This is a genomic window from Pseudomonas asplenii, from assembly GCF_900105475.1.
Lineage (GTDB): Bacteria > Pseudomonadota > Gammaproteobacteria > Pseudomonadales > Pseudomonadaceae > Aquipseudomonas > Aquipseudomonas asplenii.
In genome coordinates this window covers 4,646,177-4,703,847 of sequence record NZ_LT629777.1, presented here as the reverse complement: position 1 = coordinate 4,703,847, position 57,671 = coordinate 4,646,177, and the positions used below count along the sequence as shown (strand labels likewise).

General features: G+C 63.6%; 11 protein-coding genes (2 of these 11 running past the window's edge). 5 read left to right on the top strand and 6 right to left on the bottom strand.

Annotated features, from left to right (window positions below):
• The 4 genes from BLU37_RS20970 to BLU37_RS20955 form a co-directional block, all read right to left on the bottom strand.
• Window positions 1–4,431, bottom strand: partial view of a non-ribosomal peptide synthetase gene (locus BLU37_RS20970; RefSeq protein ID WP_090208471.1) — the start only. 11,949 nt of this gene lie to the left of the window's left edge; the window shows 4,431 of its 16,380 coding nt (coding positions 1–4,431); it begins with the start codon at window positions 4,429–4,431; the stop codon falls past the left edge of the window.
• The gene (locus tag BLU37_RS20965; protein WP_090208467.1) at window positions 4,428–20,531 is read right to left on the bottom strand and encodes a non-ribosomal peptide synthetase; all 16,104 of its coding nucleotides are present in this window, start codon (window positions 20,529–20,531) and stop codon (window positions 4,428–4,430) included. The genes BLU37_RS20970 and BLU37_RS20965 overlap by 4 nt, the downstream gene beginning before the upstream one ends.
• Window positions 20,532–20,670: 139 nt before the next feature.
• On the bottom strand, window positions 20,671–22,377 hold the full coding sequence (locus BLU37_RS20960; protein WP_010446069.1) for a cyclic peptide export ABC transporter: 1,707 nt from the start codon (window positions 22,375–22,377) through the stop codon (window positions 20,671–20,673).
• A gap of 77 nt (window positions 22,378–22,454) precedes the next feature.
• Window positions 22,455–23,516: a TauD/TfdA family dioxygenase gene (locus tag BLU37_RS20955; RefSeq protein WP_010446070.1), complete on the bottom strand. Its 1,062-nt coding sequence runs from the start codon at window positions 23,514–23,516 to the stop codon at window positions 22,455–22,457.
• A 330-nt stretch (window positions 23,517–23,846) separates the two neighbouring features.
• Between BLU37_RS20955 and BLU37_RS20950 the strand changes: the two genes are divergently transcribed.
• The 3 genes from BLU37_RS20950 to syrC are packed head-to-tail and all read left to right on the top strand — an operon-like array spanning window position 23,847 to window position 28,133.
• The gene (locus tag BLU37_RS20950; RefSeq protein ID WP_090208464.1) at window positions 23,847–25,913 is read left to right on the top strand and encodes an amino acid adenylation domain-containing protein; all 2,067 of its coding nucleotides are present in this window, start codon (window positions 23,847–23,849) and stop codon (window positions 25,911–25,913) included.
• A gap of 16 nt (window positions 25,914–25,929) precedes the next feature.
• Window positions 25,930–26,865 (top strand): syringomycin E biosynthesis L-threonyl-[L-threonyl-carrier protein] 4-chlorinase SyrB2, encoded by a 936-nt coding sequence (syrB2, locus tag BLU37_RS20945; RefSeq protein ID WP_090208461.1) that lies wholly within the window; start codon window positions 25,930–25,932, stop codon window positions 26,863–26,865.
• A gap of 56 nt (window positions 26,866–26,921) precedes the next feature.
• Entirely contained in the window at window positions 26,922–28,133 is a 1,212-nt protein-coding gene (gene syrC, locus BLU37_RS20940) for a syringomycin E biosynthesis aminoacyltransferase SyrC (RefSeq protein ID WP_090208458.1), read from the top strand.
• A gap of 133 nt (window positions 28,134–28,266) precedes the next feature.
• On the opposite strand, the gene BLU37_RS20935 is transcribed toward syrC, so the two are convergent.
• Together BLU37_RS20935 and BLU37_RS20930 are read right to left on the bottom strand one after the other, a co-directional pair.
• Window positions 28,267–29,646 (bottom strand): MFS transporter, encoded by a 1,380-nt coding sequence (locus tag BLU37_RS20935; RefSeq protein ID WP_090208455.1) that lies wholly within the window; start codon window positions 29,644–29,646, stop codon window positions 28,267–28,269.
• Complete coding sequence (locus BLU37_RS20930) at window positions 29,643–30,647, bottom strand: cupin-like domain-containing protein (RefSeq protein ID WP_090208450.1); 1,005 nt, start codon at window positions 30,645–30,647, stop codon at window positions 29,643–29,645. The genes BLU37_RS20935 and BLU37_RS20930 overlap by 4 nt, the downstream gene beginning before the upstream one ends.
• 244 nt (window positions 30,648–30,891) lie before the next feature.
• Here BLU37_RS20930 and BLU37_RS20925 point away from each other — a divergent pair, with 244 nt between their 5' ends.
• Window positions 30,892–47,034, top strand: a complete 16,143-nt coding sequence (locus BLU37_RS20925; protein ID WP_090208447.1) for a non-ribosomal peptide synthetase — start codon at window positions 30,892–30,894, stop codon at window positions 47,032–47,034.
• A 4-nt stretch (window positions 47,035–47,038) separates the two neighbouring features.
• Window positions 47,039–57,671, top strand: partial view of a non-ribosomal peptide synthetase gene (locus tag BLU37_RS20920; protein WP_090208443.1) — the 5' portion only. Its footprint extends 2,969 nt past the window's final position; 10,633 of the gene's 13,602 nt are visible here — the first part of the coding sequence; the start codon lies at window positions 47,039–47,041; its stop codon lies off the right edge, out of view.

Sequence of the window (57,671 nt, the reverse complement as noted above, 5' to 3'; positions counted from 1 at the left end):
CAGGGATACCCGCAACGGCAAGGTATTGATAAACATCCCCAGCGCCCGGTCGGCACCCTCGCCGCCCTGCATCCGGCCCATCAGTACGGTACCGAAGACCACATCCTGCTTGCCCGAGACCTGGCCCACCACCTGCGCCCAGGCCAGGTGATGCAGGCTCGCGGCGCTGACGCCCAACTGCCGGGCACGAGCTCGCAGCCGCAAGCTCAACGATGGCGAGAGAGCCCGGCTGGCCTCCTCGACCGCGTGACCGTTGCCCTGCACATCCTGCAAGTCGAACGGCAGCGTTGGCTCATCGATATCGCCGAGCATCTCGCGGAAGAAGCTTTCATGTTCCTGCTGACTGACACCCAGGCGCGCCTGGGCCACATAGTTGCGGTACGGCACCGGACTGCCCAGTTGCGCGGCCTGCCCCAGCAGATGCGCCTGGATTTCATCGCGCACCACTTCAAGGGCGGTATGGTCCAGGGCCATGTGATGGAAGCGCAACATCGCCACCCAACGCCGTTGGCCCTCATCTTCGGCAAACACCAGTTGCATCAGCGGGGCCTGGGTCACGTCCAGCTGCGAGTGGCGGGTATCGAAGCGTTCCTTGAGCTGGCTCGCCACGTCACCGAGACGCGGATCCAGTTCCAGGACCTCGCGGTGCAGCCGGGCCTGACGCAAGACCACCTGGACCGGCTCCGCCAGGCCTTGCCAGAGCACGGCGGTGCGCAGAATGTCATGACGATCGATGACCTGTTGCAGTGCCTGGGCAAAAGCGTCCAAGCGCTCGCGGTCCGTCACGGTGAACAGCGCGTGAAGAACGTAGGGATCACCCTGCTCGGCGGTCAGGTGATGGTAGAGAATACCCTCCTGCAACGGTGCCAACGGGTAGATGTCCTGTATGTTTGCCACACCGCCCGGCACGCTGGCGACAATATGGTCGATCGTCGCCTGGTCAAGGCTGATCAGCGGCAGCAGGTCCGGGGTGATGCGCTGGCAGTCTGCCGAAATGGCATTGGCCGGGACCACGATTTCACGTCCACCGCCCACCGCGTTGGCCAGGGCCGCCAGGGTCGGCTGGCTGAAGAGCACCTGGACATCGACGCTGAGGCCGGCCTGGCGCATATGGCCAATCAGGCTGACGGCCAACAGCGAATGCCCGCCCAGTTCGAAGAAGTGATCATGGCGCCCCACCCGTTCGATCTTGAGCAAGTCGGCCCAGATCCGCGCCAGGATGATTTCGGTTTCGCTCTGGGGAGCCTCGTAGCCACGGCTGACTACCGCGTCGAGGTCTGGTGCCGGCAAGGCCTTGCGGTCCAGCTTGCCATTCGGCGTCAGCGGCAGTTTTTCCAGTGCGACATAGATGGCCGGGACCATGTACTCCGGCAGCTTTTCCTGCAGATGACGGCGCAGGCTGTCGATGTCCACCGAGGTGTGTCCCTCGGCCAGGGTGTAGTAAGCCACCAGACGCTTGTCGCCCGGTACGTCCTCGCGAGCGGTGACCACGGCTTCGTGGATCGCCGGATGTTTCGCCAGGCGCGCATCGATTTCGCCCAGTTCGATACGGAAGCCACGGATCTTCACCTGGTCGTCGTTACGACCCAGGTATTCGATATTGCCGTCGGCCAGGTAACGTCCCAGGTCGCCAGTGCGGTACATCCGCGCCGTTTTGTCCTGGCTGAACGGATCCTGGAGGAAACGTTCGGCGGTCAGGTCGTCACGGTTCAGGTAGCCACGGGCTACGCCGGCACCGCCGATGTAGATTTCACCCGGCACACCCATTGGGACGGGCTGTTGTTGCTCGTCCAGCAGGTAGAACTGGGTGTTGCCGACGGGTTTGCCGATATGTGGAGCGAAACCTTCCTCGCGATCCATCGCTACCCAACTGGAGTAGGTGGTGGTTTCCGAAGGACCGTAGAGGTTGCACAGGCGTTGAACGTCGGTTTTCTCGAACAGCGATTCCACCAGGCTGCGTTTCAGCGCTTCGCCGGCCACGTTGACCGTGTGCACTGTTTTTGGCAGACCATCGACCTCCAACAACGCCTTGAGCGCAGAAGGAACCGTGTTGATCAAGCCGATATCGTGCTCACCGTGTTGCAGTTCCAGAACGTTTTTCACCACCTCGATGCTGCCGCCGCAAGTCAGCGGTGCAAAACACTCATAAACCGCCAGGTCGAAGTTCAGCGAGGTCGAGAACAGGGTCTTGTCCAGCGCGGCGTTATCGAACGCCGTATGTGCCCAAGTCAGGAAGTTCACGGTGTTGCGGTGTTCGATCATCACGCCCTTGGGCAAACCGGTCGAACCCGACGTGTAGATCAGGTATGCCAGGTGCGCCGAAGTCAGACCCGGTACCTGTGGATTCTGGACGGATTCGTCCTGCCAAGTGCCCTGATCGAGATTGATCACAGGCACCGATACGCCGGCCAGCAGCTCACGGGTAGCGTTCTGAGCCAAGACCACGGCCGGGGCACTGTCCTGCAGCATGTAGGCAATGCGTTCCGCCGGGTAAGCCGGATCCAGCGGCACATAAGCGCCACCTGCCTTGAGAATCGCCAGCAAGCCCACAACCATCTCGCTGCCACGCTCGACACAGATCCCCACCCGTGAATCCGGCTGCACACCTTGCTTGCGCAGGGCATGGGCCAAACGGTTGGCCTGTTCGTTAAGCTCGCGATAGCTGAGTTTCCTGTCCTCATGGACCACCGCCAATGCATCCGGCGCACTCGCCACCTGCGCTTCGAACAAGCCATGAATGGTCTGTGCCTGCGGGTACTCCAGCGCGGTGTCATTGAGCCCGAACAACAACTGCTCACGCTCATTGGCTGGCAGAATCGACAGGCTATCAAGCCTGGCATCCGGCGCCTGCTCCAGGGCTTGAGCCAACTGTTCCAGAGCCATCTGCATATAGCCGCAGACCCGCTGTGCACCGATACCGGCCACGGCTTGCACATTCAGGCTGAAACCTTCACCCAGGTCATCCAGGGACAGGATCAACGGGTAGTTGGTGCGCTCTTCACCGCCCAATACCTCAATCCCTTCCCACAACTGGACCGCCTCGCCGCTCACCGCCTCGGCCGAACTGTGCCGGTAGTTGAGCAAGGCGCTGAACAGCGGCGTCGGCGCGGCCACGCCGCTGCAACGCTGGGCCAGGGCCAAGGGCGCATGTTCATGCCCCAGCAACGCGGTGAGTCGTGCATGGGTCGCCTTGACCCCGGCACGCACACCCTGCTCGCCCACGGCCACCCGCAGCGGCAAGGTGTTGATAAACATCCCCAGCGCGCGATGGCCACCGCCTTCGCTGCGCATCCGCCCCAGCAATACGGTACCGAAGACCACGTCGTCACGCCCGCACAGACGCCCGAGTACAGTGGCCCAGGCCAAGTGGTGCAAGCTGGCCACGCTGACGCCCTGCTGCCGAGCCTGTGCACGCAGGCGCCGGCTCAGTTCGGCAGGCAGTGGGTGGGTGGCCTCATCGATGCCGTGCCCGTCACCGCGGACATCCTGCAGGCCAAACGGCAGGCTCGGCTCGTCGACATCGCCAAGCATCTCGCGAAAGAACGTTTCATGTTCCTGTTGGCTGACGCCCAGGCGTGCCTGGGCCACGTAGTTGCGATAGGGGATCGGCGCCTCCAGCGCCTGGGCCTGACCGTGAAGGTGTGCATGGATCTCATGCTGTACCCCCTCCAGCGCCGCGTGGTCGATCGCGATGTGGTGAAACAGCAGCATCGCGCTGATCCGCCGAGTGAGCGGATCTTCGGCATAAGCCAGACGCAGCAAGGGTGCCTGGCTGATATCGAGGCGGTAATGACGCGGGTCGAAACGTTGCCGTAGTTGCTCGGTGGCCGAGCCGACAACGGGGTCGATGTCGATTTCCGCAAGGGCCAGTCGGGCCTGACGCCAGACCACCTGGACCGGTTCGTCCAAGCCTTCCCAGATCACACTGGTGCGCAGGATATCGTGGCGGTCGACCACCTTTTGCAAGGCGCTGGTGAATTCGTCGAAACGGGCCCGGCTGGCAAACGCGAACTGCGTCTGCAAGACATAGGGATCGCCCTGCTGCGCGGCAATGTGGTGATAGAGAATGCCTTCCTGCAACGGTGCCAGCGGGTAGATATCCTGGACGTTGCCGACACCGCCAGGAACCGTGGCAACGATATGCTCGATGGCTGCCTGGTCGAGTTTGACCAGCGGCAGCATGTCGGCGCTGATGCGCTCGCAACCGAGCGGGATCGCCGGCTCGGGAATCTCGACCTGGCCGGCCTTGGCGCTGGAGTATCCACCGGCATTGATCAGCTCGATCAACGCCGCCTTGTTCTCGCGCAACATCGCCAGTACGGCGGGTTCTGTGAGGGACTGTCGCTTGCCGCTGACGACCAGTTGATCGCCCTTGACGGAAAGTTGAACATCCTTTTCTTTCAGTATTGATAACAGTTCAATCACGCTCACAGAACAATCTCCATTCTTTCCGTCGTTGCCGCGTATTCCGAGAGGGTGGGGTGTTCGAACAGGGTCTTGACGTCGGCCTCCAGACCTTCCTGGCGCATGCGTTCCATCAGGCTCACGGCGAGCAGCGAGTGGCCACCCAGTTCGAAGAAGTGATCGTGGCGACCGACCTGTGCGACACCCAGCAGTTGTTGCCAGATCTCGGCGAGGGCGATTTCGGTTTCACCTTGCGGCGCTTCGTAGCCACGGTTGATCAGTGCGTTGCCGTCCGGCGCTGGCAGGGCCTTGCGGTCCAGCTTGCCGTTGGGCGTCAGGGGTAATGCGTCAAGCGGCACGTAGGCCACCGGCACCATATAGGCCGGCAGTTGTCCCATCAGCCAGCCGCGCAGGCTGTCGATCTCCAGCGAGGCCTGTCCCTCGGCCAGGGTGTAGTAAGCCACCAGACGCTTGTCGCCCGGTACGTCCTCGCGAGCGGTGACCACGGCTTCGTGGATCGCCGGATGTTTCGCCAGGCGGGCATCGATTTCGCCCAGTTCGATACGGAAGCCACGGATCTTCACCTGGTCGTCGTTACGCCCCAGGTATTCGATATTGCCGTCGGCCAGGTAGCGACCCAGGTCGCCAGTGCGGTACATGCGCGCTGTTTTGTCCTGGCTGAATGGATCCGGGAGGAAACGCTCGGCAGTCAGGTCGTCACGGTTCAGGTAGCCACGGGCTACACCGGCACCGCCGATGTAGATCTCACCCGGTACACCCAACGGAACCGGCTGCTGTTGCTCGTCCAGCAGGTAGAACTGGGTGTTGCCGACGGGTTTGCCGATATGTGGAGCGAAACCTTCCTCGCGATCCATCGCCACCCAACTGGAGTAGGTGGTGGTTTCCGAAGGACCATAGAGGTTGCACAGGCGTTGGACGCCAGTCTTCTCGAACAGCGATTCCACCAGGCTGCGCTTGAGGGCTTCGCCGGCGACGTTGACGGTGTGGACCGAACCCGGCAGGCCATCGACTTCCAACAGCGCCTTGAGTGCGGAAGGCACGGTGTTGATCAGGCCGATATCGTGTTCGCCGTGTTGCAGTTCCAGAACATTTTTCACCACCTCGATGCTGCCGCCAGACGTCAGCGGTGCAAAGCACTCATAAACCGCCAGGTCGAAGTTCAACGAGGTCGAGAAGAGAGTCTTGGCCAGCGCGGCGTTATCAAACGCCTTGTGCGCCCAGCTCAGGAAGTTCACCGTATTGCGGTGTTCGATCATCACGCCCTTGGGCAAACCGGTCGAACCCGAGGTGTAGATCAGGTAGGCCAAGTGCGCCGAAGTCAGGTCCGGCACCTCGGGATTCTGGACGGATTCGTCCTGCCAGGTGCCCTGGTCAAGATTGATCACAGGCACCGACACGCCGGCCAGCAACTCACGGGTAGCGTCCTGAGCCAAGACCACGGCCGGGGCGCTGTCCTGCAGCATGTAGGCAATCCGTTCCGCCGGGTAAGCCGGATCCAGCGGCACATAAGCGCCACCTGCCTTGAGAATCGCCAGCAGCCCCACGACCATCTCGGCGCCGCGCTCGACACAGATCCCAACTCGCGAATCCGGCTGAACACCTTGCTTGCGCAAGGCATGGGCCAAACGGTTGGCCTGCTCGTTAAGCTCGCGATAGCTGAGTTTCCTGTCCTCATGGACCACCGCCAACGCATCCGGCGTACTCGCCACCTGCGCCTCGAACAAGCCATGAATGGTCTGCGCCTGCGGATACTCCAGCGCGGTGTCGTTGAAGCCCACCAGCAACCGCTCGCGTTCGGCGGCGGGCAAAATCGACAGGCCACTCAGTGGCGCCTCGGGATCCTGCTCCAGAGCGTCCAGCAGTTGCTCCAGCGCCGTCGCCATATAGGTACAGACCTGCATCGCCCCGACCTCGGCGCTGACCTGCACATTCAGCTTGAAGCCTTCACCCAGGTCATCGACGTTCAAGGTCAACGGGTAGTTGGTGCGTTCTTCACCCCCCAGAATCCTGATGCCTTGCCAGGCCTCTACGGTCTGCTCGGAAACGCTGCCCACGGCACTGTGGCGATAGTTGAGCAAGGCACTGAACAGCGGCGCCGGCGCAGCCACACCACTGCAGCGTTGAGCCAGGGCCAGTGACGCATGCTCATGCCCCAGCAACGCGGTCAGCCGCGCATGGGTCGCCTTGACCCCGGCGCGCGCGCCCTGCCCACCCAGGGATACCCGCAGCGGCAAGGTATTGATAAACATCCCCAGCGCCCGGTCGGCACCCTCGCCGGCCTGTAGTCGGCCCATCAGTACGGTACCGAACACCACATCCTGCTTGCCCGAGACCTGGCCCACCACCTGCGCCCAGGCCAGGTGCACCAGGCTGGCGGCACTGACGCCCAGTTGCCGGGCCTGAGCCCGCAGACGCAGGTCCAGTCGACTCTCCAGCGCCAGGCTGCGTTCCTCGATATCGCGGGCGGCCTCCTGGACGTGAAGCAAGCCAAACGGCAAGGTCGGTTCATCGACATCACCAAGCATTTCCCGGAAGAACGCTTCATGAGCCTCGCGGCTCACACCCAGGCGCGCCTGGGCCACATAGTTGCGATACGGTACCGGGCTGCCCAACTGGTCGGCCAGGCCCAGCAAGTGCGCCTGCATATCGTGGTGCACCACTTCCATCGCGGTGTGATCCATCGCCATGTGGTGGAACAGCAACATCGCCACCCAGCGCTGGTTTGCCGAGTCTTCGGCGAAGACCAGGCGCATCAGCGGGGCCTGAGTCAAATCCAGTCGCAAGTGCTGGCTGTCGAAACGCTGATGCAGTTGCTCGACGATATCGCCATCGGCCGGGTCCAGTTCGACCTGTTCCAGATACAGCCGCGCCTGACGCCAGACCACCTGCATCGGTGCCTCAAGGCCTTGCCAGAGCACTGCGGTACGCAGGATGTCATGCCGGTCGACCACACTTTGCAAGGCGTCGATAAAGGCGTTCAAACGCTCCCGACCAGCCATCTCGAACAGGCTCTGCAGGACGTAGGGGTCGCCCTGCTCGGCCGTGAGGTGGTGATAGAGAATGCCTTCCTGCAACGGTGCCAGCGGGTAGATATCCTGCACGTTTGCCACGCCGCCCGGCACGCTGGCGACAATGCGATCGATCGCCGCCTGGTCGAGATCGGCCAGGGGTAGCAGTTGCGGAGTGATTCGGCGGCAGTCGGGCGCGATGACATTGGCCGGGACCTGGACCTCATTGCCTTCACCTACCGCGGCAGCCAAAGCGGCCAGGGTCGGCTGGCCGAACAGGACACGGACGTCGGCACTCAGGCCGGCCTGGCGCATGCGCTCCATCAGGCTGACCGCCAGCAACGAGTGGCCGCCCAATTCGAAGAAGTGATCGTGACGCCCTACCCGCTCGACCTTGAGCACGTCAGCCCAGATCCGCGCCAGGATACTTTCGGTCTCGCCCTGAGGGGCCTCGTAGCCACGGCTGATTACCGCGTCGAGGTCCGGCGCCGGCAAGGCCTTGCGGTCCAGTTTGCCGTTCGGGGTCAGCGGCAGTTTTTCCAATGCGACGTAGATGGCGGGGACCATGTACTCCGGCAGTTTTTCCTGCAGATGGCGACGCAGGCTGTCGATGTCCACCGAGGTGAATCCCTCGGCCAGGGTGTAGTAAGCCACCAGTCGTTTGTCGCCCGGCACATCTTCGCGAGCGGTGACCACCGCTTCGTGGATTGCCGGGTGTTTCGCCAGGCGTGCATCGATCTCGCCCAGTTCGATACGGAAGCCACGGATCTTCACCTGGTCGTCGTTACGGCCCAGGTATTCGATATTGCCATCGGCCAGGTAACGGCCCAGGTCGCCAGTGCGGTACATGCGCGCCGTTGTGTCCTGGCTGAATGGATCCGGGAGGAAGCGTTCGGCAGTCAGGTCGTCACGGTTCAGGTAACCACGGGCTACGCCGGCACCGCCGATGTAGATTTCACCCGGCACGCCCAGCGGAACGGGCTGTTGGTGCTCGTCCAGCAGGTAGAACTGGGTATTGCCGACGGGTTTACCAATATGCGGGGCAAAGCCGTCTTCGCGATCCATCGCTACCCAGCTGGAGTAGGTGGTGGTTTCCGAAGGGCCGTAGAGGTTGCACAGACGTTGAACATCGGTTTTCTCAAATAGAGATTCCACCAGGCTGCGCTTGAGGGCTTCGCCGGCAACGTTGACGGTGTGGACCGAGCCCGGCAAACCATCGACTTCCAACAGCGCCTTGAGCGCCGAAGGAACGGTGTTGATCAAGCCGATATCGTGCTCGCCGTGTTGCAACTCCAGAACGTTTTTCACCACCTTGATGCTGCCGCCGGACGTCAGCGGTGCAAAGCACTCATAAACCGCCAGGTCGAAGTTCAGCGAGGTCGAGAAGAGAGTCTTGGCCAGCGCGGCGTTATCGAACGCCGTGTGCGCCCAGGTCAGGAAGTTCACGGTATTGCGGTGTTCGATCATTACGCCCTTGGGCAAACCAGTCGAACCCGAGGTGTAGATCAGGTACGCCAGGTGGGCCGAAGTAAGGCCCGGCACCTCGGGATTCTGGACGGATTCGTCCTGCCAGGTGCTCTGGTCGAGATTGATCACAGGCACCGACACGCCGGCCAGCAAGTCACGGGTAGCGTCCTGGGCCAATACCACGGCCGGGGCGCTGTCCTGCAGCATGTAGGCAATGCGTTCGGCCGGGTAAGCCGGATCCAGCGGCACATAAGCACCGCCCGCCTTGAGAATCGCCAGTAGTCCAACGACCATCTCAGCGCCACGTTCGACGCAGATCCCCACCCGTGAATCCGGCTGCACACCTTGCTTGCGCAGGGCATGGGCCAAACGGTTGGCCTGCTCGTTAAGCTCGCGATAGCTGAGTTTCCTGTCCTCATGGACCACCGCCAACGCATCCGGCGTACTCGCCACCTGCGCTTCGAACAAGCCATGAATGGTCTGTGCCTGCGGATACTCCAGCGCGGTGTCGTTGAAGCCCACCAGCAACCGCTCGCGTTCGGCGGCGGGCATAATCGACAACCGCGCCAGCGGCAAGTCCGGTTTATCTTCCAGAGCCTCGACCAAACTGTCCAGGGCGCTGAGCATATAACCACAGACCCGTTCGGCACCGATTTCGGCCAGGGTACTGACACACAGGGCGAAGTCTTCGCCCAGGTCATCCACCGACAAGGTCAACGGATAGTTGGTGCGTTCCTCGCCGGCAAAGGTCTCGATGCCACTCCAGGCCGGCTGCTCAGTGCTGCCGCTCGCCAGGTGGCGGTAGTTGAGCAAGGCGCTGAACAACGGGGTCGGCGCGACCACGCCGCTGCAGCGCTGGGCCAGGGTCAGCGGCGCATGCTCATGCCCCAGCAGCGCGGTGAGTCGCGCATGGGTCGCCTTGACCCCGGCCCGCACGCCCTGCTCGCCCACGGCTACCCGTAGTGGCAAGGTATTGATAAACATGCCCAGCGCCCGATCGGCACCCTCGCCGCCTTTCAAACGACCGAGCAACACGGTGCCGAAGACCACGTCGTCCCTGCCCGCGACCCTGCCCAGCACACAGGCCCAGGCCAGGTGACAAAGGCTGGCGGCACTGACGCCCAACTGCCGGGCCTGCGCCCGGATACGACGGCTGAGGCTGGCATCCAGGCCACGATGGACCTCCTCGATCCCCTGCCCGTCGCCTTGCACATCCTGCAAGCCGAACGGCAAGGTGGGTTCATCGAGATCACCCAGCATTTCCTGGAAAAACTGCTCGTGCTCGGCCTGACTCACCCCCAGGTGAGCCTGGGCCACATAGTTGCGATAAGGCACAGAGGCGGCCAGTTGCCCATGCTGCCCCTGCATATGGGCTTCGATTTCGGCCACCAGGACGCCCAGCGAGGTTGCGTCGTTGATCAGATGGTGGAACTGCAGCAGGCCGGTCCAACGCCCGTTGGGCAGATCCTGCGCATAGTCAAGGTGCAGCATCGGCGCCTGGCGGATATCCAGACGGGTTTGCGGGGAATCGAGACGTGCGCGTAACTGCTCGGCGATATCGCCGGCCAGCGGATCCGCCGAGACCTCGTGCACAGTCAGCGGCGCCTGGCGCCAGACCACTTGCACGGGCGCATCGAGCCCCTCCCAGAGCACGGCGCTACGAAGGATATCGTGACGCGCAATCACGCCTTGCAGGGCCAGGACAAAAGCCTCGACCCGCTCGCGGCTGTCGAAGGCGAACAGCGCGTGTTGCAGGTAAGGGTCGGCGTGGTCCACGGCCAGGTGATGGTGATACAGGATACCTTCCTGCAACGGTGCCAGCGGGTAGATGTCCTGCACGTTCGTAGCACCGCCCCGCACGCTCGCCACCACCCGGTCGATCTGCGCCTGGGTCAGGCTGACCAGCGACAACAGGTCCGGGGTGATCCGCTGGCAATCCGCAGGAATCAGGTTGGCCGGTACCACGATTTCCGTGCCGCTGCCCACCGCCGCCGCCAACGCCGCGAGGGTCGGCTGACGGAACAGCACCCGCACATCGGCGCTCAGATCGGCCTGGCGCATGCGTTCGATCAGGCTGACCGCCAACAGTGAGTGTCCACCCAGCTCGAAGAAATGATCATGGCGACCGACCTGTTCGACACCCAGCAGTTCTTGCCAGATCGCGGCGAGGAGGATTTCGACGTCGCCTTGCGGCGCTTCGTAGCCGCGACTGACCATTGCCGCCAGATCGGGCACCGGCAGCGCCCGGCGGTCGATCTTGCCGTTGGCGGTCAGCGGGAATACCTCCAACCTCACATAGGCCGAAGGCACCATGTAGTCCGGCAGTTGCTCCAGCAGGTAGGCCCGCAACGCCTCGATCTCCAGCGTGGCATCGGCCGAACTGTAGTAGGCCACCAGGCGTTTCTCGCCGGGATGATCCTCACGGGCCAGGACCACTGCCTCCTGCAGCGCCGGATGCCCGGCCAGGCGGGTTTCGATTTCGCCCAATTCGATGCGCAGCCCACGGATCTTCACCTGGTCGTCGTTGCGCCCCAGGTACTCAAGGTTGCCGTCGGCCAGCCAGCGCGCCAGGTCGCCGGTCTTGTACATCCGCGCCTCGGGTTCGCCGCTGAACGGATCCTTGAGGAAACGCTCGGCGGTCAGCTCCGCTCGTCCCAGGTAACCACGGGCCACGCCCGCGCCACCGACATACAGCTCACCGGCCACGCCCAACGGCACCGGGCGCAAGTGCTCGTCGAGCAGGTAGACCCGGGTGTTGTCCACCGGTTTGCCGATGTGCAGCGCCGCCGTGTCCGCGTCGATCAGCCCGGAGGTGGCTACCACGGTGGTTTCCGTCGGGCCATAGTTGTTGACGAGGGCGAAACGCTGCCCCTCGGGGAACTGCCGCAGGCGGTCGCCACCGATCAGCAGGGTGCGCAGCGTCGGGTGTTGCAACGACTGGCTGAAAGCGTATTCGGCAATCGGCGTCGGCAGGAAGCTGACATCCAGTGGCTGCGCCAGCCACCAGGCCAGCAGACCCTTGATGTCCTCGCTGCCGACCTTGGCCGGCGGCAGGTGCAGGGTCGCGCCGACACACAGCGCCGGCCAGACTTCCCAGGCCATCGCATCAAAACCGAAACCGGCGACGCTGGAGGTCTGGCTGGCGCTTTCCAGGCCGAACGCCCGGCAGTGCCAGCTCACCAGGTTGGACAATTGCCGGTGTTCAACCATCACGCCCTTGGGCTCGCCGGTGGAGCCCGAGGTGTAGATCACATAGGCGAGGTTGGCGGCGCTCAGTGTGGCGACAGTCGGATTGCTCTGTGGTTGTGCGTCGACAGCCGCCTCACGACGGGCTTGGGCGTCGAGCAACAGCACCGGTACTTCGACCGCTGGCAGGCGGTCGCGCAGCTCGGCCTGGGTCAACAGTACCCGTGGGTCGCTGTCACGCAGCAAATAGGCCAGGCGCTCCGCCGGGTGGGACGGATCGATCGGTACATAGCAGGCGCCGGACTTGAGGATGGCCACCAGGCCAACCAGCGTGTCGAGATCGCGCCGGGCACAGATGGCGACGCGGTCATCGGGTCGTACCCCGAGCCCGAGCAGATGATGGGCCAGTTGGTTGGCCTGGCGATTGAGTTCGGCATAGGTCAGGCTTTGCTCGCCATGGACCACCGCCAACGCATCGGCATTGGCCAGGACCTGGGCCTCGAACCGACTGGCAATGGTCTGGTCGGCGGGATAAGCCGTGACGCCGGGGTTGAACGTCTCCAGCAGTTGCTGAAGCTCGGTCTGCGGCAGCAGCGCCAGATCACGCACCGCCACATCCGCCGAGGACTCCAGAGCCTCGACCAGTTGGATCAGGGCCGTCTGCATGTAACCACAGACCCGCTCACCGTCGACGCCGGCCGCAACCTGGACGCTGAGCAGGAAACCTTCGCCCTGGTCGTCTACCGACAAGGTACAAGGGTAATTGGTCCGCTCAAGCACATCGAGTACCTGGGTCCCGGCCCAATGATCGCCACCGCTGGCCTCACGTGCCGGACTGTGCCGGTAGTTCAGCAACGCGCTGAACAGCGGCGACGAAGCCGCCACCGAACTGCAACGTTGAGCCAGGACCAACGGCGCATGCTCATGTCCGAGCAACGCGGTCAGACGCTGGTGGGTCTGGCGCACCGCATCGCGTACCGTGCAGGCCCCCACGTCGACGCGCAACGGCAAGGTATTGATGAACATCCCCAACGCGCGGTCGGCGCCCGAACCGCTTTGCATCCGCCCCAGCAGCACGGTGCCGAACACCACATCGTCACGCCCACTGACGCCACCCAGAACCCTGGCCCAAGCCAGGTGGTGCAGGCTCGCCGCCGTCACCCCCAGTTGTCGGGCCTGGGTACGCAGACGTTGACACAGATCTACCGGCAGATCGTGACGAACTTCCCGGACACCCCTCCCGTCGCCCTGCACGTGTAGCAGACCGAACGGCAGGGTCGGCTCATCGACATCACCGAGCATCTCGCGGAAGAACGCTTCGTGCTGTTCGCGGCTCACGCCCAGGCGCGCCTGGCCCACATAGTTGCGGTACGGCATGGCCGCCGGCAGTTGGCCGGCCGCGCCCTGCATATGGGCGAGCATTTCTTCGCTCATCACATCCAGCGCGGTGTGATCAAGGGCGATATGGTGGAACAGCAGAATCGCCACCCAGCGCTGGTTGGCCGCATCCTGGGCAAACGCCAGACGCATCAGCGGAGCCTGGGTCAGGTCCAGGCGACATTCACGAGGGTCGAAACGACGTTGTAACTGGCCGAGGATATCGCCTTCGGCCGCGTCCAGCGGGATCTGCTCCAGCGGCAGTTCGACCTGGCGCAGAACCACTTGCTGCGGTTGTTCCAGACCTTGCCAGAGCAACGCCGTGCGCAGGATGTCATGGCGGTCGATCACCGCTTGCAGGGCCTCGGCAAAACTGCGCAGGTGAGCCAGGTCCTGCAGGGCAAAGGTCGCTTGCAGGAGATAGGGATCGCCCTGTTCTGCACTGATATGGTGATAGAGAATGCCTTCCTGCAAAGGCGCCAACGGATAGATATCCTGCACGTTGCCGGCACCGCCGGGGACGGCGGCGACAATACGATCGATGCTGTCCTGGTCCAGATCGGTCAAGGTCAGCATGTGCGGGGTGATACGCTCGCAGCCGGCGGGAATGCCATTGGCCGGCACCACGATTTCGATCCCCGCGCCCACGGCTGCCGCCAACGCCGCCAGGGTCGGCTGGCCGAACAGCACCCGCACGTCGGCGCTCAAGCCGATCTGGCGCATACGCTCGATCAGCTTCACCGCCAGCAGCGAGTGGCCGCCCAGTTCGAAGAAATGATCCTGGCGCCCGACCCTTTCGACACCCAGCACTTCACACCACAGCTCGGCCAGGCTGGTTTCGGTGGCACCGAGCGGGGCCTGGTAATCACGGCTGACGAAGGCATCGGCCGACGGTTGCGGCAGCGCTCGGCGATCCAGCTTGCCGTTGGGCGAAACCGGGAGTTTTTCCAGGTGCACATACGCGGCTGGAATCATGTAGTCGGGCAGCAGCGCCTGCAAATGCACGCGCAGGTCATCGGCCTCGGGAAGCGCCTGGCCATCCTGCAGGCTGAAGTACGCCACCAGGCGTTTTTCCCCGGGACGGTCTTCACGGGCCAGCACTGCGGTGTCGCGCAGGCCGGGATACTGGCCCAGGCGGGCCTCGATCTCACCGAGTTCGATACGGAAACCGCGAATCTTGATCTGGTCGTCGTTGCGGCCCAGATAGTCGATATGACCGTCGGCTTGCCAGCAACCCAGGTCACCGGTCTTGTACAGCCGCGCGCCCTGGGCAGTGGCGAACGGATCGGCGATGAAGCGTTCGGCGGTCAGTTCATCACGGTTCAGATAACCCCGGGCAACACAGGCCCCGCCAATGTAGATCTCCCCGGCCACGCCCACCGGCACCGGCCGGCGTTGTTCATCGAGCAGATAGATACGCGTGTTGGCCACCGGCTGGCCGATGCTCGGCAAGGTCGGCCAGGCCTGTGGCGCGCCACTGAGGGTCAGCGCCGTGGTGACGTGGGATTCGGTCGGGCCATAGTGGTTGTGCAACCGCGCCTCATGCAGACGTTCGAAGAAACGCCGCATCGGCTCGGTGATGCGCAACTGTTCACCGGCGGTGATCACATCCTGCAACGCACAGGCCGGTTGTTCGGTTTCAGCCACCATGGCCTCGGCCAGGGCTTGCAAGGCGATACACGGCATGTACAGCCGTTCGATGCGCTGCTGGCAGATATGCTGGAACAAACGACGGAAATCCAGACGGATGTCGGCATGGATCAACGACAGCTCGCCGCCAGCACAGAGGGTACTGAAGACCTCCTGGAAGGCCACGTCGAAACCCAGGGCGGCAAACTGCAAGGTGCGCTGCACGGGCCGCCCCTGCTCGGCGGCCTGGGCGATCTGCCATTGCATCAGGTTGACCAGCGGTGCATGGGGCATGGCCACGCCCTTGGGCTGGCCGGTGGAACCCGAGGTGTAGATCAGGTAGGCCAGGTGTTGTGCGGTCAGCCCCGCCACCTGCGGATCACTCTGGGGGGCTGCGCCAATGCCGCTCTCCTCAAGGGCCTCGGTTTCAAGCAGCAACACAGGCATGGCCGCCTGCGGGAAACGCTCGCGCAGGCCACGTTGGGTCAGCAGCACCTTGGGCGCGCTGTCTTCCAGCATATAGGCCAGGCGCTCGGCCGGATACGAGGGGTCCAGTGGCACGTAACCGGCGCCGGCCTTGAGAATGCCCACCAGGCCGGCGACCATTTCCAGGCTGCGCTCGACACAGATCGCCACCCGGTCGTCGGCACCAATGCCCTCGGCGATCAACCGATGGGCAATCTGGTTGGCCCACTGGTTCAGTTGCGCGTAGCTCAGGCGCTGGCCTTCGTAGGTGACGGCCACGGCATCGGGTTGAGCGGCCGCCTGGGCCTCGAACAGTTGATGGACCAGCAGGCCCGGCGGGTAGGCACAATCGAAGGCGTTGAAGCCTTCCAGCAACTGTCGACGCTCGCTCGGCGGCAACCAGTCCAGGCTGTGCAAGGGCGCATCGGGGTGGCGGTCCAGCGCGTCGGAGAGTTGCTCCAGCACGGTATGCATGTAGCCGCAGATCCGCTGCGCACCGATCCCGGCCACAGCCTGAACGGTCAGGCCGAAAGAGTTGCCCAGATCGTCCACCGACAACGTCAACGGATAGTTGGTACGTTCCTCGCCACCCAACACTTCGACCCCACCCCAGATCCTGGTCTGACCGGCATCCTCGGGGGCCTGAGCCCCTACGGCGGCATGCCGGTAGTTCATCAGGGCACTGAACAGCGGGGTCGGCGCCGCGACGCCGCTGCACGCCTGGGCAAGCGACAACGGCGCATGTTCATGACCGAGCAATGCCGCCAGTCGCGCATGGGTCGTGCGCACGGCGGCCTGGATACCCTGCTCACCCGCAGCAATGCGCAATGGCAGAGTGTTGATGAACATGCCCAGTGCACGTTCGGCCCCTTCGCCACCGTGCAGGCGGCCCATCAGCACGGTACCGAAGACCACGTCCTGGCGAGCGGACAAACGCCCGACCACCTGAGCCCAGGCCAGGTGATGCAGGCTGGCGTTGCTCACACCCAGACGCCTGGCCTGCTCGCGCAGCCGTTGGCCCAGGGCCGGAGCCACCGGCAAACGGGCCTCCTCGACGCCGCTGCCGTCGCCCTGCAAGTCCTGCAGGCCGAACGGCAAGGTCGGCTCGTCGACATCGCCGAGCATCTCCTGGAAGAACGCTTCATGCTGCTCGCGGCTAACCCCCAGACGAGCCTGGGCCACATGGTTGCGATACGGTACCGAAGGCGCCAGTCTGGCGCCCAGTCCCCGGGTGAATGCCTCGATTTCCTGGCCCAGCAGGGCCAGGGAGGTGGCATCGTCGATCAGGTGATGAAACAGCAGAACCGCGACCCAACCGTTGTGGGTGAGATCTTCGGCGTAGTGCAGCCGCATCATCGGTGCCTGATGCAGATCAAGACGCATCCGCCTCGGATCGAAGTGCTGTTGCAACTGGGTCGCCACGTCACCGTGATCCGGATGCGGCAAGTAGGCCTCGACCCGCAGCCGAGCCTGGCGCCAGACCACCTGGACCGGCTCGTCCAGCTCCTCCCAGACCACGCCAGTGCGCAGAATATCGTGGCGGTCGATCACCGCCTGCAGGGCCTCGCTGAAGTCCAGCAACTGTTCGAAGCTGTCAACCCGCAGCAACGCCTGCAACAGGTAGGGGTCACCCTCCTCGCTGGTCAGGTGGTGATAGAGAATACCTTCCTGCAATGGCACCAGGGCATAGATGTCCTGGACATTGCCCGCGCCGCCCGGGACACCGGCGACCACACGGTCGATCTGGGCCTGGCTCAAGCGGGCCAGGGGCAACATGTCCGGGGTAATGTGCTGGCAACCGGCGGGAATGCCATTGGCCGGAACCCGCACTTCGCCGCCCTTGCCGCTGGCGGCCGCCAGAGCGGCCAGGGTCGGTTGGCCGAACAGCACACGCACATCGGCCTTCAGGCCGACCTCGTGCATGCGCTCGATCAGTTTCACCGCCAGCAACGAGTGGCCGCCCAGCTCAAAGAACTGATCGTGGCGACCGACCTTATCCACGCCCAGCAACTCGGCCCACAATCCGGCCAGAGTCACTTCCACCGTGCCCTCGGGGGCCACGTACTCACGCCGTGCATAGGCCTGGGCCGCTGGCGCGGGAAGTGCCTTGCGATCGAGCTTGCCGTTGGCGGTCAGCGGCAAGGCTTGCAGGCTGACGAAGGCACTCGGCAGCATGTATTCGGCCAGTGTCAGGCGCAGTTGGTCACGCAGTTGTGCCGCGTCCAGCTCGATGCCGGCGGCAGCAATGACGTAGGCCACCAGACGCTTGTCGCCCGGCTCGTCCTCGCGCACCAGCACCACGGCATCGCGCACGCCCTCGCAGGCGGCAAGTTGCGCCTCGATTTCGCCCAGCTCGATCCGGAAACCGCGAATCTTCACCTGTTCGTCGTTACGGCCCAGGTATTCCAGGCTGCCATCAGCCAGCCAGCGACCAAGGTCGCCGGTGCGGTACATCCGCGCATTCGGCTCGCGACTGAACGGATCGTCGAGGAAACGCTCGGCGTTCAACACCTCACGATTGAGATATCCCCGGGCCACGCCCGCACCACCGACATACAACTCTCCCACCATGCCAGGCGGTACCGGATGTCCATAACCATCGAGCAGGTACAGCCGCAGGTCGGGAATCCGCTTGCCAATCGGGCTGGCGCCCACACGCTGGGCATCTTCGGCCTGTATCGGGTAATAGGTCACATGTACCGTGGTTTCGGTGATGCCGTACATGTTCACCAGCTGCGTACTGGCGTTCACTTCTCGGGCATACCAGGGCTTGAGCATCGCCGTGTCCAGCGCCTCACCGCCAAAAATCACCTGGCGCAGCGCATGAGCCTGGCCCTTCTCGCCCTGGGCCGCAATCAACTGGCGGAACGCGCTAGGCGTCTGGTTGAGCACCGTCACACCGGCGCTGCACAACAGGGCGTAGCAATCCTGCGGCGAGCGGCTGACCAGTTGCGGCACGATCAGCAAGCGACCACCATGCAGCAGCGCACCCCAGATTTCCCAGACCGAGAAGTCGAAGGCGAACGAGTGGAACAGCGCCCAGGTGTCCTGCGCATTGAAGCCGAACCAGTGGTCGGTTGCCGAAAACAGCCGCGCGACATTCCGGTGCTCGACCATCACCCCTTTCGGCAGTCCGGTGGAGCCGGAGGTGTAGATCACATAGGCCAGGTTCGCTGGCGTCAGCCCCGGCACCTGCGGATTCTGCACGGATTCGTCCTGCAGATCGCTATCGTCGAGATTGATCAGCGGCAGATCCACCGACGGCAACGCCTCGCGCACCGCGTGTTGGCTCAGCAAGGCCACCGGGGCGCTGTCGTCCAGGGTGTAGGCCAGGCGCTCACGGGGATAGGCCGGATCCAGCGGCACGTAACCGGCGCCGGACTTGAGGATACCGAGCAGGCCGACGATCATCGCCAGACCGCGCTCGACGCAGATCGCCACCCGGTCGTCCGGGCGCACGCCCAGGGCCAGCAGGCGATGGGCAACCTGGTTGGCGCGGGCGTTGAGTTCACCGTAGGTCAGGCTTTCATCCTGGTACACCAGCGCCACGGCCTCTGGCCGTTCGGCGGCGCGGGCTTCGAACTGCTGATGGATCGTCTGGGCCTGGGCGAACTGCTGTTGGCCGGCATTCCACGTCTGCAATTGCGAGGCATCGCGGGCGTTGAGCACCGAGAATGCACGCACGGGCAATTGTTGATTCGCCAGGCCCTGGTCCAGCACATGCTGCAGACGCTCGGCCATCGGCTCGATCTCGTCGGCCTGGAAATACGCCTCGTTGTAGATGTAGTGCAGCCGCGACTCATTGTCGTAGAGGTTGGTGCGCAGGTGGATCGCCAGCGGCGTCTGTTCATGGTCATTCGAAGACTTGAACACTCGGGCGTTCGACTGACCGAACTGGATCAGATAATTGTGCGGCTCGTAGGAAAATGTCAGGTCGAACAACTGCAGACGGTTGGTACGACGCAGTTCGAGCAAGCGGTTGAGATCGCTGAGCGGGAAACGCTGGTTGCGGTAATCCTGCTTGACCGCCCGACAGATGCCCTGCACCAATTCGGCGAACGTCAGGTCAGCATCAAATCGCAGGCGCACCGCACTGAGTTGGGTAAACAAACCCAGGGTCTTCTTGAACTTGGCATTGGAACGGTTGAGGATCGGTACGCCGACCACCAGCTCATCACGCGAATGAATCCGGGTGAAATAGACATACAGCACCGCCAGCAGGACGTGGAAGCGCGAGGCTTGCAGGCTCTGGGCCAGCTCGTCGATGCTGACATCAAAGTGCCGGGCAAAACCGCAGGTGAAATGACCACTGCGGATCGAGGCCTCGCCATGGGCCTGGAGATCGCGGGGAGCCAGCAAGGGCTCGGGAAGATCGCTGTACTTTTCCAGCCAGTAGGCCTGGTCGTGGGCAAAACGCGGCGACTGGCGGTAAGCGTGGTCGTCCTCGATGAAGTCGACATAGGATGGCGACTCCAGGTCGGGCGTGCGCTCCTCGAGCAGTGCGTTGTAAATCTGACTGACGGACGAGAAGAGCCCGTCGATCGCCCAGCCGTCGAGCACGATATGGTGAGCGTGTATGACAAAGTAGAAGCGCCGCTCTTCAAGCTTGAGCAAATGGAGGCGGAACAACGGACCGCCGCGCATTTCGAAGACCGTCTCGATCTGGCGCTGCATCCAGTCCTGGGCGGCCTGCCGAGGATCCGACTCACCCTGCATGTCGATCGGTGCCACGCACATCGGCAGGGTTTCGACGAAGGACTGCAGCGGCGCGCCCTCCTCGTCACGCTGATCGAGCAAGACCATGCGCAGGGCATCGTGCTTTTGCATCAGCAGGTCCACCGACCGCTGGAACATGTCAGGGTCGAGGGGCCCGTCGATATCCAGATAGCCACCGATGTTGTACAGCGGTGAGTCGCCTCGGGTCATCTGGTCCAGCCAGATATTGCGTTGGGCAGCGGTCAGGGCAAACGCCATACATTTCTTCTCGCAAAGGGTCAGCCTCACCACGCTCAAAAGGCGGCGACAGCTGGGAGTTGGATCTGATCCAGGGGGCCGGCGACCTCGCTCAAACCGGCGAGGGGCTGCCCCTGGAAACCTCAGGAAACGCTGGAATTCAGGCGCGCTTGCCCTGTACCGAACAATTCACGTCGGAGACGATGTGCCCGTCGACCAACTTGATGATGCGATCGGCCAGTTGGAAGTACTGGTCATCGTGAGTGATGATCAGCACCGTCTTGCCACGGCGCTTGAGGTCCGGCAGCAGCTCTTCGTAGAAGAACCGCTTGAACGGCGGATCCTGATCCGCAGCCCATTCGTCCAGCAGGTAGATCGGACGGTCTTCCATGTAGGCGCAGACCAGAGCCAGGCGTTTCTGCTGGCCGTAAGACAGGGCTGTGGTGGTCGAATAACCCAGCCCCTCGATCTTGATCTTGTCTGCCAGGCCCAGGGTCGCCAGATACTTCTGCGCGAGGTCGGTGCTGGCGTCTTCCTGCTCGTCCGGGCCAATCAGCCGGTTGAACAGATGGAAGTCGGAGAACACCGCGGAGAACAGATCGCGGTAGTGGTTGCGCGACCCTTCGGTGATCACTTTGCCGTCGAGCAGCACCTGCCCTTCCTGCGGGATATAGAGACCGCTGAGGACCTTGGCCAGGGTGCTCTTGCCACAGCCGTTGCCACCGACGATATAGATCAACTCACCGGCATGTATCGTCAGGTCGATGGGCCCAAGGGCAAAACCGGACTCGGTGATCGGGTCCAGGTAATTCATCCGTACGCTCTGCAACTGGATGGTTTCCCAGGACTTCTTGTGATCCAGGAACAGGACATTGGCACTTTCACTGGCGAGAGCTTCCGGCTCGGGATGCGGATCGCTGATGGAGAAACCGAACTCCGCCAGTCGGGCACTGGCGATACGTCCCTGGGCCAGCATCGGCATGGCGCTGACCAGCAGGGCCAGCGGTCCCATGATGTACAACACGGCCAGCACGCTGGCGCTCATGGTCTTGGCATCGATCGCCCCCAGCTGGGGAGCAACGAACAGCAGGCAACCGATCATCAACGACAAGGTCAATTGACCGACGTTGTCGGCGGCGGTGTACCAGAGCCGCTCGAGATAGTTGTAGCGCGCGACCTTGGTCGAGGACTCCTCGATCGCCGATCGACTGAACCAGCGGCGACGAATACCGTTGAGCTTGAGTTCCTTGAGACCGAATACCAGAGCGTGGGTGTATTCGTTGAAGGCGGTGAATTCGTCACGCACCTTGTTCGTGACGCTCATGCCCCCCAGGAAAAAACCCACGTACAACAGGACGCCCAGCACGATCAGCCCCATGGTCAGCGCAAACGCCACCCAGGACAGGTACGCAAGATAGGCGATACCGAACAGGAACACCGCCGATTCCACCAGCACCGACGGCATGATGACCAGGGTACTGTTCAATTGCGGGATATCGCTGGTGAGCAGGGTCAGGACATTCGGGGCGCCCCGGCGATCGACCTCTTCCAGGGGCGTCACCAGAATCTTGCGACACAGGGCAATACGCAGGCGGGTCATGATGCGCATGCTGACGTAGGCCGGAAACAGCGCGGAGCCGTTACGAAACAGCAACGCCACGGCGCTAAGACCGACGAACCAGTAAACCGACTGCCATTGGAAGGTCTCCTCATGAATCGCCTGGTTGATCACATTGATCACCGCGATAGAGGCCACGCCACTGACGACCCCGGTCACCAGGGTGAATAGCGTCAACCAGGGATGATTACGCCACATCAGCCCCATGACCGAGCCAGGTTTGGTCTTCTTCTCTTGCTCGTTTTTCATTGCTGACTGTCCTTGAATGCATTCGCCCGCTCGCTGGCCGGCCATTGAAAGTGCCGGGTTACCCGGTTCGAGATCGCTCACGCCGGTTTCCATACGTCGTCCCGAACAGTCATTTCGCCCATGGCGACAACGATCAGCCGTGGTTCTTCGTAGGGATCCCGGGCATGGGCGGCGAGCATGTTGTCGAGCATCACCACATCCCCCTTGCGCCAGTCGAAGCGCACCGCGCAGTCCTCGTAGGCCTCGCCGATCAGGGCCATGACCGAGTCTTCGATCGGTGAGCCGTCGCCATAGCTGACCAGCCGTGGCAGGCGGTCGGCACCGAACATATCGAGCAGGTCCTCGCGCATTTCCTCGCCCAGACAGAACGGGTGATGCAGTTGCACCTGATTGAAGAAGCAACGTTCGCCTGTGAACGGATGGATGATCACCGCCGGACACTGGGTGCGGATCTGCAAGGTGTCGGCATCGAGCCATTCGAAATCGGTGCCCTGCTCGCGGCAGCGCTGTTCGACCACCGCACGCTCGGTGGTACCAAAGAACGATTCCCAGCTCGGTTCGACGCCTGCGGTAAAGGTGCGGCTGTACATCAGGCCCTTGCTTTCGAAGCGCTCGACCACCTCGGCCGGCAGACGCTCGAGCACTTGCCTGATATCCGCCAGCGGCGTCGCCCCACCGACCCGCGAAGGTTGCTCGCAAAAGAACCATTGCTTGCGCGGCCAGCTTTCCAGGTGCGAGCTTTCGTTGTGGTAAAGGATCATCTCGCGCTCGGGATAAGGCGTGGAGCGATAGACATTGCGCCCCCCTTCCTTCTTTGGCAGGTCGCCATAACTGCCATGCAGGCCAGGCGAGAGTGCCTCGGCAAAGGTTTCGAAGGCCTCGACCGAACGCAGGTCGAACCCACGGAACAGCACCGCACCGTAGCGGCGCAGCAACGACTCGATCGCCTCGCGTTGCGCGGATGCCCACAGGGCCGGATCCAGGCCGGTCGCGACGGGTTCAATCACCACCGGCAGGCTCATGCCGGCGGCCAGAAAGGACAGACGCACCGAGGGGTCGCCCACCCCGTCAGGCCAGGCCGGCGAACCCGGCATTTCGTCAGCGGTGATAACCGACGCAGCGTTAGCTTGAAGACTCATGAAAAACTCCTGGACCACGGCCCCTCACATCCACGTTGTACGGCGCGAGCCCCCATCGGACCCTCCGCCGCGCAAGGATAAAAACACCGATGGCAGGGAGCTGTCTGTCACCGCAAACAGGGACAGAGATCACGTATTGCGCCAGTGACGCTTTTGTCCCTATTTCCCGCGACAGACGTCGGCAACCGGTCGATGCTGAAATGCGGCCACTGCGGATCGTGCCGGCTCTTTCTTGAATGGATCCTCCAGGCCGCAGGTCTGCCTCAAGTGCAGCGCAATTCGTCAAGGCGCCAATGCGCTGCACCTGGTTACTACACAGGAGCGTTAGTCATGCCGATCAAGAACACTGGCGAATCGGTTAACACCGCGTCAGCCCCTCTCACGCCCGGTGCTTTCCTGCATGAGATATTCAGTGCCCGGGCCCGTGAGTTTCCCGAGCGCACGGCAGTGTCCGATGCCACTCGGACATTGAGCTATGCCCAACTCGACGCGCTTTCGTCGAAACTGGCAGCGCGCCTGCGCCATGAAGGCGTGAAGGATGGCTTGCGTGTCGGCATGTACCTGCCACGCAGCGCCGATCTGGTCATCACTCTGCTGGGCATCCTCAAGGCCGGCGGCGCCTATGTCCCCGTCGATCCGCAATATCCAGGCAAGCGTGTCGAGCACATCGTGCGCGACAGCGGCCTGAGCCTGGTGATTGGCGACGCCGCGAGCCTGCCGCAGAGCCCTTCCCTGCGCGTGCTGTCCCTTGATCAGTTGCTGTCGGCACCGGCTCTGGAATTGAGCGCTGATACCGAGCGCCGGGACCCGGAGCAGTCCACCGCCTACATCATCTATACCTCTGGCTCCACTGGTGAACCCAAAGGGGTCCAGGTTGCCCACGGCAACGTCAGCCGTCTGCTGGAAAGCACGCAACGCGCCTATGGTTTCAACGCCCAGGACGTCTGGTCGATGTTCCACTCCATCGGTTTCGACTTCTCGGTCTGGGAAATCTGGGGGGCTCTGGCCCACGGTGGCCAGGTCAGCGTGGTTCCGTATGACATCTCCCGCTCCCCCGCCGCCCTGCGCCAGTGGCTGTCCGATCAGCGCGTGACCGTGCTCAGCCAGACCCCCTCGGCCTTCCGCGGCCTCGAGGAAGCCGATCGCGGCAGCAAGGCCCCGCTGGCCCTGCGTTATGTGGTCTTCGGTGGCGAAGCATTGCCGGCAACCGTACTGCGCCCCTGGGTCGCACGGCATGGCGACCAGAAGCCAGCACTGATCAACATGTACGGCATCACCGAAGCGACCGTTCACAGCACCTTCAAACGCGTGCTGGGCCAGGACCTGGAAAGCAACGCGATCGTCTCCGTCGGCAAGCCGCTGGACGGCTGGAGCCTGCGCCTGCTCGACGAGCACCAGGTACCCGTGGCCCGTGGTACGGCCGGTGAGCTGTATATCGAAGGCGCTGGCGTGGCCCAAGGCTACCTGAACCGCAGCGCCCTCAACGCCGAACGTTTCATCCAGCTGCCCGGTAGCTCGACGCGCGCCTACCGCACCGGCGATCTGCTGATTCTGGGCGACGACGGCGAGTACCGTTACGCCGGCCGTTGCGACGAACAACTGAAGATCAGCGGCTTCCGCATCGAGCCGGGCGAGATCGAAGCCTGCCTGCAAAGCAGCCCGAGCGTGGCCACCGCCCATGTCGGCGCGCACGACTACGGCGATGGCGACCTGCGCCTGATCGCCTATGTAGTCCCCAGCCAAGGCCTCGGCGCCTGGACCGAACAGACGCGTGGCGAAGTCGCCGCCCTGGTCGCGGCCAGCCTGCCGGACTACATGCGCCCCTCAGCCTACCTGGCACTGGCGCAACTGCCAGTGACCGCCCATGGCAAGATCGACAAGCAACAACTGCCCTCGCACACCGCCGGCAACACCCCATCCCAGCCGGATGTCACCCAGGGGCTCAGCGCCATCGAGCAGTTCGTACTCAAAGTCTGGAACGAAGACCTGGGCCTGAAGCACATCGGTCTGAACGACGATTTCTTCGATTTTGGCGGCACCTCCCTGGCTCTGATCCGCTCGCTGAACAAGCTCAAGAGCCACTTCCAGATCAACCTCGATCCCGGTGTGCTGGCGAACGGCGCGACCGCCAAGGTTCTGGCCGACTATATCTCCAACACGCTGCTGAGCCCCGAGCAGGTGGTGCTCAAGGTGTGGAACGAGGACCTGGGCCTGAAGCACATCGGTCTGAACGACGACTTCTTCGATTTCGGCGGCACGTCCCTCGCCCTGATCCGCTCCCTGAACAAACTCAAGAGCCACTTCCAGATCAGCCTCGACCCCGGTGTCCTGGCGAACGGTGCGACCGCCAAGGTCTTGGCCGATTACATCTCCCGCAACCTTGCTCAAGCCCACTGACCGAGAGGAAAAACCCGTGAGTAAACGATTCGCCTTGACCCCGGAAGAACGCGCCTCGTTCGAAAAGAACGGTTTTATCGGCCCATTCGATGCCTATTCGCCGGAAGAAATGAAAGAAGCCTGGAAACGCACCCGCCTGCGCATGCTCGACCGTAGCGCGGCGGCCTACCAGGACCTGGACGCCATTTCCGCTGGCACCAACATCGCCAACTACGACCGTCACCTGGATGATGATTTCCTCGCCGAGCACATCTGCCGTGCACAGATCTGCGACCGCGTCGAAAGCATCCTCGGCCCGGACGTGCTGTGCTGGCGTACCGAGTTCTTCCCCAAATACCCAGGCGATGAAGGTACCGACTGGCACCAGGCCGACACCTTCGCCAACGCCTCCGGCAAGCCACAGATTCTCTGGCCGGAACACGAGGATTTCGGCGGCACCATCACGGTCTGGACCGCGTTCACCGACGCCACCATCGCCAACGGTTGCCTGCAGTTCATCCCCGGCACCCAGAACAGCATGAACTATGACGAAACCAAGCGCATGAGCTACGACCCCGAGGCCAACAACAGCTCGGTGGTCAAGGACGGTGTACGCCGCGGCTTCTTCGGCTACGACTATCGCCAGTTGCAGATCGACGAAAACTTCAAGCCCGACGAATCCGCCGCCGTGCCGATGGTCATGAAGGCCGGCCAGTTCATCATTTTCTGGTCGACCCTGATGCACGCCTCCTACCCGCACAGCGGCGAATCCCAGGAAATGCGCATGGGCTTCGCGTCGCGTTATGTCCCTTCGTTCGTGAAAATCTACCCGGGCTCCGACCACATCGAGGAGTACGGTGGCCGTATCAGCCTGGAGAAGTACGGTGCGGTGCAGGTGGTCGGTGACCAGACACCGGATTACAACCGCCTCGTGACCCACACCACTCGCGGCAAAAAATTCGAACTGAGCTGATCCCGACGAGCCTGACGACAGTTGGGCCGGGCAATGTGCCTACAGGAGTTCAATCCATGACTATTTCCACCGACGCAGCGCTGCGCCTGTGTGAGACCGTGAGGATGCTTAGGCACCTTGCCATCCACCTGCCCGATCCCGTCTGCCTGAGTTTTCTCGCCCAAGGCAATGACCCGCTCCCCGAGCAGGCCTCCGCCGATGTGAGAGCCACGGAACGGGCGGTCAACGCCGCCTTTGCGCGGATCGGCGTGCATGCCCTGCAATACCTGCACGGTGGCGCGGCTCAACTGTCGTCCTTCGAATATTTTATCAGTCGCAAAATCTGCGAGGCGCTTGACTACCGCTATGATCACTTCGTCAATGAGCAAGAGACGACGGCGTTCAGGCGACTGCTCAAGCATTTCGATTTCAGCGGTGCAGTGCCCGAGATTGAAACACTGCACCTGACGACCCGCGATAACGTTTCCCTGTCGGTGCATGCCAGCACCGACAGGGAGCGTACGGCGATCGTCCTTGCTCTGCCCTGCGGCATGCCCTTCGACCTCTGCCGCGACTGGTTCAACGCCCTGAGCGAACGTTTCTTCGTGGTCACCTGGGAGACCCGTGGGCTGTTCGGTCCCTGCTCAACCTTCGACCAGATAGCCGTGGACACCGAGGCCCAGGTCGCCGACCTGATCAGCGTGATGAATCACTTCGAACTATCCAGGGCGCACCTGATGGGCATCTGCGGCGGCGCGGTGATTGCCCTCAGCGCTGCCGCCGCCCACGGCAACCGGGTCAACTCCCTGAGCCTGTGGCATGGCGACTACAACCTGGGCGACAACGACCTGCGCACCCCTCATCAGCAGAACTTCGAATGGCTGATGGAAACCGCGGCCAATGACCGTCAGGAGGCCAGCGACCTGCAGACGATGTTCCTCGATCAGGCCACGCTGGCCACCACGCCGGAACCGATTGCCCATGTCGCGCTCTACCCTTACGTCAACCCGGAACTGTTCTATCGTTATGCGCGACTGAACGATGCCTTGAACAAGACCGAGCTGGTATCACGCCTGGCAAAAATCACCGTGCCGACCCTGGTGGTGGCCGGCGATGCCGATGCCACCACGCATATCGGCGGCTCGCGCCATATCGCTGCGGCGATCGAGGATGCCATCCTGCATGTGGAAGAGAACGGCAGCCACCTGGCGTTCTTCGAATCCACCCACGCCTCCAAACAGACCGCCTTCGACTTCCTTGAGGAAGTCCTCCAGCCGGATTTCGCCTGACAACTCCCGCCCAACAAAAAGGGGGCTTATGCCCCCTGCCGAAAAAACCCATTGAGCTACAGCCGCAGCAAGGCGTACAAGCTGCCCCCGTGAAGCTTCTCAGCCGCGCGATGGCTTCGGCGTGCCATCGCGCTCACACGGCCTCGACCTGGGGCGTATCGACCGCACGCGACGACTCCGGCTCGGCCGATGCGCCTTCCAGACGACGCATTGGCCCATACAGCAACACCGCCAAGGATTGCACCACCAAAAGCCCTCCGGCCAGCAGGAACAACATCCCCACACCTCGTCCCGGCCCGCTGCCCAACCAGAAACCGAACGACTCGGCAAACTGCCCTCCCGGCATCAATCCAGGCTGGAACCAGCTATCGACCCCCCAGCCACCGAAAAAGGTCACGAGACTGGTGCAGGCGATGGTCAACATGCTGATCAGGGCAAAAACACTGGCACGATTGTCGGCGGGTATCCGGTTCATCCACAGTGCATTGACCGCCGCATCGGCGATACTCGCCACCAGGATCGCGCAGAAGGCCACCGCGCAGTAGGCAAACGCTTGCGAAACCAGCCCCAGGGCGATGATGCAGACCGACAGCAACAGATCGGCCACCGCCGCTATCGCCATCAACCGTCGCAGGTTGCCCATGACCACCAGCAAACCGGCGGCGCACAGCCCACCGAGGCCCGCCCAGGTATAGGCCATGCCAAGGCTGTCACTGCCCAGCGTGGACAACAGCAACGGCGTGATCATCACGATCGCCAGGGACAGTATGGCGCTGCGCACCACGCTGTAGATCAGCAGAGCGGTCATCAGGTGACTGGCGACGAAAAACTTCAGCCCCGCGCGAATGTTGTCCAGCGCACCGCGAAACACTGAACCGCTGTTGAGATCGTCGTGCTGTCCCGGTACACCCCGCGCATGGGCAAAAGCCTTGATCACCAGCAAGGTGCCCAGACAGAAGGTGGTCAGGTCCAGCGCCAGAATAGGCACCAGCCCGGCCTTGGCCATGATCACCCCCGCCAGCAGCGGCGCGATCAGCGCCGAAGCATTCTTGCTCAGGCCCATCAGGCCCGAGGCCTGGGTGAATTTCTGCGGAGCGACGATCGAGTTGACCGCCGCCAGGTACGCCGGGCTGCGAAAAGCCGTGACGATCGAGGCCAGGCAGTTGAAGACATACAGGTGCAACGGTTCCAGACGATCGAACCAGAGCAAGGTAATGACCCCGAAGAGCAGTATCGCCAGAAGTATGTCGCAACAGACGATGATCAACCGATGACTGACCCGATCCGCGAGCCCGCCCGCCAGGGGCAGGAACACGATCGCCGGCAGGGTGGCGGCCAACACTACGTTGGCGAAGGCCATCGCCGAGCCGGTATGGGAATAGACCCAGACGCCGAGGGCGAATTCGGTCAGCGCTGTTCCGATGACTGCCAGGGACTCACCACACCAGAGGAAGTAGAAACTTCGCCCCAGGTCGCCCACCTTCAATGAACGCCAACGCTCAATCAGGCTCATAGCGGCAGATCCCCTGCCGCGAGGATGGCGAGCAACCCCACCCCTAGCTGATAAGCCATGGAGTAAAGCACGGCGGCCAGCACCATCGGTGCCAGGGGAGAAAACAAATGGCGACGCAGTATCCGCCGGGCAATCGGTGAACGGATATTGCCAATCACGTGCAGAGGGGTTGCGAACGTTGCCGCGACGGTCACGCCGAACGACTCATCCAGCGATTGCACCGCATGCCACCAGTAGACCGGTATGTACAACGCATCGCCCGGTTCCACCACCGTACGCAGAGCCTGAAGATTCCGGGTGTCGGGGAACCGTTGGGTGTCGATGTCGTACAGATAGCCCGCCTCTTCGACCACTGGCCGCAGCGCTCGCCAACTGGCCTCGTCCGGTGGCAGCAACAGCACCTCCTTGGCACCGACCACTTGGGTCATGAAGGTCTCGTCGGCCGCATGAAAGTGCCAGTCGGTGTAGGAGTTGCGGTATAGAAAAGTACGATAGGCCGGATAATGCCGGGGTTTGCTCAAGTGCGGCATGAATGGCAAACCGGCAACGTCGTTCTTCATCGGTTCGATGGCCGCACCTTCCTCGAAACCGCAACTGTCAGCCACCAGGTGGTCACTGCCCTCGCGCAGCCGCTCAAGAAATTCATGCAGCGGTATATCCTTGTGGATCCTCTCCGAGTCCTTGCTCAAGGCGGCCTTGACCTCGGGTTTCGACCAACCGATGACCTCGGAAATGATCTCCGAACGTACCACCACTGTGCTGTTGCGCGAGTTGGCCTTGAAGTAGTCCAGGTGCTTCCACTTGTGGAACGCTGGCCAGTGATGGACAGCATTCTTGATCAGGCAGGGCCGGTTTCGATTGACGTAACGCCGGACGAAATCCTCGCTGGAAATCGTCAGGGCATCGATCACTTCCACAGGCTTGGCCTGGGAGTAATTGGGAAAGCGGGTCAGGCTCCAGAACTTCGCATCCGAGCGATCCACTTCGGCGATCAACGACATTTTACGACCCTCACACAATGCACTCACGGGCCGTTGATATAACAGACTCACCTCGCCCCGCCCAAGCGCGACACTGCCCTGCGCCCGGGATTGTCCCGGCTTCCCATGACAGACATGACCCGGTGGATACTCTAATTTTTCCAGCAATTGCGTCGTCCCGCCGACTGGCAGTTGCCCAGCCCCTGTGTGCCGCTGTTCATCGATCGGAGACAACCCCCATTGATTCTGCAAACAGGTGCTCCAAATGGATTCGTCGACCGACAAGCTGTCCGCGCAAGCCTGCGCGTCCCACGAACTGGCTTCGGTCCAGCAAGGCATCTGGCTCGATCAGATCGCACATCCGGATCTGCCGTACTACAACATCGGCATGTCGCTGGAGATCAGGGGTGAGATCAATATCCCGCTGTTCGAGAAAGCCATTCAAATTGTCGTCGACAACCATGACGCCCTGCGCCTGAGCTTCAGCCATGAGGGCGGGATCGGCCGTCAACAGGTGCTGCCCGAGGCCAGGTTCAAGCTTGAGGTGGTGGAGTTTTCCGAAGCGGACGACGATGCCGGGCTGGCCGTCGCGCACCTGTACAAGGCCTTCGGCAAGCCCTTCACGTCATTGACCGGGCAACTCTGGGAAATGCACATGGTGCGTTGCGGACCGAACCGCCATTACTGGTTCAACCGCTACCACCACCTGGTCACCGACGGCATCGGCGCGACACTGATCGGTCATGCCGTGGAAGACGCCTACAACGCCTTGCTGGCCGGTAACGAGGACTTCGTCGAGGGTCCCTCCTATGTTTCGTTCCTCGAAGAGGACCGGGCTTACCTGCAGTCCAGCCGCTACGAGCGCGACCGCCTGTTCTGGCAGGAGACCTACGCACAGCTGCCGCCGCCACTGCTGCAACGCCGGGCCGATTTCAAGGCCGGCCAGGCCAACGTCCTGGCTCCCAGTGCCCAGGTTCAGGCCATGCTGCCCCGGGCGCTCTACAATGCCCTGAGCCAGTTCGCCAGCGAACGGGGCCTGTCGGTCGCCCATGTGCTGGTCAGCGTGATCGGCACCTACTTCAGCCGGACCGTGGGGGTCGATGAAGTTGTCGTCGGCATGCCCGTACACAACCGTTCCACCGCACGACAGAAAGCCACCATCGGCATGTTTTCCTCGGTCAGCCCGATTCGTCTGCCGGTCGATCCTCAGGGGTCGCTGCTGGACCTGATGAATACCGTCGCCACCCAACTGCGCCGCAGCTATCGCCACCAGCGCTTCCCCATCGCCGAACTCAACCGCAGCCTGCGCCTGACGCAAAACGGCCGGCGCCAACTGTTCGACATCGCGCTGTCGTTCGAAAGCTTCGACGGTGACGTCTACTACGATGGCACCCTGGCGCGGGTGCTCATGATTGACAACGGTTACGAGCAGACGCCCATGGCGATCTTCGTGCGTGATTACCACCCGAACGAAGACGTGCACCTGGACTTCAACTTCAACACCGCCTATTTCAGCCTCGAAGAAGCTCAACAACTTCAACAGCGCATGTTCGCGATGCTCGAAGCGGTGCTGGAGCAGCATGACACGCCTGTGGCGCACTTCCCGCTGATGGCCGAGGGCGAACGTCGCCACTTGCAAGTCGACTTCAACGCCACCGCCCGTGACTATCCGCGTGACGTGCTGATCCACCAGTTGATCGAGCAACAGGTCGCCCAGCGTCCAGACGCCTGTGCCGTGCGCGGCGACGCCGGGCCGTTGCTCAGCTACGCGCAACTCAACCGCCGGGCCAACCAGTTGGCCCATCGCCTGATCGCCTTGGGTGTGAAACCCGATAGCCGAGTCGCCGTCAGCCTGCGTCGCGGTGCGGAAATGGTCGTTGCCCTGCTGGGGGTTCTCAAGGCCGGCGGTGCCTATGTGCCGATAGATCCGGACCTGCCGGCCGCGCGCCAGGCCTTCATGCTCAACGACAGTGCTCCACGTGCGCTGCTCACCAGTCACACCTTGCTCGACAGCCTGCCACCCTCGGACGTGCCGCTACTGCTCCTCGACGCTAGCGACGACAGCGCGCAATTGGCCATGCAGGCCACCGACACCCCGGACGCCCGGGTGCTGGGTCTGTTGCCAACCCACCTGGCCTACGTGCTCTACACCTCCGGTTCCACCGGCACGCCGAAAGGCGTGATGAACGAACACCTGGGCGTGGTCAACCGCCTGCTCTGGGCACGTGACGAATATGCCGTCGAGGCCGGCGATCGGGTGCTGCAAAAGACCCCGTTCGGTTTCGACGTATCGGTCTGGGAGTTCTTCCTGCCGCTGCTGGCCGGCGCCGAACTGGTCATGGCCCGTCCGGGAGGTCACCAGGAACCGGATTACCTGGCCCAGGTGATGCGCGATGCACGCATCACCCTGCTGCACTTCGTACCCTCGATGCTTGATGTGTTTCTGGAGCATCGCAGCGCCCGTGACTTCCCCGATCTGCGTCGTGTGTTGTGCAGCGGCGAAGCCCTGCCCCGCAGCCTGCAACGGCGCTTCGAAGAGCAACTGGCGGGTATCGAGCTGCATAACCTCTATGGCCCAACCGAAGCGGCCATCGATGTCACCGCCTGGCAGTGCCATCCCGGCGATCCGGCTGAAAGCGTGCCGATCGGCCGCCCCATCGCCAACATTCAGATGTATGTACTCGATGCTTTGGGCCAGGTGCAACCGCTGGGCGTTGCCGGTGAGCTGCATATCGGCGGTATCGGCGTAGCCCGGGGTTACCTGAACCTGCCGGAACTGAGTGCCGAACGGTTTATCGTCGACCCCTTTTCCAACGATCCGCAGGCGCGCTTGTACAAGACCGGTGACCTCGGCCGCTGGCTGGCCAATGGCGCCCTGGAATACCTGGGCCGCAATGACTTCCAGGTAAAGATTCGTGGCTTGCGGATCGAGATCGGCGAAGTCGAGGCCGCCCTGGCCTTGTGCCCAGGCGTTCGCGAAGTGGTGGTGATCGCCCGTGAGGACGAAGGCCAACCGGACAGCAAGCGCCTGGTGGCCTACCTCTGTGGGGAACCGGCACCGGCCGAACAACTGCGCAAGGCACTGCTCAAGCACCTGCCCGAATACATGATCCCCAGCGCCTTCGTGCACCTGGAGAGTCTGCCGCTGTCCTCCAACGGCAAGCTGGACCGCAAGGCCCTGCCAGCACCGGATCTGGATGCGGTAATCAGCCGTAGCTACGTGGCTCCCGAAGGGGAAATCGAAATCGCCCTGGCCAACCTCTGGCAGGACCTGTTGCAACTTGAGCAAGTCGGTCGCCATGACCACTTCTTCGAGTTGGGTGGCCATTCCTTGCTGGCCGTGCGCCTGATCTCGCAGATCCGCCAGCAACTGGGGGTCGAACTGAGCCTGGCCGAGCTGTTCGCCCAACCCGAACTGGCCGACCTGGCCCGGGTCATCGCCCAGGCCGGACGCAGCACCTTGCCGGAAATCATTCCGGTGGCCCGTGACCAGGCCTGGCCGTTGTCCTTCGCCCAGCAGCGCCTGTGGTTCCTCGCCCAGATGGAAGGCGCCAGCGCCGCGTACCACATGCCCGGCGGCCTGAGCCTGCGCGGCGTGCTCGATCGCAGCGCCCTGCAACGGGCACTGGCGCGCATCGTGGCGCGTCACGAAGGCCTGCGTACCACCTTCATCCAGGGCGACGACGAACAGCCGTTGCAACGCATTGCCTCGGCCGACGCCGGCTTCAACCTGCAACTGCACGACCTGCAGGGGCTGGCCGACGCCGAGTCGCGGCTCCAGGCACTGGCCAGCGAGGAAGCCCTGCTGGCCTTCGACCTGGAACAGGGGCCGTTGATTCGCGGCCGCCTGATCCGTCTGGCCGAAGACCATCATGTCCTGCTGGTGACCATGCACCATATCGTCTCCGACGGCTGGTCGATCAGCGTGCTGACCAAGGAACTGGCCGCGCTCTATGCCGCGTTCAGCCAGGGTCAGGACGATCCGTTGGCCCCGCTGGCGCTGCACTACCTGGACTACGCCGTGTGGCAACGACGCTGGCTCAGCGGCGAGCGCCTGCAACAGCAAAGCACCTACTGGCAACAGGCCCTGGCCGAAGCCCCGGCTTTGTTGATGCTGCCCACCGACCGGGTGCGCCCGGCGCAGCAGGACTATGCCGGCGCCGCGCTGCCGGTGGTGTTCGACGAAGACCTGACCCGTGGCCTCAAGGCCCTCAGCCAGCGGCACGGCACCACCTTGTACATGACCGTCATGGCCGCCTGGGCCGCGCTGCTCGGTCGCCTGGCCGGGCAGGAGGAAGTGGTGATCGGCACGCCGGTGGCCAACCGGACCCGCAGTGAAGTCGAAGGCTTGATCGGCCTGTTCGTCAACACCCTGGCGATCCGCGTGGACCTCGGCGCACAGCCGACAGCCAAAAACCTGCTGGCCCAGGTCAAGACCACCACCCTGGGCGCCCAGGCGCATCAGGACCTGCCGTTCGAGCAGGTGGTGGAAGTGGTCAAACCCGTGCGCAGCCTGTCCCACAGCCCGATCTTCCAGGCCATGCTGACCTGGCAGGACATGGGCGGCGGCGATTTCAGCCTGGGCGATCTGCACCTCGAAAGCCTCGGCGCCGGGCATACCCTGGCCAAGTTCGACCTCTCGCTGGACCTGGGCGAAGTCCAGGGCCGTCTGCTCGGCTCTTTGGAATACGCCACCGCGCTGTTTGACGCGAGCACCATGGGCCGTTACCTGGGTTACCTGCAGCGCCTGCTGGAGGCCATGGTCGCCGACGACCAGCAAGTGCTGGAGCAGGTGCCATTGCTCGATGCCGTGGAGCGCGAGCAGTTGCTGGTGGGCCTCAATGCCACCGACGTGCCGTATCCACAGGACCAGACGATTCACCAGCTGTTCGAGGAAAAGGTCCAGGCACAACCCGAGGTCATCGCGGTGGCCTTCCAGGAACGGCGCCTGAGCTATGCCGAACTGAACCGCGAGGCCAACCGTTTGGCCCATCAACTGATCGAGCTGGGCATCGGCCCGGACGATCGGGTGGCGATCTGCGTCGAACGTGGCGTGGAAATGATGGTTGGTCTGCTCGGTGTGCTCAAGGCCGGTGCAGCCTATGTGCCGCTGGATCCTGCTTATCCGGCCGAACGCCTGGCCTACATGATCCAGGACAGTACGCCATCAGCCCTGCTGACCCAGCGAGCCTTGCAGGATCGCCTGCCAGCACTGGAACTGCCGTTGTTGCTGCTGGACGATGATCAGCGCGAGGGCTTCAGCGAGCGTGACGACAACCCTGTGGTGGAAAACCTGGGCGTACGCAACCTGGCCTACGTGATCTACACCTCCGGTTCCACTGGCAATCCGAAAGGGGTGATGATCGAACACCGTGGTCTGGTCAACTACAGCGTCGACGCTGCGCGCCTGTTTGGCCTGACGCCTGCAGACACCGTGCTGCAGCAGAACACCCTGAACTTCGACCTGTCGGTAGAAGAGATCTTCCCGGCCCTGATGGCCGGGGCGACCCTGGCGCCAAGTAGGGAAATCTTCGGCAGCGAAGGCACGCAGGATTACGGGATTCGTCCGACCTTCCTGCACATGACCGCAGCCCACTGGCACACCCTGGCCGCCGAATGGCACAGCCAGCCTGAGGTGGCAGTCCGGCGCCTGGCCGATGTGCGCCTGATCAACGTTACTGGCGATGCGCTGTCGGCACAGAAGCTCAAGCTCTGGGATGAAGTGCGACCTGCGCACACCCGCCTGATCAACACCTACGGTCCGACTGAAGCCACGGTGTCCTGCACCGCAGCCTATGTCAGCCACGATGCGGTTGCTGGTAGTGAAGGCAGCGGTAACGCGACCATCGGCAAGCCGATGGCCAACACTCGCATTTACCTGCTCGATGCCCATCAACAGCCGGTGCCGTATGGCGTCACCGGGGAAATCTTTATCGGCGGTGATGGCGTGGCACGGGGTTACCTGAACCTCGAAGAGGTCAACGCTGAGCGTTTCCTGGTCGATCCGTTCAGCACCAGCCCTGACGCCCGGATGTACAAGACCGGCGACCTGGCGCGCTACATGGCCGACGGTCGCATCGAGTACCTGGGTCGTAACGACTTCCAGGTCAAGGTCCGGGGCTTCCGGATCGAACTGGGGGAAATCGAATCGCGTCTAGGCAACTGCGCTGGGGTCAAGGAAGCGGTGGTGATCGCACGGGAAGACAACCCCGGCGAAAAACGCCTGGTGGCCTATGTGGTCGCGCAGCCTGAAGTCAGCCTGGATGCAGCCGGCCTGCGCGCGGAGTTGGCGCCGCAACTGGCCGAATACATGCTGCCGAGCGCTTTCGTGATCATTGATGCAATGCCGTTGACAGCGAACCGCAAGCTCGACCGCAAGGCCCTGCCGGTCCCGGCGGACGATGCTTTTGCCAGCCGCACCTACGAGGCGCCGCAGGGCCGGATCGAGCAGATTGTCGCGACGATCTGGCAAGGCCTGCTGGGCATCGAGCAGGTCAGCCGTCACGACCGTTTCTTCGAACTCGGCGGCCACTCGCTGCTGGCCGTCAGCCTGATCGATCGCCTGCGCAAGCATGGCCTGAATGCCAGCGTCCACACCGTATTCACCGCGCCCAGCGTGCGGGAAATGGCCCTGGCCATCAGCCAGGATTCACACACCCTGTTCCAGGCACCCGCCAACCGTATCCCGACCGACTGCACGCAACTGACGCCGGACATGTTGCCTCTGGTAGAACTGAATGCCGCGCAGATCGAGCTGATCGCCGCTGCCGTTCCCGGCGGTGCCGCCAATATCCAGGACATCTATCCCCTGGCCCCACTGCAACAGGGCATCCTGTTCCACTACCTGCTGGATAACGAGACCGACGCCTACCTGGTGCGCTCGATGATCGAGTTTGATGGTCGCCAGCGCCTCGACGCCTTTCTCAAGGCTCTGCAAACAGTGGTCGACCGTCATGATGTCCTGCGCACTTCGGTGCACTGGATCGGCCAACCGCAGGCGGTACAGGTGGTTCATCGCCAGGCGCAATTGCCGGTGCAAACCCTGACGCTGGTACCGGATGAAAATGCGCGTGCCCAGCTCGATCGTCTGAGCGATCCACGCCACCTGCGCCTGGACCTGCAACAGGCACCACTGATGCGCGCCTATATCGCCCGCGATCCCCAATCCGAACGTTGGCTGCTGGCCCTGATCGATCATCACATGATCAGTGATCACGTGACCCAGGAAATCATCCTCGAAGAGATTCGCCTGCTGATGCAGGACCCGGCTGCCGACCTGCCAGCCGCGCAGCCTTATCGGGAATTTGTCGCGCATATCCTCGCCACGCCCGTCGAAATTCACGAAGAGTACTTCAGCCGCCGCCTGGTCGATGTCGAGTCGCCCACCGCGCCGTTCGATCTGCTGGAAGTCCAGGGTGACGGCAATCATATCGACGAGGCCGAGGTGCAACTGAGCAACGAGCTCAGCCGACGTCTGCGGACTCTGGCCCGGGAGCGCGAAATGGCCCCGGCGGTCCTGTTCCATGTGGCCTGGGCTCAGGTACTGGCCCGTTGCACCGGGCGCGATGACGTGGTGTTCGGCACCGTGGTTACTGGCCGCCTGCAAGGTTCGGCCGGTGCCGAACGGGCCCTCGGGGTGTTTATCAACACCCTGCCAGTGCGGGTCCGACTGGCCGCGCAAGGTGCACGGGAACTGGTGTTGGCAACTCACCGCGATCTCAGTGAACTGTTAGCCCACGAACAGGCCCCCCTGGCCTTGGCCCAGCGTTGCAGCGGCGTGGCCACGGGAGTGCCGTTGTTCACCAGCCTGCTCAACTACCGCCATCAGGGCGTTGACAGCCGATTGCAATGGCCGGGCCTGCACTTGCTCGAAAGCGCCGAGCGGACCAACTACCCGCTGTCCCTGTCGGTCAACGATTATGGCGATGACTTCAGCCTGGTGATGCACAGCGTGCAGCCGGTGAATCCGCAGCGCCTGTGCGCCATGATGCAATGCGCCCTGGAGCAATTGACCCAGGCGCTGATGTACACGCCGAGCATCGCGCTGACGCAACTGGATGTGCTGCCCGCCTCGGAGCGCACCCTGCTGCTCGATACCCTCAACCACACTCGGCAGGACTACCCGACGGACCTGTGCATCCAGCATGTGTTCGAAGAACAGGTCCAGGCACAACCACAAGCTATCGCCGTGGCCTTCCAGGACCGGCGCCTGAGCTATGCCGAACTGAACCGCGAGGCCAACCGTTTGGCCCATCAACTGATCGAACTGGGCATCGGCCCGGACGATCGGGTGGCGATCTGCGTCGAACGTGGCGTTGAAATGATGGTTGGCCTGCTCGGTGTGCTCAAGGCCGGTGCGGCCTATGTGCCGCTGGATCCGGCTTATCCGGCCGAACGCCTGGCCTACATGATCCAGGACAGTACGCCGTCGGCCCTGCTGACCCAGCGTGCCTTGCAGGATCGCCTGCCAGCACTGGAACTGCCGTTGTTGCTGCTCGACGACGATCAGCGCCAGAACTTCAGCGAACGTGACGACAACCCGGTGGTGGAAAATCTGGGCGTACGCAACCTGGCCTATGTGATCTACACCTCAGGCTCCACTGGCAATCCGAAGGGGGTGATGATCGAACACCGTGGCCTGGTCAACTACAGCGTCGACGCCGCGCGCTTGTTTGGCCTGACCCCGGCAGACACCGTGCTGCAGCAGAACACCCTGAACTTCGACCTGTCGGTAGAAGAAATCTTCCCGGCCCTGGTGGCCGGGGCGACCCTGGCGCCAAGCCGCGAGATATTCGGCAGCGAGGGCTCGCAGGATTACGGTATTCGTCCGACCTTCCTGCACATGACCGCAGCCCACTGGCATACCCTGGCGGCCGAGTGGCACAGCCAGCCCGAAGTGGCCGCACGGCGCCTGGCCGATGTACGCCTGATCAACGTTACCGGCGATGCGCTGTCGGTACAGAAACTCAAGCTCTGGGATGAGGTGCGCCCTGCGCATACCCGGTTGATCAACACCTACGGTCCGACCGAAGCCACGGTGTCCTGCACCGCAGCCTATGTGTCCCACGATGCGGTTGCCGGTAGTGAAGGCAGCGGCAACGCCACCATCGGCAAGCCGATGGCCAACACCCGGATTTACCTGCTCGATGCCCATCAACAACCGGTGCCGTATGGCGTGACAGGGGAAATCTTTATCGGCGGTGATGGCGTGGCACGGGGTTACCTGAACCTCGAAGAGGTCAACGCCGAGCGGTTCCTGGTCGATCCGTTCAGCGATGCTCCTGATGCACGTATGTATAAAACCGGCGACCTGGCGCGCTACATGGCCGACGGTCGCATCGAGTACCTGGGCCGTAACGACTTCCAGGTCAAGGTCCGGGGCTTCCGGATCGAGCTGGGCGAAATCGAGTCGCGTCTGGGCAACTGCGCTGGCGTGAAGGAAGCGGTGGTGATCGCACGGGAAGACAACCCGGGCGAAAAACGCCTGGTCGCCTATGTAGTCGCACAGCCCGAGGTCAGCCTGGATGCAGCCGGCTTGCGTGCCGAACTGGCGCCGCAACTGGCCGAATACATGCTGCCGAGCGCCTTTGTGCTGCTCGATGCCATGCCGCTGACGCCCAACCGCAAGCTCGACCGCAAGGCCCTGCCGGCGCCAAGCGCCGATGACGCTGCCCATCGCGAGTACGAGGCGCCCAATGGCGACACCGAAGAGCGCCTGGCCGCCATCTGGGCCGACCTGCTGCGCCTGGATCGAATCGGTCGCCACGACAACTTCTTCGAACTCGGTGGTCACTCGCTGCTTACCGTGCAACTGCAGGCCCGCTTGCACCAGGACCTTGGCGTCGAAATCAATCTGCGCACCCTGTTCGACCTTGGCACCCTGCCCGCCCAGGCCGAATGCGTGGACCGGGCGACCCGCTCGCAGGTCCAGGCAATCGAAGTGGCGTCACGCACCCAGGACTTGCCGCTGTCCCTGGCCCAGCAACGGCTGTGGTTCCTCGACCAACTGGACCATGCCGCCAGCATCGCCTACCACATGCCGGCCGCCCTGCATCTGCGTGGCCGGCTTGACCGCAAGGCGTTGCAACAGACCCTGGACCGCATCGTCGCCCGTCACGAAAGCCTGCGTACCACCTTCGAACACCAGGGCGATAACGTCTACCAGCGCTTTGCACCTGAAACCATCGGCTTTGCCTTGGCCGAGCACGATCTGCGCACCCTGGGCGATGAGGCCCGGCAAGCGCAGGTCGAGCAACTGGGCCAGGCCGAGTTCCAGGCGCCTTTCGATCTGAGCCAGGGTCCGCTGATTCGCGGGCGCCTGCTGCAATTGGCCGAGGATGAACACATTCTGCTGGTCACCCAGCACCATATCGTCTCCGACGGCTGGTCCGTGGCCGTGCTGATCGACGAGTTCAACCGCCTCTATAGCGCATTCAGCCAGGGGCTCGACGATCCGTTACCGGCGCTGGCCCTGCAATATGCCGACTATGCGAGCTGGCAGCGCCAGCACATGCAGGGCGAACGCCTGCACACCCAGACCCGTTTCTGGACCAAACACCTCGCTGGCGCACCGGGCCTGCTCGAGTTGCCTGGCGATCGACCACGACCCCAGGTGCAAAGCTACCGTGGTGCCACCCTGGCGCTGGAGCTCCCTGCACCACTCAGTAGCCGGTTGCGGCAGTTCAGCCAGCAACAGGGCCTGACACCGTTCATGACCCTGCTGGCGGCCTGGTCGATCCTGCTCTCGCGCCTGAGTAACCAGGCCGAGGTCGTGGTCGGAACGCCGGTGGCCAACCGTCAACGCCAGGAAACCGAGGCGCTGATCGGCTTCTTCGTCAATACCCTGGCGCTGCGCGTCGATGTCCAGGCGCACAGTCGCGTGGACCAGTTGCTGTCGCGGATCAAGGCCATCACCCTCGATGCCTACCACCATCAGGACCTGCCCTTCGAACAGGTGGTCGAAGCCTTGCAACCAGAGCGCAGCCTTGGTCACAGCCCACTGTTCCAGGCCATGCTGGTGCTGGGCAATACCCCGCGTGACCAGGCCCTGACCCTGCCCGGCCTGGAATTGAGCGTACTGCCCGAGGTTACCGGCACCACCCAGTTCGACCTGAGCCTTTCGCTCAACGACGACGGCGAACGCATTCACGGCCAGTTCGAATACGCCACCGACCTGTTCGACGAAAGCACCATCACGCGCTGGAGCCGCCAACTGTTGCACCTGCTCGACGCCATGCTGGACGACGTGGCGCAACCGTTGGCGAGCCTGCCCTGGCTCGATACGCAACAACGCCAGCAACTGCTGGAAACCTTCAACCCGCCCCAGGCAACGCTGGATGAACATCCACAGCGCCTGCCACACCGGGTCTTCGAAGCACAGGCCGCACTCACTCCGGATGCCCCGGCGCTGGTCTGCGCCGGGCAAACCCTGAACTATGCCGAACTCAATGCCCGGGCCAACCGCATCGCCCATCGTCTGATTGCCCTGGGGGTAGGCCCCGACGACACCGTCGGTCTATGTGCCCTGCGCAGCCCGGAAATGGTGATCGGCCTGCTGGGCATCCTGAAGTCTGGTGCCGCCTACGTGCCACTGGACCCGCAATACCCGACGCAACGCCTGGCCCACATGCTGGCCGACAGCGCGCCACAGGCTCTGGTCATTCAGCAGGGGTTGCAGTTGCCGGCGCCCAAGGGCCTGGCAACACTGGAACTGAATGACCCCCTGCTGCTGCAAGCTGCGGATCACAACCCCGAGGTGCCAGCACTGGGCTTCAACCATCTGGCCTACGTGATCTACACCTCCGGCTCCACCGGGCTGCCCAAGGGCGTGATGGTGGAACATCGTGGCCTGCGCAACCTGCTGGACTGGTACCTCGATGACCTGGCGTTCCATGCCGGGGACGCGGTGTTGCTGGCCTCGTCCTACAATTTCGACCTGACCCAGAAGAACATCCTCGCGCCACTGATGATCGGCGCCGCGCTGCACCTGGCCGAAGAACCGTTCAACCCCGATGCCATCGTCGCGCAAATCGCCGAAGCCGGCCTGACTCACCTGAACATGTCGCCCAGCGCTTTCCATGCACTGGTAGAGGCCGATAACCATCAAGCCCTGAAGTGCCTGAAACGGGTGGTGCTGGGCGGCGAGCCGATTCAGATCGCCATGCTCGAAAAGCTTGGGCAACCGCGCCCGATGGTGATCAACAGCTACGGCCCGACCGAATGCAGCGACGTGGTGGCCTGGCACCAGGCCGACGCGGATCTGGCGACCTATCGGGACCACTCGATGCCGATCGGCAAACCGATCCGCAATATGCAACTGCATGTGCTGGACGAACACGGTCAACTGTTGCCGGTGGGCGTGCGTGGCGAAATTCATATCGGTGGCGTCGGCGTCGCCCGTGGCTACCTGAACCTGCCGGAACTGAGTGCCGAGCGCTTTATCGCCGACCCGTTCTCTGAACGCAGCGATGCTCGCCTGTACAAGACCGGCGACATCGGTCGCTGGCTGCCCGATGGCACACTGGAATACCTGGGCCGCAACGACGATCAGGTGAAAATCCGTGGCCTGCGCGTCGAGCTGGGAGAGATCGAAGCCGCCCTCGCCGCCCTTCCCGGTGTCCGCGAAGCAGCCGTCATCGCCCGCGAGCACCAGAACGACAAGCGCCTGGTGGCCTATCTGTGCGGTGAGCCGGCAGCGGCCGAGCAACTGCGTGCCGAGCTGCTGACGCGCCTGCCCGGCCATATGGTGCCGAGCGCCTTCGTGGTGCTGGAGGCCTTGCCGCTGACGCCCAACGGCAAGCTCGACCGCCGTGCCTTGCCCGAGCCAGGTCAGGAAGCCTACGCGAGCCGGGACTACGAAGAGCCTCAAGGTCCCGTGGAACGGATCGTTGCCGATATCTGGCAGCAACTGCTGGGTCTTGAACGTGTTGGTCGTCATGATCGGTTCTTCGAACTCGGCGGCCACTCGCTGCTGGCCGTGGGGCTGATCGACCGCCTGCGCAAGCAGGGTCTGAATGCCAGTGTCCAAACCGTGTTCACCGCGCCCAGCGTGCGGGAGATGGCCCTGGCCATCAGCCAGGCCCCACAAACCCTGTTCCATGCACCGGCCAACCGTATCCCGGCTGGCTGTACCCACCTGACACCCGACATGTTGCCACTGGTGGAACTGAGCGAAGCCCAGCTTGAACGGATCGTGGCCGCCGTTCCCGGCGGGGCCGCCAATATCCAGGACATCTACCCCCTGGCGCCGCTGCAGGAAGGCATCCTGTTCCATCACCTGCTCGGTCAGGAGGGTGACGCCTACCTGGTCCTCTCGATGATCGAGTTCGATGACCGCCAGCACCTCGACGCCTTCATCGACGCCCTGCAGGTGGTGATCAAGCGCCACGATATCCAGCGTACCGCCGTGCACTGGGATGGCCTGCCCCAAGCGGTGCAGGTGGTGCAACGCCATGCCCACCTGCCGGTACACAGTGTCACCCTCGACAGCGACAAGGACCCGTTGGAGCAGTTGCGCGCACTCAACGATCCACGGCAACTGCGCCTGGACCTGCACCAGGCGCCCCTGATGCGCGTCTGCATCGCCCGCGATCCGCACTCCGAACGTTGGCTGCTGGCCCTGCTCAACCACCATATGACCAGCGACCATGTGACCCTGGAAATCGTCTTGGAAGAAATCCACGCGATCCTCCATGGCCAGGGCGACAGCCTGCCGACACCACAGCCCTATCGCGACTTTATCGCCCAGACCCAGGCCACTCCGGCCGAAGTCCATGAAGCCTACTTCCAGCGTCGCCTCGCGGACATCGATACCCCGACCGCGCCTTTCGATCTGATGGAAGTCCAGGGCGACGGCAATCATATCGAAGAGGCCGAGGTGCGATTGAGCAGCGAACTCAACCACCGTATCCGGACCCTGGCCCGCGAGCGCGGGATGACCCCGGCCGTGCTGTTCCATGTGGCCTGGGCGCAGGTGCTGGCCCGTTGCACCGGACGCGATGACGTGGTGTTCGGCACCGTAGTCGCCGGCCGCTTGCAAGGCTCGGCGGGAGCCGAACGGGCGCTCGGGGTGTTTATCAACACCCTGCCGGTACGGGTCCAACTGGCCGCGCATGGAGCCCATGAACTGGTACTGGCCACCCATCGCGATCTCACCGAACTGCTCAATCACGAGCAGGCCTCCCTGGCCCTGGCCCAGCGTTGCAGCAGCGTGGCCACGGCCTTGCCGTTGTTCACCAGCCTGCTCAACTACCGACACCAGGCCGATGACAGCCAACTGCACTTCCCGGGCATGCACATGCTCGACAGCGAAGAACGGACCAACTACCCGCTGGCCCTGTCGGTCAACGACTACGGCGATGCGCTCGGTCTGTTGATGCAAAGCGTGCAGCCGGTGGACCCGCAACGCCTGTGCAACATGATGCAGCTGGCACTCGAACAATTGACCCAGGCACTGATGCACACGCCGAACATTGCGCTCACACAACTGGATGTACTGCCATCCACCGAGCGCACCCTGTTGCTGGATACCTTCAACCAGAACCGCAAGCACTACCCGGCAGAGCTTTGCATCCAGCACGTGTTCGAAGAGCAGGTGCGCCAGGCGCCTGGAGCCATTGCCCTGGTCGATGCCCAGAGCAGCCTCGACTACGCCGAACTCAACGCACGGGCCAACCGCCTCGCCCATCGCCTGATCGCGGCGGGCCTGCGTCCGGACGAACGCGTGGCGCTGCTGGTGGAGCGCAGCCCGGAAATGATCGTTGGCATCCTCGCCATTCTCAAGGCCGGGGGCGCCTATGTACCGCTCGATCCGAACTACCCGCAGGATCGCCTGCAACACATGCTCGAGGACAGCTCGCCACGGGTGCTGTTGAGCCAGGGCAACCTGGCCGAGCAACTGCCAGCGCTGTCGATCCCTCACCTGCAACTGGAGGATGCACCGGGCAACGACAGCAATCCGCATGTCGCCGGCCTGACGTCACGGCACTTGTGCTACGTGATGTACACCTCCGGCTCCACCGGCAAACCGAAAGGGGTGATGCTTGAGCACCGTTCCGTCTGCAACCAGATCGGTGCCCTGCAGGAACGTTATGGTCTGAACCCGCAGGACCGCGTTTTGCAATTTGCCACCATGACCTTCGACATGTCGGTTGAAGAGATTTTCGGCGCCCTGCTGTCCGGTGCCACCCTGGTGCTGCGTAGCGATGCCTGGATCGCCGGTACCGCAGCCTTTGCCGCCCTGTGTGAGCAGTACGCGATCACCGTCGCCAACCTGCCGACGGTGTTCTGGCAACAGATCAGCCGCGATGCCCATGTGCCGCTGCCGACCTCTCTGCGCCAGTTCATGATCGGTGGCGAAGCCGTGGGCAAGCAGGCTGTCGCCCAGTGGTTCGAACGCGAGGGTCATCGCCCGGCGCTGTTCAATGCCTACGGCCCGACCGAAGCCACGGTCAACGCCTCGATTCGCCTCATGGAGCGCGACAACGAGGATTTCCGTTCCATCGGCAAGCCGGTGCGCAACACCCCGCTGTATGTGCTGGATGCCGCCGGCAACCTGGCGCCGCTGGGCGTGGCCGGTGAACTGCATATCGGCGGGGTGGGCGTTGCCCGGGGTTATCTGAACCGCGCCGAACTCAGTGCCGAGCGCTTTATCGCCAACCCGTTCAGCAGCGATTCGGATGCCCGTCTGTACAAGACCGGCGACCTGGCCCGCTGGCGCGCGGACGGCACCCTCGAATACCTGGGCCGCAATGACGACCAGGTGAAAATCCGTGGCTTCCGTGTCGAACTGGGGGAAATCGAGGCGGTGCTCGCCACCTGTGCCGGTATCCGCGAAGCCGTGGTGGTCGCCCGCGAAAGCAAGCCCGGCCAGTCCGACAGCAAGCGCCTGATTGCCTACCTCTGCGGTGAATCGGTGCCCCTGGAGCAACTGCGTGCCACGCTGCTGGCGGCGCTGCCCGATTACATGGTGCCCAGCGCCTATGTGTATCTGGAATCCATGCCACTGACCCCCAACGGCAAGCTGGACCGCCTCTCCCTGCCCGCTCCGGGCCAGGAGGCCTTTGCCAGCCGCGCCTACGAGGCGCCGAACGGCGAGATCGAAGAGATGCTCGCGCAGGTCTGGCAAGACCTGCTGGGTATCGAGCAGGTGGGCCGTCACGACAACTTCTTCGAACTCGGTGGTCATTCACTGCTGGCGGTGCAGGTCATCCTGCGGGCACGCGAAACCTTCGGTGTCGAAGTCCCTCTGAGGGGCCTGTTCGAGCATCCGTCGCTGCTAGCCCTGGCCGACCTGATCACCACCTTGCAACTGGCTCAGTACGAGTCGGACGAATTGCTGGACCTGCAACACCAAATGGCTTCGCTGTCTGAAAGCGAACTGCTCGCTATCGTCTCCAAGGATGCTTGATAAATTGAACACACATAACGATAGTCTCGACCAGTTGAAACGTGCCGCCCTGCTGCGTCTGCTCAAACAGCGCGGGGCCACGCGGGTCGTCGATACCACCCCGGACGCCATGCTGGCCGTGGACCGCGAAGGTCCCCTGGCGTTGTCGTTCGCCCAGCAACGCCTGTGGTTCCTCGATCAGTTGGACCCGACGGCCAGCGCCGCCTACCATATTCCGGCCGCCTTGGTGCTACGCGGGACCCTCGACCACAACGCGCTCAAGGCCACCCTGGATCGCCTGGTGGCACGTCATGAAAGCCTGCGTACCACCTTCCGCCGTGACGGCGAGCAGCCGGTGCAGGTCATCGCACCGGCCGACTGCGGTTTCAGCCTGGTGGAGCACGACCTGCGCCATCTGCCCCGCGACCAGGCCGAACAGCAGGCCGCCCGACTGAGCGAACAGGAAGCGGCTGCGCCCTTCGATTTGCAGCACGGCCCACTGATCCGTGGCAGCTTGCTGCGCCTGGCCGACGATGAGCATCGCTTGCTGATCACCCAGCACCACATCATCTCCGACGGCTGGTCTATTGGCGTGCTGGTCAAGGAGTTTGCCGCGCTCTATGAAGCGTTCAGCAACGGCCAGCCCGACCCACTGCCCGTCCTGCCCCTGCAATACGCCGACTACGCGGCCTGGCAACGCCGTCATCTGGAGGGCGAGCGCCTGAGCCAGCACGTGGAGTTCTGGCGCGGCCACCTGGCCGGCGCCCCGGCTCTGCTCTCGCTGCCCACCGACCGCCCCCGCCCGGCCGTGCAAAGTTACCAGGGCGAGACCTTCGACTTCGACCTGCCCGTCGCCCTGTCCGAGGCCCTCGTCCGCTTCGCCCAGTCCCGTGCCGCGACGCCCTTCATGACCCTGATGGCCGCGTGGGCGGTGCTGCTGGGCCGAATCAGCGGCCAGCAGGATGTGGTGATCGGCACCGTCACCGCCAACCGCGACCGCCAGGACGTGCAAGGCTTGATCGGCTTCTTCGTCAACACCCTGGCCCTGCGCGTGCGCCTGGAGGCCAACCCGACCCTGGACCAGGTGCTGCAACAGGTCAAGGAACTGATCCTGGAGTCCGCCAGCCGCCAGGACACGCCTTTCGAACAGGTCGTCGAAGCCCTCAAGCCACCGCGCAACGCCAGCTACAGCCCGCTGTTCCAGACCATGCTCTACACCGATACCGACACTGCCGGCGGGCAGTTGCAATTACCGGGGCTGAGCCTGGAGTTCCTGCCTTCTCGCAAAGACAACACCCAGCACGACCTGTCGTTGCATATCGACGAAAGCGGCCCGAGCCTGTCCGGCAGCCTGTCGTATTCCACCGCGCTGTTCGACGCCAGCACCATCGAACGCCTGGCGGCACGCTTCGAGCGTCTGTTGCGTTGTTTCACCGAGGCCCCGCAAACCCGTATCGGCGCGCTGGAACTCGATCCGGCGCTGGCCCTGCCCGAGGTCAGCCCACTGACACCGGTCCCCGCGCGCCTGCCGCTGTCCTACCACCAGGAACGGGTCTGGTTCGTCGATACCTTCGAGACCGGTTACCTGTACGAAGCCAACCCGATCTACCACAACGTCGCGCTGTTGCTGGAGCTGTCTGGCGAGTTGAATATCGCGGCCCTGCAAAGCGCCCTCGATGGGCTGCTGGCCCGCCATGCCATTCTGCGCTGCCGGGTGCACTCCGACGGCGCCAGCGCCTGGCAGAGCTTCGACGGCCCGGCCAGCCTGATGCTGGAACAACTCCTGGGCAGCCAGGGCGACATCAGTACCCTGGCCCTGGCGCAGACACGCCGCCCACTGGAGATGAACGGCGGCAGCCTGGTGCGTGCCAGCCTGGTGCGTACCGACGAGAAAAACGCCGTGCTGGCCCTGGCCGTACACCATTTGCTGGCCGACCGTACCTCCATGCAGTTGCTCAAGCGCGACCTGCTGGCGCTGTATGAAGCCGCCTGCGCCGAGCGTGAAGCCGCCCTGCCGCCACTGGCCCTCAACTACGGCGACTTCGCCGCCTGGCAACGCCAGTTGCCTGCCGCCGTGCTGGAAAACCTGCGGGCCTACTGGTCCTACCAACTGCGCGGCAAGCTGCAGGCTTTGGAGCTGCCACTCAACCGTCCACGGGCGGCGGTGCATGTATTCAGCGAAGCCAGCCATGAGTTCGTCATCGAGGCAGCGCTGGTCAAGCGTCTCGATGACCTGGCCCGCCAGGTCGGTGTCGGCGCCGACAGCTTGGCGCTGAGTGCCTTCACCGCGTTGTTGCGGCGTTATGCCGGGCACGACGAGTTGGTCATCGGCACCAGCGCGGCCTGCCGCGAACCTGTTCTGCAAAACGTGGTGGGGCCGCTGGATAACCTCGTGGTGATCCGCAGTGCCTGCGACAGCGACACCACCCTGCAAGCCCTGCTGGAACAAACGGCCGGCACCCTGGCCGACGCCCACCGACATCGACACATGCAGTTCGACCAACTGGTGTTGGCGCTCAATCCGGCCAAGGACATGAGCCGCACCGCCCTGTTCGACGTGCTGTTCAACTTCCAGGAAAGCCGTGACCAGCGCAGCGTGGTGGCCGGGCTCGAGGTCAACACCCTGGAAACCAACCTGGGCTATGGCAAGAACGACCTGCACCTGCTGATCGCTGCCGGCGAGCCGCAATGGCGCGGGCACCTGGCCTACAATGCCGACTTCTTCGACCCTGAGTTCATCCGCCAGCTGATGCGTCATTACGTGCGCCTCTTGCAGGCCTTCGTCGATACCCCGCAACAGCGGGTCGACGATGTGGTCCTGCTGGATACGGTCGAGCGTCAGCGGCAGATCCTCGATTTCAATGACACTGAAGCCGCCTGGCCCGATAACCTGACCCTGCACCAGATCTTCGAGGAGCAAGCTCGCCAGACCCCGGACCATATCGCCGTGAACCTGGGCGAGGAACGCCTGAGCTATCGCCAGCTCAACGAACAGGCCAACCAACTGGCGCATAGCCTGCGCGATGCTGGCGTACAACCACAGGAGTTGGTGGCGATTGTCCTGGAGCGCTCGCTGGCCATGATCGTCGCTACCCTGGCGGTGCTCAAGGCCGGTGCCGCCTACGTGCCGATCGACCCGGCTTCGCCGGCTGAGCGTATCGCCTACGTGCTGCGCGACAGCGGCGCGCACAAGGCCATCGCCGGCCAGGAGACAAGCCCGGCTCTGCTGGCGCTTGGGGTCGAAGTCTTCTCCAGCGCCCCTCACGCAGCCGCTCCAGGCAAGACTCGGGCTATCACCAATCTGCCCAACCTCAATGCCCCGGACCATCTCTGCTATGTGATCTATACCTCGGGCTCCACAGGCGAACCCAAGGGGGCGTTGCTCGAGCACCGCAACGTGGTGCGCCTGCTGCATAACAATCGCTCGCCATTTGCCTTCAACGCCGAGGATGTCTGGTCGCTATTTCACTCCAATGCCTTCGACTTCTCGGTCTGGGAAATGTACGGAGCCCTGCTCTTCGGTGGCCGCCTGAGCCTGGTCCCCGAAGCCCTGCGCCGCGATCCGGGGGAACTGCTGGACTTCCTCGAACGCGAGCAGGTGAGCGTACTCAACCAGACGCCATCAGCGTTCCTGCAACTCAGCAGCGCCGCACTGGCCCGCCACGACGTGCGCCTGGAACACCTGCGTTATGTCATCTTCGGCGGTGAAAGCCTGGAGTTGGGCAAGCTTGACGGCTTCCACCGCGCCTTCCCCCATGTGGCGCTGGTGAATATGTACGGAATCACCGAAACCTGCGTGCACGTGACCTACAAGGCCATCGATGCGGCGGATATCGCCGCCGGCATTTCCAATGTCGGCCGGCCGATCCCGACCACCGTGGCCTACATCCTCGACGCCCAGCAACGGCTGCTGCCGATCGGCGTGGCGGGGGAAATCTGCGTCGGCGGATTGGGTGTCGGTCGCGGCTATCTGAATCGCGAGGCCCTGACCGCCGAACGCTTTATCGCCGACCCGTTGCGCCCCGGCGAGCGCCTGTACCGCTCCGGCGACCTCGGCAAGCTGTTGGACAACGGCGAAATCATTCACCTGGGGCGGATGGACGCCCAGGTGAAGATTCGCGGCTTCCGTATCGAGCTGGGAGAAATCGAAGCCAAGCTGCTGGCCTGCGAAGGCGTGCGCGAAGCACGGGTGCTGGCCCGTGACGACGCGGCCCAGGGCAAGCGCCTGATCGCCTACCTGATCCCGCAGTCAGCGACCCGCCTGGATGTGGCGGCCTTGCGCAAGCAACTGGGTGCCACCCTGCCCGACTACATGATTCCCAGCGCCTTTGTCAGCGTGGCCGCCTACCCGCTCACCGGTAACGGCAAGCTGGATCAGGACGCACTGCCGGCGCCGGATCTGGACGCCATGTCCGAGCGCGGCTACACCGCTCCCGAAGGCGCCACCGAACAGGCCCTGGCGCAGATCTTCCAGGAACTGCTGGGCCTTGAGCGCGTGGGGCGTCACGACGGCTTCTTTGAACTGGGCGGCCACTCCCTGCTGGCCGCGCAACTGGTTTCCCGCGTGCGCCAACAACTGGGTGGCGAGATGATGCTGCGCCAGCTGTTCAGCCATCCGACCGTGGCGGAACTGGCCCGCGTGGTCAGCGGACTGCAAACGACCGCCAGCGACAGCATCGAAATTGTCGACCGCAGCGCACCGCTGGCTCTGTCGTTCTCCCAGCAACGCCTGTGGTTCCTCGACCAGCTCGATCCCGGCGCCAGCAGTGCCTACCATATGCCGATGTCGCTGCTGTTGCGTGGCGACCTCGACCGGAACGCGCTGAAGGCGGCACTCGACCGCCTGGTCGCGCGTCACGAAGGCCTGCGTACGACCTTCGAACGCCAAGACGGGCAGCCGGTACAGATTATTGCCCCGCCCGATTGTGGATTCAGTCTGGCCGAGCAGGACCTGCGCGCGCTGCCCTATGAGCAGGCCAGCCTGAGTGCCTCGCGCATCGGCAACAGCGAGGCCACGGCACCCTTCGATCTGCAACGCGGCCCGCTGATTCGCGGGCGTCTGCTGCGCCTGGCCGATGACGAGCACATCCTGCTCATCACCCAGCACCACATCATCTCCGATGGCTGGTCGGTGAACGTGCTGGTCAACGAGTTCGCCAGTCTCTACCAGGCCTTCAGCCAAGACCTGCCCGACACGCTGCCGGACCTGTCGATCCAGTATGCCGATTATGCCGCCTGGCAGCGTCGTACCTTTACCGGCGAGTACCTGGCCGAGCAGGCCGAGTTCTGGCGCGGCCACCTGGGCGGAGCACCGGCGTTGCTGTCGCTGCCCACCGACCGGCCACGTCCGCCGGTACAGAGCTACCGTGGCGGGGCTGTACCGCTGCTGATCGCACCGGCGCTGTACCAGAGCCTGGAGCGCTTCTGCCAGGAAAACAACGTCACCCTGTTCATGGCGCTGCTCAGTGCCTGGTCGGTCCTGATGGCTCGCCTGGGTAACGAACGCGACGTGGTGATCGGCGTACCCACCGCCAACCGTGGCCGCACCGAAACGGAAAACCTGATCGGTTTCTTCGTCAACACCCTGGCCCTGCGTGTGGACCTGGGGCAGAACCCGAGCGTCGGGCAACTGCTGGAACAGGTCCGCCAGACGCTCCTGGCGGCCCACGAACACCAGGACATTCCGTTCGAGCAGGTGATCGAGGCCCTGCAACCTCCGCGTTCGCTGAGCCATAACCCGCTGTGCCAGGTCGCCCTGTCGCTGGACAACACGCCGATCGGCGCTGAACAAAGCCTGCCAGGCCTGAGCCTGCTGCCTGTGGCCCAGACCCATGACACCGCGCAGTTCGACCTGATGCTGACACTGGGCAGCGCAGACGGTGGCCTGAGCGGAGTGATCGAATATGCCAGCGATCTGTTCGACCGCGCCACCGTCGAGCGCTTCGCCCAGCACTTCCAGATCCTGCTCGAAGCGCTGCTGGCGGATCTCGAGCAACCGGTACTCGCCCTGCCGTTGCTGACCCCGGCACAGCGTCAGGCCTCGCCGGCCCTGCTGCCGCCCAAGGCGCTGTTCGCCGTCGAACAACTGATTCACCAGCGTTTCGAAGCCCAGGCCCAGGCGCACCCGCAACGTACCGCCCTGGTCTTCGGCGAGCAGACGCTGAGTTACCAGGCACTCAACCGTCGCGCCAACGGTATTGCCCACGCCTTGCTCGGCCAAGGCGTACGCCCCAATGATCGTGTGGCGATCCTGTCACTGCGCGGTGTCGACATGCTCTGCGCGCTGCTCGGGGTGCTCAAGGCCGGCGCGGCCTATGTCCCACTGGACCCGGCCTACCCGACCGAACGCCTCGGTTATCTGCTGGACGACAGCGCGCCGGTGGCGCTGCTGGCGCAGTCGGACTGCCTGGATGCCTTGCCGGCGCATACGGTGCCGGTCTTGCGACTCGATGAACTGAACCGCGCCGAGGCCGCCACCGACAGCCGCCTGGATCGCAACCCACAGGTCGCCGAACTGGGCCTGACGCCACAGCATCTGGCTTACGTGATCTACACCTCCGGTTCCACCGGTCTGCCCAAAGGCGTGCTGGTGGAACACGGCAACGTCGCGCGCCTGTTCGACGCCACCGCCGAGCTGTTCAACTTCGCCGGCGACGACACCTGGACGCTGTTCCACTCCTTCGCCTTCGACTTCTCGGTCTGGGAGATATGGGGCGCCCTGAGTTACGGCGGCAAGCTGGTCATCGTCCCGAGCCACATCGCCCGCTCACCGGATGATTTCTACGCGTTGGTCTGCCAGCAGCAGGTTACGGTGCTGAACCAGACCCCGAGCGCCTTCCGCCAGTTCATCGAGGCCCGCGCCCGCAGCGAGCAGGAACATACGCTGCGGGAAGTGATCTTCGGTGGCGAGGCCCTGGACTTCCGCAGCCTGCGGCCCTGGACGGCGACCACGCCGCTGGCGCGCACCCGCCTGGTGAACATGTACGGCATCACCGAGATCACCGTGCACGCCACCTACTACGCGGTCAGCCAGGCCGAGATCGACGTCGCTGCGCCCAGTCTGATCGGCCCGGCCTTGCCGGACCTGTGTCTGCGCATCCTCGACGACTATCAGCAACCGGTCCCTGTGGGCGTCAATGGCGAAATCTACATCGGTGGCGCCGGGGTCGCCCGGCACTACCTCAACCGTGACGCGCTGAACGCCGAACGCTTCATCGCCGACCCTTACGCCAACGTACCCGGCGCGCGCCTCTATCGCACCGGTGACGTTGCCCGCTACCGTGCCGATGGCGGCGTGGTCTACGTCGGCCGCAACGACTCGCAGATCAAGATCCGCGGCTTCCGTATCGAACTGGGGGAAATCGAGGCGCAACTGCAGGCCTGCACCGATGTGCGCGAAGCCCTGGTGATCGTGCGCGAGGACCAGCCGGGCGACAAGCGCCTGGTAGCCTACCTGATCGCCGAGGATGGCAGCAGCCTCGACGTCTCGGCCCTGCGCAGCCAACTGGCCAACGTCCTGGCCGAACACATGCTACCGAGCGCCTTCGTCACCCTGGCGGCCTGGCCGCTGACCACCAACGGCAAACTGGACCGCGCGGTGCTGCCGGCGCCGGACCGCTCTGCCGCAGTCAGCCGTGACTACGAAGCGCCACTGGGCGAGATCGAACTCACCCTGGCCAATGCCTGGCAGGAATTGCTCGGTATCGAGCGCGTGGGTCGCCAGGATCACTTCTTTGAGCTCGGCGGTCACTCCTTCCTGGTCATCAGCCTGATCGAGCGTCTGCGCCAGGCCGGCCTGCTACTGGATGTGCGCACGGTGTTCTCGGCACCGACCCTGCAAGCCATGGCCACTGTCCTGGCTGGCGGCAGCAATACCGAACGGGTGGTGCCAGCCAACCTGATCCCGGCCGATTGCACGGCCCTGACCCCGGACATGCTGCCGCTGGTGAAACTGAGCCAGCAGGAAATCGAACAGATCGTCGCCGATGTGCCCGGTGGCGTGGCCAATGTGCAGGATATCTACCCGTTGTCGTCCTTGCAGGAAGGTATCCTGTTCCACCACCTGTTGCAGTCCGAAGGCGACGCCTACCTGATGCGCACCGTGGCGACCTTCAGCACGCGTGCCCTGCTCGACAACTTCCTCGACGCGGTACAGGTGGTGATCGACCGCCATGACATTCTGCGTACTGCCTTGCGCTGGCAAGGTCTGCCGCAACCGGTACAAGTGGTCCATCGTCACGCCCGACTGCCGGTGGTCAACCTCGACTACGCGCCCGGGGTGGACGCATTGCAGAGGCTGCGTGAGCAGACCGATACTCATCATCTGCGCCTGGATCTGCAACAGGCACCGCTGATCGCCGCGTACATCACCTACGATAGCCAGCGCGAACAGTGGTTGCTGGCGTTGCTCGACCATCACCTGATCAGCGACAACGTCACCCTGCGTCTGATCATGCAAGAGATCCAGGCGGTGCTGGCCGGACAGGCCGCTGAACTGCCGCCGTCCCAGCCGTACCGCAACTTCATCGCCCAGGCCGTCAGCGTCTCGCAGGCCGAGCACGAGGCCTACTTCCGGCGCCTGTTGGCGGATGTCGACGCGACCACCGCGCCCTACGGCGTACTGGATGTGCATGGCAACGGCGCCGGGATCCAGCGTTCGGAGCAGTACCTGAGTGAAGAGCTCAGCCAGCGCGTGCACCGCACCGCACGGGCACAGGGCGTACCGACTTCGGTGCTGTTCCATGCGGCCTGGGGTCTGGTGGTTGCGGCCACCAGCGGACGCGACGACGGTATTTTCGGTACCGTGCTGTCAGGCCGTTCCCAGGGCACCACAGGCGCCGACCGGGCGTTGGGGATGTTCATCAACACCCTGCCGATGCGTATTCGCCTGCAACAAACCAGCGTGCGCGATATCGTCCAGGACGCCTACCAGCAGCTCAGCGATCTGCTGACCCACGAGCAGGCGCCCCTGGCCCTGGCCCAGCGTTGCAGTGCGGTGGATGCCGCGCTGCCGCTGTTCACGGTGATCCTCAACTGCCGTCACGGTGACCTGGTGAACGCCTCCGGGGAAGGCGTCGAGGACATGGACGAGCAGGAAGGCATCCAGTTCCTCGCCTCGGAAACCCGCACCAACTATCCGATCGAAATTGCCGTGGCGAACGCTGGCAGCGGATTCTCCCTGACCGCGCAGTCGATCAGCGGCATCGACCCGCACCGCATCGCCACCTACCTGGGCCAAGCCGTTGCCGAACTGGTCGATGCCCTTGAGCAGGACCCCACACGCCTGGCCGCCGACCTGAAAGTGCTGCCCGAGGCCGAACGGCAACTGCTGCTCAACGGTTTCAACGACACCGCGACCGACTTCGGACCGGCCCAGCCGATCCATACCCTGTTCGAGGCCCAGGTCCGCGCCAGACCCGAGGCCGTGGCCCTGGTCTGCGAAGACCGGCAACTGAGCTATCGCCAGCTCAACCGCCGCGCCAACCACCTGGCCCGGCAACTGCTGGAACTGGGGGTACAGCCGGACGAGCGCGTGGCCATCTGCGCCGAACGCAGCCTGGACATGATCGTCGGCCTGCTCGGCGTGCTCAAGGCCGGTGCCGCCTACGTGCCGATCGATCCGGCCCACCCGGCCGATCGCATGGCATTCATGCTCCAGGACAGCCAGCCGCGCGCGCTGCTGACACAGACCGAGCTCACCCTGCCGGCCGGCGACCTGCCGGTGTTGCTGCTCGACACCACCGAGTCGTTGCGTGCCGCGGATGAGGCGGCTTTCGACGCCAACCCGGTCGTTGCAGGCCTGACCCCTGAACACCTGGCGTATGTCATCTACACCTCCGGCTCCACCGGCCAGTCCAAGGGTGTGATGGTCGAGCACCGTTCGGTGTTCAACTTCTGGCAAGTGTTGACCCGCACCACCCACAAGCACTGTCCGACACCGGCCACCGTGGCCCTCAACGCCGGTTTCTTCTTCGACATGTCGATCAAGGGCATCTCGCAGTTGTTCTCCGGGCACAAGCTGGTGATCATCCCGCAGTTGATCCGTGCCAGTGGCAGCGAGTTGCTGGACTTCCTCGAACAGCATCAGGTACACGCCTTCGACTCGACCCCGTCGCAGCTCGACACCCTGCTCACCGCCGGCCTGCTGGAGCGTCGCAGCTACCAGCCAGTCAGCGTGCTGCTCGGCGGTGAAGCGATCAACGCCAGTACCTGGGAGAAGCTGCGCAACTGCCAGACCATCCGTTTCTACAATATGTATGGCCCAACCGAGTGCACGGTGGACGCCACCATCGACCTGATCCGCGACCTCGGCGAAAAACCGAGTATCGGCCGGCCATTCGCCAACGTTCAGGTGCACGTCCTCGATGCCCGAGGCGAGCCCGTGCCCCGGGGTGTGGCTGGGGAAATTCATATCGGCGGTGCCGGTGTTGCCCGTGGTTACCTCAACCGCGACGAACTGAGTGCCGAGCGCTTTATCGCCGACCGGTTCTCCAGCGCGACGAACGCCCGACTGTACAAGACCGGTGACCTGGGTCGCTGGTTGGCCGATGGCACCCTGGAATACCTGGGCCGCAACGACTTCCAGGTGAAGATCCGCGGTTTCCGTATCGAACTGGGGGAAATCGAGAACGCTCTCCTGGCCGTTGCGGGTATTCGCG

What these genes read in the sequence shown, in the direction of transcription:
- syrC (WP_090208458.1), top strand. Translation starts at nt 26,922, where the DNA reads ATGACTATTTCCACCGACGCAGCGCTGCGCCTGTGTGAGACCGTGAGG.
- BLU37_RS20950 (WP_090208464.1), top strand. Translation starts at nt 23,847, where the DNA reads ATGCCGATCAAGAACACTGGCGAATCGGTTAACACCGCGTCAGCCCCT.
- BLU37_RS20930 (WP_090208450.1), bottom strand. Translation starts at nt 30,647, where the DNA reads ATGTCGTTGATCGCCGAAGTGGATCGCTCGGATGCGAAGTTCTGGAGC.
- BLU37_RS20960 (WP_010446069.1), bottom strand. Translation starts at nt 22,377, where the DNA reads ATGAAAAACGAGCAAGAGAAGAAGACCAAACCTGGCTCGGTCATGGGG.
- BLU37_RS20965 (WP_090208467.1), bottom strand. Translation starts at nt 20,531, where the DNA reads ATGGCGTTTGCCCTGACCGCTGCCCAACGCAATATCTGGCTGGACCAG.
- BLU37_RS20935 (WP_090208455.1), bottom strand. Translation starts at nt 29,646, where the DNA reads ATGAGCCTGATTGAGCGTTGGCGTTCATTGAAGGTGGGCGACCTGGGG.
- BLU37_RS20955 (WP_010446070.1), bottom strand. Translation starts at nt 23,516, where the DNA reads ATGAGTCTTCAAGCTAACGCTGCGTCGGTTATCACCGCTGACGAAATG.
- BLU37_RS20925 (WP_090208447.1), top strand. Translation starts at nt 30,892, where the DNA reads ATGGATTCGTCGACCGACAAGCTGTCCGCGCAAGCCTGCGCGTCCCAC.